This is a genomic window from Marivita sp. S2033 (assembly GCF_046592965.1).
Classification (GTDB): Bacteria; Pseudomonadota; Alphaproteobacteria; order Rhodobacterales; family Rhodobacteraceae; genus Marivita.
The window spans coordinates 168,338-223,019 of sequence record NZ_JBISBV010000004.1 but is presented as its reverse complement, the minus strand read 5'-3'; the positions used below and the strand labels follow the sequence as shown (position 1 = coordinate 223,019).

The following is a 54,682-nucleotide window of genomic DNA, read 5'->3' as shown; positions in this document are numbered from 1 at the left end:
TAGGCAATGCGGACCTGCGCCGTGACAATATGGCGAATCTTGTGAATGTCATCGCCTTGGGCAGTGGACATGCCACGCTTTACCGCGCGCCCAAGATGCCCGGTTTCTCACGCGATCTGGACGATGGGCAGATTGCTGAAATCGCCAACTACGCGCGGGTTGAATTTGGCGGTGTTGCGGAAAGCGACTTGAGCGCAAGCGACGTCAATGCGCTTCTCAATCCAGAGCCGGACCTGTCGTTTCTCATCAAATATGCCGGGGTTCTTGCCTGGCTCGGCATCTTGATCGCCCTTGTCCTCGTCGGCGCACTCATCTGGTGGATTGTCCGTCGTAACAGAAATTCGGTGGAGGGGAGCGCATGACCCAACTTATGCCAACACGGCGTCAATTGCTCGCGATGATCGGGAACACTGCAGGCGCGACCGCGATGTATCAGGCCATGACCTCGATGGGCTTCGCCGCGACGTCTGACTATAGCGGACCGATCGAACTCGCCGGAACCAGCAACGGCACCAAGGTCGTCGTTCTGGGTGCTGGGCTCGCCGGGCTCACGGCGGCGTATGAACTTCGCAAGGCGGGGTACGAGGTCAGGGTGCTGGAGTATCAGAACCGCGGCGGTGGCCGGAGTTGGACGATCAAGGGCGGCGACAGCTTTACCGAACTTGGTGGTGACAAGGTCGAATGCAGTTTCGAGAACGGTTATCTCAATCCCGGTCCGTGGCGGCTGCCGATCCATCACTATGCGGTGTTCGATTATTGCCGCAAATTCGGTGTGGCGATGCAGCCGTTCATCATGAAAAGCGATAAGGCGTATCTGCACAATTCGCAGGCTTATAACGGCAAACCGCAGCGCATCGGTGACGTCGAGACCGACATACGCGGATATACGTCCGAATTGCTGGCCAAATCGCTGCGGCAGGGGGCATTGGACGAATCCGTCGGCGTCGAGGATCAGGAAAAGCTGCTTGAAGGTCTCAAGGGCTGGGGCGTTCTCGACAAGGATTATCGTTATGTCACGTCAGATGCTGTCGGAGAGCACCGTGGTTGGGACGTGTTGCCCGGCGGCGGACTGATGCCGAAGGCCGAACCGTCCACGCCCTTGGAGTTCGGGCCGTTGCTCGACTCCGGGCTTTGGGAACAACTGTATACGTTCAATCACTACAACCACGCGCCTGCGATGTTCGAACCGGTTGGCGGGATGGGCAAGATCGGGGACGCCTTCACCGAACAGACCCGCGATCTGATCCGGTTCAATGCGCGTGTCTTCAAGATCGAACAGGGCGAAGATCAGGTGACCGTCCATTACGAGGATCGCGAAGGCGGTGGCGAGACCTACAGCGAAACCGCAGATTGGTGCATCTGCACCATTCCCCTGTCGATCCTGGCGCAACTGGATGTGGATGTCTCGGACGCCAAGAAAAAGGCCATCGCTGCGGTGCCCTATGCGTCGGCCTTCAAGGTCGCGCTGGAATTCAAGCGCCGGTTCTGGGAGCAGGACGAATGGATTGTTGGCGGGATCAGCTATACCGACCTGCCGATCGTTCAGATTGCCTATCCGTCATATGACCTGTTCGGCGATGGGCCGGGCGTCGTGCAGGCTGCGTATGACACCTATACTGCCGGCAAGAACTACACCTATTCCTTCAGCGCGCTAAGCCCGCAGGAGCGGATCACGGCAGCGCTGGAATTCGGTAGCCAAATTCATCCGCAATACCGTGAGGAATTTCTGAGCGGAACGTCCTGCTCATGGCATCGCGTTCCCTGGACGCTGGGCTGCTACGGGCAATGGACCGAGGAATTGCGCGAACAACATTACGAAACGCTGTGCGAAATCGACGGTCGGGTCATGCTGGCGGGCGAGCATTGCTCGCATATTCCCGCTTGGCAGGAAGGCGCGATCCTGTCGGGGCTCGATGCCATTCGCCGTCTGGACGCGAGGGTGAACGCATGAACGGCGTCGTCATAACGGCAGGGCTTGCAGCACTGATCGCCGCAGTCGGAGGGCAGGCCGCCATCGCGCAATCGCCTCAAACCGATGCGACGGCACCTGCCTACACAACCGACGAACCCAAGGAAGACGTGGAGACATCGGATGCCGGTCGTAACCAGGAAGGCACGGAGCGGGATGATGTACGCCGGGTGATTGATCGCTTCTCGAAGTCGCCGGATCACTTCACGCAGACCGACGGGCAGGCGCTTTATGAAACGAGCTGTCAGGCCTGCCATATGGAAGACGGCAAAGGGGCTGAAGGCGCGGGGCATTATCCTCCGCTGGCGGGCAATCCAAAGCTGGTGTCAAAATATTTCATCGTTACAGTGCTGCTGACTGGCTACCACGGGATGCCGCGTTTTGGCGATCAGATGGATGACGACCAGATCGCCGAGATCTCGAACTACGTGCGTGAGAACTTTGGCAATTCCTTTCCCGGCGAAATCACATCGGAGGATGTGCAGAATCTGCGCCACGAAAACACGGAATAAGCCGCAGGCGTCCCGCGAACGCACCAAGAGATTCAGGCGCTGACAAGAGGACTTGGAACGGGGCGAGTGCGCGCGCGTTGTGTAAAAAAACGTATCTCGGGACAGGGCAATGTTTGATTGGATCACCTCTTTCATCGACTCGGTAGGGCCTTTGGGCGTTGCAATCATGATGTTCGTGGAAAACGTCTTTCCACCCATTCCCTCCGAGGTGATCATGCCTCTGGCTGGCTATTCAGCCTCGCAAAAAGACGCATCCGTTCTGCTTCTTGTCGTCAACATCATTGCCGGGTCCATCGGATCATTGGCCGGTGCTATCCTGTGGTTCTGGATCGGAGCCAAGGTCGGGCTCAAGCGCATCAAGCGGTTCTCGCGCGATCACGGGCGCTGGCTGACCATGACGCCCTCCGACGTTGACAAGGCGGATGAGTGGTTCGATCGTTACGGCGCACGCTCGGTGTTCATCGGTCGCTTGATACCCACGGTGCGCACCTTTGTTTCCGTGCCCGCAGGCATGGCGGGCATGGGGTGGACGAAGTTCCTGATTTACACCAGTGCAGGCACAGTGTTGTGGACGACCGCGCTCACTCTCGCAGGGTGGTTTCTGGGAAGCCAATATGAACAGGTTTCAACGTGGTTGAGCCCTGTCTCGACAGCGGTCGTCGTTGGCTTGCTGGCGTGGTATCTCTACCGCGTTGCAACCTTTCGGAAGCGTGTCGACCGGAGCGACGAGGCAACAGCCGCCAAGGCCTCTGAATGAGAGCGAGACCGGCATCCACTGCGACGCGATCCGCCGTCGTTTCATTGCTGGCCCTTGCCGTTCTTGCGGGATGCGAAGAGCGTCAGTCGGTTCTGGCACCGGGCGGCGCCGACGCGCGCGTTCTGGGCGAGTTGTTCTGGGTCATGCTCGCCGGTGCTGTGGTCCTGTGGCTCGCGATCAACGGTCTGTTTTTCTATGTCATGAACATCAACCGCGCGGCGCTGTCCAAGCGGTTTGCCAACGGACTGATTGTCGGTGGCGGCATTGGCTTGCCGGTGGTGGTGCTGACGGCGCTTCTGGTCTACGGGCTGTCCATCATGCCGGACCAACGCGCACCCGGCGATGGCCTGACGTTGCGGGTCACTGGCGAACAATGGTGGTGGCGGGTCGAATACTGGCCCGACGGGGCAACGGCACCGATCATCGCAGCCAATGAAATCCGCCTTCCCGCAGGAAGCAGGAGCGAGATTGTCCTGAACGCAGCGCGGGTAATCCATTCCTTCTGGATACCGGCGCTGGGCGGCAAGATGGACATGTTTCCGGGTCGCGAGACACGAATGTCGCTTGAGCCTGAAGTTCCCGGTCAATATCGCGGGCAATGTGCGGAATTCTGCGGCGCAAGCCATGCCTTGATGGCGTTCGAAGTGGTCGTGATGGAGCCTGCCGCATTCGACGACTGGCTTGCCGCTCAGGCCGAACCGGCGGCGCCTCCCGACAGTGCGGCGGGCGAACGCGGTCAGGCTCTGTTCGCACGCGAAGGCTGTGGAGCCTGCCATACGGTGCGCGGCACAGACGCACGCGGCGCGGTCGGGCCGGACCTTACCCATGTGGGTGAGCGGCACAGCATCGGTGCCGGAACCCTTGGCACTACGCTGGAAGATTTCGCCGCTTGGGTCGCCCATGCCGGTGACATCAAACCCGAGGTCGAGATGCCTGCCTATAGCCATTTGAGCCGCGATGAGCAGACCGATCTGGCGCAGTATCTGAAAGGTCTGAAATGAGCCATCGCCGTGACATAGCCTATGAAGGGCCGTATCCGCCGACCGAGGAGATGCTGGCCGAACCGGTGCCCCAAGAGGTTCAGGAGCAGCAGGTCAAGGAACTGCGTGCAGCGTGGAAGGCTCCCTCGGGCTGGCGTTATCCCAGTGCGGTCAACAATTCAGAGGTCGGCTTGTGGTACGCGCTGACGGCCTTCGTGTTCATGCTGATCGCCGGGGTGCTGGCGCTGGTCATGCGGTTGCAACTGGCGGTGCCGGACAACGATCTGATTTCGGCAGATCGTTTCAACCAGTTCTTCACGATGCACGGCTCGGCGATGATGTTCCTCTTCGCAGTGCCGATGTTCGAAGCAATCTCGATCCTGATCCTGCCGGCCTTTCTTGGCGGGCGCGACATGCCGTTTCCACGGCTGTCTGCCTTTGGCTACTGGTGCTTCCTGATCGGCGGCATCTTCGTGCTCGGCTCGCTGTTGTTCAACGCCGCTCCGACGGCGGGCTGGTTCATGTATCCACCGCTGGCCACGCAGGACGAAGGGCCGGGCAGCGACATCTGGCTGCTGGGCCTGTCCTTCATCGAGATCGCGTCGATTGCGGCCGCTGTCGAGCTGATTGTCGGCGCGTTGAAATGCCGCCCGCCGGGGATGCGGGTGAACATCATGCCGCTTTATGCGTGGTATGTGCTGGTTGTGGGCGGCATGATCCTCTTCGCCTTTCCGCCGCTGATCGCCGGCGATTTCCTGTTCGAGCTTGAGCGCAGTTTCGACTGGCCGTTCTTTGATCCGACGCGCGGCGGCGATCCGATGCTCTGGCAGCACCTGTTCTGGATCTTCGGCCATCCGGAAGTCTACATCGTGTTCCTGCCCTCCATCGCCATTGCCGCAATGGTCGTGCCGACTGTCGCGCGACGCCCTATCGTCGGTTATTCGTGGATCGTCCTAAGCGCGGTCGGCACCGGATTCCTGTCCTTCGGCCTATGGGTGCACCACATGTTCACCACCGGTCTGCCGAACATATCGCTCGGCTTCTTCTCGGCGGCCTCCGAGGCGGTGGTGATCCCGACCGGCATCCAGATTTTTGCCTTTGCGGCCACCCTGATCGTCGGTCGGGTGAAGATGAGCCTGCCGATGCTGTGGATCGCGGGCGCGCTGGCGATCTTCACCGCAGGCGGGTTGACCGGAGTGATGCTGGCCATCGCGCCGTTCAATTGGCAGGTGCATGACACCTATTTCATCGTGGCGCACCTGCACTACACGCTGTTTGGCGGCATGGTCTTCCCGGTGATTGCGGGGGTGTATTATTTCTTCCCCTTCATCCGCAAAAAACTGCTCTCCGAGCGGCTCGGGCGCTGGGCGTTCTGGCTGGTCTTCACCGGATTTCACATCACCTTCCTGCCCATGCACCTCACCGGTCTTTTGGGGATGCCGCGACGTGTGTTCACCTATTCGGCGGACTCTGGCTGGGGCTGGCTTAACCTGATATCGACCTTGGGAGCCTTCGTGATCGCGGCAGGCTTTGCGGTATTCGTCTGGGATCTGATACGGCCCAAGGGGGATCAGCCACAGATTCCGCGCAACCCCTGGACCGCGGGGACTCTCGAATGGAGCCACGATGTGCCGGAAGAACTCTGGGGCGCGCGGTCGATCCCGCACATCACGTCGCGCTATCCCCTGTGGGACGATCCCAAGCTGGTCGAGAGGATGGACGCAGGCCGTTACTATCTACCCGACAGCCCGCATGGGCACCGCGAAACCCTTGTCACCAGCGTGATTGACGCCACTCCGGAACTGGCGCAGCGTGTCACCGGGCCTGCATGGATCACCCTTTGGGCCGCCGCCTTCACCGGTGGTGCGTTTATCTTTCCCACCTTCCACATCTATGAACCGGCGATCATTTGCGGTGCCTTTGCCGTTGTCTGCATCCTCTATTGGCTGTGGACAACCACCGCGCGCCCGCCAGAGGAAGACATGCGCGACGCTGGTCTTGGTCTGCGTGTGCCGACCTATGCCTCGGGGCCAGCCGCAGTCGGCTGGTGGGCGATGTGGATCACCATGTTGGGCGATGCCACCGCCTTTGCCAGCGTGGTGTTCGGGTTCTTCTTTTACTGGACCGCAAAGGCCGATTTCCCGCCAGAGGGCGCGCTGCACGCCGATGCCGGGCTGACCGCTCTGGCGGTCGTGGCGCTGGTCGCGTCATGGGCGCTGACCCTCACCGCACGGCGCACGAACGGCGCGGGTCAGGTAAAAATAGCGCGCACAGCCCTGATCGCCGCTCCGCTGTTGGCGGTAGCGGGGGCAGGGGCGCTGATCCTGTCGGTCTGGGATCTGGACCCGACGAGCCACGTCTATCCGGCCATCATTTGGGCGCTGGTGGTCTGGGTGGTGGCTCATACGTGCGTTGGAACGATCATGCAGCTTTATTGCCTTGCCGGCAGTTTTGCCGGAAAGCTGACGCCGCGCTATGACGCAGATTTGTGGAACATCACCCTGTTCTGGCATTTCCTGTGCCTCACCGTTCTGGTCGCCGGAGCGGTGATGGGTGCGGCCCCGAGGTTGTTGTGATGGAGAAGCAAAAGACACACCCCGATCCGGATGCCCGCGAGTTTTCCGAGGAACGAGAAAGTCTCTGGCGCATCACACTTGCGCCGACAACGTGGGCTTTGCATTTTGTCGCAAGCTACGGCGCGGCGGCGACCGTCTGCGCCAAGGCGCCCGATCTGATCGGCACGTTGCGCATCGGCGTCGCTGCGATGACGGTGATCGCGCTGGGTTTGATCCTGTGGTTCGGCTGGCGGTCATGGCGGCAATGGGATGTCCGCCAGACAGGTGATTACACGAACGCCCTTGGCGAGGCAGAGGACCGACATCAGTTCTTGGGCCATGCGGCGGTTCTGCTGTCGATCATCTCGGGCATCGGCGTGGTCTATACGTCGTTGCCGGCACTCATCCTCGGAACCTGCCAATGAACCGCGCCGCGTTGATATCCGGGGCCGCGCTTGCGGTCTTCATCTGGGCGGCACCCCTGACGCAGTGGTTGGGGGCTGCGTTCCCCGCGCACATGTTGCGTCATATGACGCTGGTTGCGGTGATCGCACCCTTGCTGGTGATCGGCGCACCAACGCTTGCCGATCGCGTCGCCCTACCGCCTCTGCTCGCCGCCGCAATTGAGTTTGTCGTGGTCTGGGCGTGGCATCTTCCGGCGGCCTATAGCGTTGCCTTTCTGGACGACGTTGGCTTTGTGGCGGAACAGGTCAGCTTTCTGGCCGCCGGTATCCTTGTCTGGGCCGGTTGCCTGCGCGCCGAACACTCTTTGATGGGAGCAGGCGGGTTGCTGTTGACGTCGATGCACATGACGCTGCTTGGAGCCTTGCTGGTGCTGGCCCCGCGCGATGTCTATGCCGAGATCTGCGGCACCGCGCCGGATCTTTTGGGGCAGCAATTCGGTGGTCTTCTCATGCTCGCCATCGGCACACCGATCTATCTGGTGGCCGGGTTGGTCCTGACCGGGCAGGCGTTGCAGGACAGGAGGGTGGAATTGTGAAAACCGTGGTGCGCACATTGGCGGCTTTGGCAGTTCTTGGCGCGTTGGGGGGCGCTGCTGTTGTCGGTATCGGGCTCTATAACGTCTCCGCGCAACCCGGGCATTTCCCCGGTGTGTCCTGGGTGTTGCACACGACCTACCGCAACTCGGTCCGCCTGCGCGCACCGGACGCCGGGGATGTGCCAGACCTCACGGATCCGGCCATGATCGAACTTGGAGCGCGGCATTACGATACCGCGTGCCGGACCTGCCATGCGGCCCCGGATCAGGCCCGCAGCGCGACGATGGTGGCGATGGTTCCTGCGCCGCCGCATATCTCGGATGCGGTAAAGGACTGGGAACCGCGCCACATGCACTGGATCGTGCACAACGGCATCAAGATGAGCGGGATGCCACATTGGCCGGCCGAACGGTCGGATGATGTCTGGCCGGTCGTGGCGTTCCTTTCCGCGGTGAAATCTGGAATGAGCGGCGTGGAATATGCCGAGTTGACCGCGATACCTCAACAGGACGGGTTGCGCGGGTATTGCGCCGGTTGCCACGACATCCGCCCATCCGATCATGTGCCCCGGCTCGACATCCAGAATGCCGCCTATCTCAAGATGTCCATGCTGGCGTATCGCGACGGCGCGCGCCAAAGCGGAATTATGGCGCAAGCGGTAAGCAAACTTCCCGAAAGCGCGTTGGACGAGATGGCAAACTGGTTTGCGTCCCAAACTCCGTCAGGAAGCGGAGCAGGGTCTCTCGACCCGGACCTGGTCATGCGCGGGCGCGATCTGGCCTACGCCGCGAGCGGCGATCCTGACGTCCCGGCGTGCCGTGCGTGCCACGGACCCGAAGCAAGTGAAGCCTCGCCCTTTTTCCCGTCTCTCTCTGGCCAGCCAGCGGCGTACCTGCGCACGCAACTCGATCTTTGGCGCCAAGGCACTCGCGGCGGCGGCGCTCGATCGAACCTCATGCAGCAAGCAGCCGATGGCCTGAGCGACGCCGATATCGCAGCCCTCGCGGCGTTTTTTGCCTCTTTGCCTCCATCCAAGCGCGACTGAACGGTTTTTGCGGACGACTGACGGCGCTGCCACGCGGTCGCGTTGGGTTGAGGTGACGCAGGTGCGACACGTCTCATGGTTGTGCGCGGGTTCGACGCCGGGCTGCGCGACGTGATGCAGAGCGGAATACTCTTTGACTTCGGCGGCAGACAGTGTTGATTTTACGCGTATAAACAAACGCCTGTTCGCCAGTGCAGTGGCCGACACGCGCAAGAACCTCAGGGAAGTTCGGCACGGCATAGCTGCAGCCGGCGTAAAATGGAGAAGACCACATGACCAAGAAACTCATTCTGTCGACCGTCGCCGCACTGGCGCTCACGACTGCGGCCCAAGCCGACACGCTGCGCCTTCTGACGTGGGGCGGTTACGCACCGGAAGATGTGATCGAGAAATTCGAGGCCGAAACCGGCCACACGGTCGAGGTCACAAAATCCAACAACGAAGAGATGATCGCCAAGCTGCGCGCAACCAATGGCGGCGGCTTCGACCTTGCCCAGCCCAGCCAGGACCGGATAGCCGGACCGCAGGCCGAATTCGGCATCTACAAGCCGCTGGACATGTCGCAGATCGACACCAGCCTGTTCATCCCCTCCATGCTTGAGGCGACAAAAGGCAACACAACCGTCGACGGCGAAGTCTATGCCGTGCCGCATATCTGGGGCACGTCCGGTCTGGTCGTGAACACCGCCGAAGCGGGTGACGTGAAGGATTACACTGACCTCTGCAACGATTCCGTTGCCGGCAAAGTGTCTTATCGACTCAAGCGCCCGACATTGATCGGCTTTGCCTATGCGATGGGCCTTGACCCGTTCGCGGCCTATAACGACGAGGCGGCCTACAAGGACATCATCGATCAGGTCGAGGCCAAGCTGGTCGAGTGCAAGCCCAACGTAAAGACCTATTGGGATGGTGGCGACGAGTTGAAGAACCTTCTGCGCTCGGGCGAAGTGGTCGCGTCGATGGCGTGGGATACCGGCGGTTGGCAATTGAACGACGACAATCCCGATATCACCTTCATCGCCCCTGAATCGGGCGCGCTTGGCTGGATCGACACATTCGCGTTGCCCGCGCGGGGCCGTGCGGACGAGGCTGCCTATGCGTGGATCAACTTTGTCATGCAGCCCGATATCGCGGCGATGATCACCGCATCTGCGGGCAACTTCACCGCGTCCAAGGGTGGAGATGCCAATGTCGATGACGCGCTGAAAGCCAAGTATCAGGCAAGCTTCCCGCAAGAGGCGATCGACAACATCAAGTGGTATCCGTCTGTCCCTGCCGGACTCGAGGCGATGGAAGGTGCCGCTCTCGACCGGATCAACGCCGCAAACTAAGACTGCGTCATCGCAAGTCGGGGAAGCGCGGTTTCCGCGCTTCCTGCTTTTTGGAAGGCCCGCAATATGCCCGAAACGCCCGACCTTGAGTGTCGTGAGATCTCGAAGAGCTTTGATGATTTCAAGGCGGTGAAAGATGTCAGCTTCAGCGTCCCGCAAGGCACGTTCTTTTCCATTCTGGGGCCATCGGGCTGCGGCAAGACCACGCTGTTGCGGATGATTGCGGGCTTTCAGAAACCTTCTGGCGGCGACCTTCTGATCAAGGGAAAATCGGTGCTCGATGTGCCACCGAACAAGCGTCAGGTGTCGATGGTGTTCCAGCACCTTGCGCTGTTCCCGATGATGAATATCGGTGCCAATGTCGGGTTCGGGCTGCGCCAGCGCGGGGTGAACAAGAGCGATATCAAGATGCAGGTCGAGCGGGTTCTGGACCGCGTCGGCCTTGGCGGCGTGGCAGATCGTCCGGTCAGTTCCTTGTCCGGCGGACAGAAACAGCGCGTCGCGATTGCGCGCTGCATGGTGCTTGAGCCCGATGTCCTGCTGCTTGACGAACCCTTGGGCGCGCTCGATCTCAAACTGCGCGAGCATATGAAGATCGAATTGAAACAGCTACAAGCCGAGTTCAACACCACCTTCGTCTACATCACCCACGACCAGTCTGAAGCACTGGTGATGAGCGACCAGATCGCGGTGATGAACCAAGGGGAATTCGAACAGGTCGGCACGGCCAAAGAACTGTACTACGAACCGCAAACCGCCTTCGTCGCCGGGTTTGTCGGAGAGGCGAACACGTTTGATGTCACGATCGAAACCGTCTCGGGAGACGTCGTTACGGCGCGCACGCCGGGTGGGCGGCCCTTGCAAGGCATTGCAGCAGCGCGAGGCTTGTCCACAGGCGACAGTGCCCGAATCTTCGTGCGCCCGGAGGCCGTGCGGCTGTCGCGCACCCCTGACCTGTCCAGCGGCAACGGGGGACAGGGCATCGTGCAGAGCGTGCTGTTCAACGGAGCAAATTCGCAAGTGATGCTGCTGGATCAGCAAACCGGAACCGAGATGAACGTGGCCCTGCCGCAGACCGGCGAGTTTCGCGATCTGGGCAAGGGCGATCCGGTTTATTTCTGGTGGGAACCGGACCAGACGCGGGTGTATCGCAATGGCCTCTGACCGCTCGAAGCTGACATTCTACCTGCTGATGGCGCCTTTGCTGCTCTGGCTGGTCACGCTGATCCTCTTGCCGCATGTTGGCATGTTCATCGTGTCGCTGCGCGAAAAGGTCGGCGTGCGCGAATACGAGACAAGTTTCGCCAATTACGCGGTGTTCTTCAACGAACCGCTTTATTGGAACACCTTTGCGCGCACCGCCTACATGTCGGTCGCGGCAACCATCCTGACCTTGCTCATCGGGTTTCCAATCGCCTATTACATCGCCAAGCTGACGCGCGGGCGCACGAAAACGACGCTGTTCCTGATGTGCCTCATCCCGTTCTGGGTCAGCGAACTGGTACGCACCTTCGGCTGGATGATTTTGCTGCGCGAAACCGGCATATTCTCGAATCTGCTACAGTTTGTCGGTCTTGCGGACGCGCCGGTCGAGATGCTTTACAACGATGCCGCGATCATGGTCGGCCTGGTCTATACCTCCATGCTGTTCATGGTGGTGCCGTTGGTCACGACGCTGGACAGCCTTGACGACAGCCTGATCGAGGCGGGCTATGACCTTGGCGCAAGCGGCGCGGCGATCCTGCGAGAGATCGTCATTCCCCACGCCATGCCGGGCATCGTGTCGGGCTGCATCGTCGTGTTCATGCTGAGCCTCGGCAACTACCTGACCCCGATCCTGCTGGGCGGCAAGGACAGCCTGTGGTTCACCGGCCTGATCTACAGCCAGTTCATCACGCGCTTCAATTGGGAATTGGGTTCGGCCTTTGGCTTCCTGCTTCTGGGGCTGTCGTCGCTGATTGTCTTTCTGGGCCTAAAACTGTCGCGCCAATCGTTGGGCAAGACGATGGGGCAGACATGATCACCGGCATCCCGCAAAGCGGCGTGTTCAGATGGACCTACCGCGCCTATGTCGCGCTGTTCTTCATCTTTCTGGCGCTGCCACTGGTCACTGTCTGCGTCTTTGCGTTCAACGACTCGGTGTTTCCGTCGCTGCCGTGGGAAGGGTTCACCTGGGCGTGGTTCTTTGGCGACACAGCCCCCTATATCGGTGTCTTTCACGAACGCCCGATCCTGCGCTCCATCGTGACCTCGGGGGTGGTGGCGTTCTGGGTGTCCGTCATGGCCGTTGGCGTTGGCACCTGCAACGCGTTCCTGTTCGTGCGCCACGAGTTTCGCGGCAAGGGTGTGCTCTACATCCTGATGCTGCTGCCGCTCATCATTCCGGGGATCATTCTGGGCATTTCGATCCTGGTGTTTTCCTCGACCGTCGCCAATACGTTGGAAGACGCCACCGGGCTTTGGTTCGACGGTCTGCGCCCCGGTCTGATCCTGGTCATTCTGGGTCAGTTTTCCTTCATCACCACCTTTGCCACGCTGGTCATCTCCGCCCGCCTGCAAAAGTTCGACCCGTCGCTGGAAGAAGCCGCGCTCAATCTTGGAGCAACCAGATGGGGCGCGGTGCGCGCCGTCACCCTGCCATTTCTGTTTCCGGCAATGGCCGCCGCAGGGGTCGTCTCGGTGCTGATGAGCTTTGAGAACTTCAATACGACACTGATGCTGGTCGGATCGGACGCGCCGCTGACGATCACCATGTTCGACCGCCTGAAACTAGGCTCAACCCCGGTACTGAACGCGGTGTCCTTGCTGCTGATTGTCGTCTCGGCGCTGCTCGGACTGGCGTCGCTGATGCTGCAAAAGCGTGACAGCTGACGATCAGCCTTCGGCCCTGAAGACCAAAAAACCCCGCCGAACGAACGGCGGGGCAAGTCGAGTGCCGCGCCTCCTGGGCGCTGGCACTGGCGGTATTCACCTTGTGTGGATCAGGTCATCTCCGACCGGATTTGCTGGCGCAAGACGTCAATGGGGACGGTCTTGCCGTCGCGGCGGAAGCACCAATAGGTCCAGCCGTTGCAACTTGGCGCGCCTTCGAGATGCGCGCCAACCTGGTGGATGGAGCCCTTGACGTCATTGCCGATCAGAGTGCCGTCGGCGCGAACCTTTGCCTTGTGGCGGCCGTTCATGCTGTGCAGTTCCTCACCGGGGCGCAACATGCCGCGTTCGACAAGCTGGCCGAAGGGCACGCGCGGCTCGGCGCGTTTGCTGGTGGAGACTTCGAGCGCGGATTTGTCGAGCCGGCGCACCGCGGCGATGCGTTTGGTGGCAACCTCGCGGTATTTCTCCTCGCGCTCGATCCCGATCCAGTCGCGGCCCAGCATCTTGGCGACCGCACCGGTCGTGCCGGTGCCGAAAAACGGATCAAGCACCACATCGCCCGGTTTGGTTGCGCCAACCAGAATTCGGTGCAGGAGCGCTTGGGGTTTCTGCGTCGGGTGTGCCTTGTCGCCGGCGGCGTCCTTGAGCCGCTCGCCACCATTGCAGATCGGCAGCACCCAGTCAGAGCGCATCTGGATGCCTTCGTTCAGCGCCTTCAAAGCCTCGTAATTGAACGTGTATTTCGCGCCTTCGGATTTCGACGCCCAGATCATCGTTTCATGCGCGTTGGTAAAACGTTTGCCGCGGAAATTGGGCATGGGATTGGATTTTCGCCAAACAACATCGTTCAGAATCCAGTACCCTTCGTCTTGAAGGGCGGACCCGACGCGGAAAATGTTGTGGTACGATCCGATCACCCAGATCGCGCCATCCGGCTTGAGCAAGCGGCGCGCGGCCTTGAGCCAGGCCTTGGTGAACGCATCATAGACCTTGAAGCTGGCGAATTGATCCCAGTCGTCGTCCACCGCATCGACCCGGGAATTGTCGGGCCGGTGCAGATCACCCTTGAGCTGAAGGTTGTAGGGCGGATCGGCGAAAATCAGATCGACCGAGGCGGCAGGAAGGGCATTCATCACGTCGATGCAATCGCCGTCCAAAATCGTGTTGATCGGCAGCGCCTCGGCGCTGGTGGGTTTGGTCATCTTTGTCATTCTCTGCCTATCGTCCCGGCGCGGTGGGTGCGCTCTGTGATTGGATTCAAAGATGAGTCAAAGGCGATTCGCGGTCAATTTCTTTTTTGAATCAAGTGGTTATGATTTTATCTTGTCACAACATATTGTGGACCGGTTTGAACGAACGTCTATGGTGAGGGGTCACACCGAGATTTCGCAACGCAGTTTTGTGACACATTGTCGGGTAGCCCTGATTGGTCTCCCACCCATAACCGGGATACTGTTGCGCCAAATCCCACATGATCGCGTCGCGCCTTGTTTTGGCCACAATTGACGCCGCAGCGATGCTCAATGACAGACCGTCTCCCTTGACGATCGGCGTCGCCGGAAGCGCGAGATCGCGCGGTATCATGTTGCCGTCGATAAGAACGTATCCGGGCCTTTCGGGCAGTGCGGCAATCGCCCGGCACATCGCCAGATGGCTGGCACGCAAAATGTTCAGACTGTCGATCTCTTCCACCGACGCTTCGCCGACCCCGATCCGGGCCTGCTGCGTCAGAAGCTCAAGCAACTGCCCCCGCCTGCGCGCCGTAAGTTTCTTGGAATCGCGGAGTCCGTCGGGAAACAAGGCCGGAGACAAAATGACCGCTGCCGCCACAACAGGCCCGGCAAGCGGCCCACGTCCTGCCTCATCCACACCCGCCACCAGCGAAACTTCGCGGTCCCAGTGATGTTGTTCGAACTGAAAGGTCGGAATCATGGAGGCAAAGTGGCCATCCTACAGGTTTTGGCAAGCCCGACGCCGCCATCCGCCAGGATTTTTGTTCGCGCTACACCGGCGACTCCTCATTTGTCGATTTTCCCGCGAAATGCCACTGGACACGCCGCAACCGGTCACCTAGAACGCGCCCACCCGAACGTCGAACGTTCACCCGTGCCCGGGTAGCTCAGGGGTAGAGCAGTGGATTGAAAATCCTCGTGTCGGTGGTTCGATTCCGCCCCCGGGCACCAAAACACCTCCTAGTGTGAATGATATCAATGGGTTGCGGGACAAAATCGTCCCACCGTTTTCGCGGTTGGGGAAAAGTGGGACTTTTTTGTTCGTGAGACGTTCGCGCTCCAGCGCGGGTTTTCGTGCCCTCGGCGGCGTCCGCGGGGTTTTGGTTTGCAGGGATTGAGGGCAGAGGAAGGCGGAGTTTCGCACCACACAGTTGAGTTCGAGCGCAGCCGCCGGGTTCTGATCGGTCGGGCTAGGCGCCGCATCGGCAAAAAGCTATCTTCCAGAGGAATGTATCATTGGAGAGCCAAGCGATGGCGATTGCTGCGCCGGAAAAGTCACCCAAGAGGGAACTTGCTCGAAAGATGTTCGACACATTGCTGGCCGGAGTACCTTTGGTCGGAGGTCCACTGGCGGCACTCTACAGTGTTACCCATCCAGCGAAGGGGGAGGTTGACCAAGAGAAATGGCAGAAAGAAGTCACCGATCTGCTGAATTCATTCGAAGAAGCAATCGGCTTTCTGACCGAGTCTATCTCTTTGTCCGAGGATGCTGCGATCATTGGGAAGTGGATGAGCGAACAGTCCAAAGACGGTTGGTCAGATCTTTTTGAGTACGACAAGATACTCAAGCAGTTTCCTGAGGCTTCGCAGATTGAAATCCTAGAAGCAGTCGGTGAACTTGAACTCGAAGGTATGATCACGGTTTCCAAAGTTCTTGGGAAACCATTCAGCCATGCGCGTGCAACTCACAAACTCTTTGAAGTCTTCGATCCCATCGTGTTCGATGATGCAAGCCCTCGGGCTGACGCGGCACAAATCGCAGATATGTTGCTGGCTTCCGATAAAGGTATTTCCGCCGCGCAGATCTCCGAGGAAACGAGTTGGAGTGTTCGACGGCTAAATCCGGCGCTTGCAATTGTTGGGGAATTCATCGCTCCGGGAAGAAAAAGTCAGCCTATGGGGCAGCCATTCATCATACGAAGCATGTTCGTGGACGGAGCTGAACGAGCGCGACTTCGTAGGTTTGTTAACGAGGTGAACGGGGAATAGCCTTCGCGATACTTGGTTCTGGCAATTGGGAACGATGCTCATCAAGAGGTGCGACTCCGAACTCGCTGCGGTTCCTCCATATCTCCAAGCCCCTCAAGCGCGACTGGCGCTGAACCGGGGAACTCAACCATCAGCTTGAGGTCCCCGCCCATCGCGCGAACGTAGCTCGTCAGCGTCGAAAGCAGGAGGTCACTTTGCCGTTCGTATTTCGCGACGGTGGCCTGCCGGACGCCAAGGCTTTCGGCCAGTTGCACCTGGGTCAGCTTCTTGGCCTTCCGCAATTCCTGCAGCGTCAGGTACTCGGCATGCAGCCGATCCGCCTCGGCCTCGACCGCCGCGCGGCGGGCAGGGTCGAGGGTCGCCAGCTTGTCCTTCAGGCTCCGGGCCATCGTCATCATCCTTTCCGTCTCTCCAGGTGGCGGTCGAAGCGGTCGTCCGCCCGGGCGATCAGCGACTTGTAGAACCGCTTTTCGCTGCCACCCGACTTGTCCCCGCCGACGAGCAGGATCGCCTGCCGGTCGGGGTCGAATGCGAAGGCGATGCGCCAGACGCCATCGGCGGCGGTGCAGCGCAGCTCCTTCATGTTGGCATGCTTCGACCCTGTAAGGGTGTCCGCGTGGGGTCGCCCGAGCATGGGGCCTTCCCGCTCGAGCAGCAACGCCCGGGCGAGGATCGCATCCTGCACCTCTTGTGGCAGGGCATCGAATTCCAGCTCGAATTCCTCGGCAAAGGATACGGTCCACGGCATCGGGCAAATACTACCTTGAAGCTATATAGCCTTGAAGAACTTATTTTGCAAGAACGGGCTGAAGTGCGGTGGCGTCGCGCCCATCGGTGTGAGAAGGCGGCGTCACGGGTCGCCACCCCGCAATTCCCCTCTTTCCGGCCCGTCTCCACCCCGGGACAACAGCTTCATGCCCGACGCCGCCAGCACCTTCTGGCGCGCGGCGCGGGTGTAGCGCGACGCTTCCTTCATGGTCGCCCAGCCGAAGATCGCCATCAACTGCCGCTCGGTCGCTCCGTTCTCGGCCGCCAGTGCCGCGCCGGCCTTGCGCAGCCCGTGCGCGGAGCAGTGCTTCAGCCCGGCTTCGTCGCATTGCTTGCGGAACCAGTTGCCGAAGCCGTTCGAGGTGAAGGGCTTGCCGAAGGCCGTGACGAGGAAGGCGAGGTTGCCGGTGGGCGTGGCGTCGAGCACCGCCCTTAACTCCGGCAGGACCGGGATGGAGAGGGTGACAGGCTTGCGATCGCGGTTCTTAGCCTGGGTCAAGGTGATCCAGCCGTCCTTGATGTGCTGCGGCCCGAGCCGGACAATGTCCGACCGCCGCTGTCCCGTGTAACCTACGCAGCGAATTACAAACAGGTCTGGCGCGCGCACGTGGCGCAGAGAGTTCCGGTCATGCAATTCTCTCCGTTGGTTTCGCTGTGAAACTCGACCTGCTCGCCCATTGTTTCGAGGGGGCTCGGAATAAGTCTTGGGTTCTTCAAGAGCGCCACGAAATACGGATCTTTCGTAACAACGTCGCCCACGGCGCACCGTTCCCGGATGTGATGCAACTGCCCGGGCAAGTTCGAAACCTGATCCGACTACGCACGCTCATTTCAGGTCGTATTGCTGAACTCAGAGGTCAGGATTCATGACCTAAACCCACACCACCGCAGACATTCAGCAAGAGAAGGTTTTCTGGGCGTATGCTGGCCGCTGCCTCAAGCTGCTTATTCCTTTCATTATCTGAAGAAGCAGGCCTCCGAGATCACATGCGCGGCGCCGTCGAACTCTTCGAAAAAGTGGGACACTTATCCAAAATAACCCAATATACATGGTGAAAGAAAAAAGTCCCACCGCCTCGCAACTTATTGCAATAAAAACAATAGTTTATACCGCCCCCGGGCACCATTTCTTCGGATAACTTATTGGTATCGCTCCAATATTTAACTTGAGCAAGGTGCCGTAGACCATTTCGCGGCCTTTCGTGAAAGACGGGATATTTTACTTTAGCCGGCGCATCCTGAAAGAGCCGAAGCACCACTATTCATCGCCCCGCATTGCCTATTCGCTTCGCACCAAATCACCAAAGGTCGCTGATGCGCAGCTTGCCGCTGACATGGTAGCCGCGCAGGTCCATGCCCAGCCCATCGGAGCGCAGAAAGTACGCCCGTCGACGGTCCGCCGCCGACGATCTCAACCAACTCCTCGTTCCCCGAGCATATCGCTATTCCGTCATGCCATCCGATCGCACTCCAAAATCAGCATAACCGTTAATAAAAAGGATGTGCTTGTCCATAATTTTTAGGATCAAAGCATAAGCAGAGCTTCTCCTAATCCTCGTAAGACCACTGCTTCAAAGCATGAAGTCCTGGCACCGCTTTACTGCTGGCTGCATCAATCTATTTCAAAGTACCAAGACGTCGCGTAGCGTAGCATTTGTTCTGTTCGATAGATCCCTTTTTGAAGCGCAGTGGCGCTGGAGAAACCAGATGTCTGAAAAATCACCGCAATCCCGCTTCTCCGTCAAGACGCAGAAGTCCAACGAAACGATGGAGCGCTCTAAAAAAACAGGGCAGGGCGGTGAAACGCACCAGCAGGCATCGGCTGACGCGCGCCTGACGACCGCACAGGGCGTTCCGGTTTCGGACAATCAGAACACTCTAAAGGCGGGACCGCGGGGACCGGCCTTGCTTGAGGACTTCCATTTCCGCGAGAAAATGTTCCATTTCGATCACGAGCGCATTCCCGAACGTGTTGTTCATGCCCGTGGCTATGGCGCGCGCGGTTATTTCGAAACCACGGATGCGATTCCGGACCTGACGTCGGCGCATCTGTTGCAGGAAAAAGGGCGCAGGGTGCCGGCCTTCGTCCGCTTTTCGACCGTGGCAGGCAACAAGGGATCGATGGACCTAGCCCGCGACGCTCGCGGGTTTGCCGTCAAGCTCTATACCCAAGAGGGCAATTGGGACATCGTCGGCAACAACATCCCCGTGTTCTTCATTCAGGACGCGATGAAGTTTCCCGATCTGGTTCATTCAGTCAAGGAGGCACCCGACCGCGCTTTTCCGCAGGCGCAGTCGGCACATGACAACTTCTGGGATTTCATCTCTCTGATGCCGGAAGCCATGCACATGGTCATGTGGACCATGTCGGACCGGGGCATCCCGCGGTCATTCCGGTTCATGGAAGGGTTTGGCATCCACACGTTTCGGTTCGTGAACGCGGAGGGCAAAAGCCACTTCGTGAAGTTCCACTGGAAGCCGAAGCAGGGGTTGCAGTCGGTCCTGTGGGACGAGGCAGTCAAGATCAACGGCGCCGACCCGGATTTTCACCGCCGTGACCTGTGGGGAGCCATTCAAGCAGGTGACTTCCCGGAATGGGAACTGGGCGTGCAAGTGTTCGACGACGCATTCGCCGACAAGTTCGATTTCGATGTGCTGGACGCGACCAAGCTGATCCCGGAAGAGGACGTGCCCGTGCGCATCATCGGACGGCTGGTGCTGGACAGCGTGGTCGACAACTTCTTTGCCGAGACCGAACAGGTCGCGTTCTGCACCCAGAACATTGTGCCGGGGATCGATTTCACAAACGACCCGTTGCTGCAGGGGCGCAACTTTTCCTATCTGGACACGCAGATCAAACGTCTGGGCGGCCCGAACTTCACCCACATTCCGGTAAACGCGCCGAAATGTCCCTTTGCGCATTTTCAGCAGGACGGACACATGGCGATGCACAACCCGGCAGGGCGCGCCAATTATGAGCCCAATAGCTGGAAGGATGGCGGCCCGCGGGCGGATGCGGAAGGCGGGTTCACCCCCTATCCCGAAGCTGTCGAAGGCAAGAAACGGAAGGTTCGTGCGGAGCTGTTCGCGGACCATTACAGTCAGGCGCGCCAGTTCTACGAAAGCCAGACAAAGGTGGAGCAGGACCACATCGCCGACGCGCTCATCTTCGAGCTCTCGAAATGCGAGGTGCTGGACATCCGCAAGCGTGTCGTGGCCCATTTGCCAAATATCGATGCTGATTTGGCTCAGGCCGTATCGGATGGGCTGGGTTTTGACGAAATGCCGGAACCGCATGCGCCGCGGCGCGATGTAGTGGATGGTCTCAAGCCATCTGATGCACTGTCGATTCTCAAGAACGGACCGGATAGCTTCAAGGGTCGGAAACTGGGCATCCTTGTAACCGACGGTATCGATGGTGATCTGCTCGCCTCATTGCAACGGGCCGTAAAAGACGTGGGCGGCATGGTGGAAATCGTCGCCCCCACGATCGGTGGCATCAAGACGTCTGACGGCAAAAGTGTGTCGGCGGATCAGAATATAGATGGCGGGCCATCCGTGCTTTACGATGCTGTCGCTGTTATGACATCCGCAGACGGGGTGAAAAAGCTGATATCCATGCATCCAGCCAAGGGGTTTGCTGCCGACGCGTTTGCGCATGCGAAGTTCATCGCACTCTCCGGCGAAGCCGAGAAGCTGTTTCATGCGGCAGGGGTTGGCGATTTCGATGACGGCGTATTCGTTCTTAAAGACAAGAACGACTGTTCGCATTTCATCGAGGTATGCGGGAAACTAAGGTTTTGGCAGCGCGGGTAATCCACTTCTATGAGTCTTGGATTAAATATGCCATTCACACCGCCCCCGCATCTAGTCGTGAGAGATTCGATGTGGCTCGGGATGAAGTGCTGCTGCCATCCGTCGCGATCAGAAAGTCCGACGTCAGCGAAATTATCCGGCGCTCTGTGCCATGAAATGATCCGTGGAAACCAGCAGGACAAGACCATGAGGCAACCGACAACCGCGAAGGTCAGGTTTTAAAGGCAGGATTTGAAGAAAGAGGCGTCTTTTATCAGGCATCAGCCACCCCCTTGAACAATGCCTCATCCACATGATCGCCGTGCATCACCGAGATGTTGCCGGTCGTCTCCAGCACCACGGCGCGCACCGACGCGAAATTCAGCGCGTTGGCTTCGCGCAGCTTAGCGATCAGATCTTCTTCGGCCACTCGCGTCGCGCGCAAGTTATCGCGCAGTATGACGCCGTTCTTCATCAGCAGGACCGGTGTGTTCTGAACCAGCGCGTCGAGCCGCGGCGACCAGCGCCGCAACCGTGAGACGCCATACTGGACGGCAAAGAGGCTGGCCATCGCTGTCGCTGTCTGCACGAACCCGGTCCATTCCTGCGACTGCGACGCCCCGGCCAGAAGCGAGCCCATGGCGACGGTCATCACGAAGTCGAAATTCGTCATGTTGGAGAACGACCGCAAGCCGACGATGCGCACCAACAAAATGATCCAGGCAATGCCGATTCCGCTCAGCAAAGCGCCCTTGGCAACGGCATCCATGAAGGCTTCTTCAAAGAACATTTAGACTTCTCCGGTTGCACAAGGTCGTTGCGTCGGGATCGTTCACGGCTGTCAAGGGGTTGTAGCCTTGCGGCCCATGGCGCGTTTCAATGCAGATTAAACCGAAATCATCCCGGTAACGCTAAAGAAACCGTTGCGGTTCAGAGAACTGCGAAAGGAGACTTGGTGCCAATGGTCGATTTCAGTGAATTCATCCTTCGTGTCCTGTTTTCAGGGGGCTGCGGGCTGGTCGTCGGGCTCGACCGCGAGATCAAGGGCAAGCCGCTGGGCGCCGGGGCCTATGTCCTCGTGGCCATCGGCTCGGCGGCGCTCATGGTGGTCACGCTGAACTTCGCGCTAAGCGGCGTGGCCGAGGACGAAGCCATGACCATCGATCCGACTCGCCTGATCCAGGGCATCGTCGGCGGCATCGGCTTCCTCGGGGCGGGGGCGATCATGTCGCCGCGCGACAACGGAAGGCTGAAAGGCGTGCGCAGCGGGGCGGCAATCTGGGCGGTGGGGTCGATAGGCATTGCTTGCGGGCTAGGATTCCTGAAAGAGGCGGCGTTCATCTCGGTGCTGATCTTTGTCGTCCTCAACATCTTTGACTGGCTTCACATCCGGGGAAACCGATAGGATGCCGTCATGACCATCAATTCCAGTTGTCTCGTCACCAAGCTGGCGCACTATGTTTACCTGTCCGACGCGGATCGGGACAGGTTGGCTACACTTGAAAAGGCAGAGCGCACGTTCGATGCCGGACATGAGGTGTATCAGGGCGGGGACGAGAACAAAGACCTCTATGTCGTGAAACACGGTTGGGCCTTCAGCTATACCGATCTGCCTGATGGTCGCCGCCAGATCGTCAAGATCCACCACCCGGGCGACATTATCGGGTTTCCGGATGTCGCCCTGAAACACGCGACGACCACGTTGCGCACCGTCGAGCATGTGTGCCTGTGCCCGTTCCCGAAATCGTCGCTGGACGAGATCCTGAGAGAGTCGCCCCGGCTGTCGGCGCTGCTGCTTTCCATCGCGCTGCGCGACCAGGTCGTGCTGATCGACGTGTTGCGGGCGATGGGCCGGATGAGCGCGCAGGAACGGGTCAGCTACATGCTGCTCGACCTTATATCGCGCCTGCGGATCACCAACCAAGACATGACCGACACGATCCGCCTGCCGATGACCCAGAGCCAAATCGCTGACTACCTCGGCCTTACCAATGTCTACATCAGCAAGACCTTCATCCGGATGGAAGAGGACGGCTACATTCACCGCGACCAGGATCGGCTCCGGATTCTTAAAGAAGATGCGATGATCGAACTCACGGACTACCATGATCGCTATGCCGACATGGATACGTCGTGGTTTCCGCAAGACTAGAGACGGAAAACCAGTTCAATCCAGTTGAAAGCCGGGGTCCGCGATCTGACGCATTGTTGGAGCGTCGGCGCAGCTCTCGAACGCTCATCGGCATGGGAACTGAATAGCGACGATAGCGGTTGTCCTCTCAGTAGCGTCCCGACCGGACAAGCTACAGATCGCAAAAAAAAATGTCTGCTAAATTAACGCTCGGGGGCGAATGTGAAGCTACGGCTTGTCACAATTTGTGCAATACTGGTTCTGTCCGCTGCCGTTCCGGCAGTCGGGCTGGTCATCTGCACGGTCATCATCGCGATCCAGATCGGCTTGATGGGTCTTCGCCCGCTTGTCGTTTGTCTTCGCGCGGGAGTGCCATCGGGTCGGCAGGAATTCGCCAGCCCGTGTTTCTCAGTCCACGTCGCGACCCATGCCGAACCGCCCCAGCTGGTCATCCAAACCCTGCGGGCGCTGCTGGATCAGGATTGGCGTTCAGATGGCTACGAGATCATCGTGATGGACAACAACACCGCCGACCCCGCCCTGTGGACGCCGGTCGCGACCTTCTGCGCGGCGCATCCGGGCCGCATCACCTTCCTGCACCGGATGGGCGTGCGTGGCGCCAAGGCCGGCGCGCTCAATATCGCGCTGGCGCATACGCGGGCGGATGCGACCCATGTGGTCACCGTCGATGCAGATTACGTGGTCAACCGCGATTTCCTGAGCCGCGCGGCGGAAGCGCTGCACCGGACGGGGGCAGATTACGTACAGTTCCCGCAGTCCTATGTCTCCACAGGCATCGCCGCACCGGGCGTGGATGCGGAGCTTGAAGAATATTTCCACACCAATGCCGCCGTCGCCGACGACGCCGAGGCGGTGCTGCTGACCGGCACGCTTTGCGTGATCTCCAAACCGGCGTTGGGTGCGGTCGGCGGGTGGTCTGGCGCCACCACGACCGAGGATGCAGACCTGGGGGTGCGGCTGTGCCACGCCGGTTTTAGCGGGCGATTCATCAACCGGGTCGTGGGCAAGGGCCTGCTGCCGCTGTCCCAGCGCGATCTTGAAAAGCAGCGCTATCGCTGGTGCAGCGGCAACGTCCAGACGCTGTTGAGGCATGGACGGATGATCCTCGCTCCTTCGGGCGATCTCAACCTGCACAAGCGGCTGGTGATCCTCACGCAACTGACCGCATGGTTCAGCCTCGCGCTGGTTCCTTGCGCGTTTCTGACGGTCTGGCTGCTGACCGGGCAGGGGCAAACGGCCGCCGCAACGTTGGCTGCGGGGGCTATCCTGCTCAGCCTGAGTGACATCGTGACACGCGTCGTCGCGCGCGGGGTGCGCGACGGGCACGCCCTTCCGGTCATCCTGCACGCGCTGGCCTGCCGCATCGCGCTGGCGCCGCAATCGGCCAAGGCGACCTTCGATGCGCTCACGGGCTGCCGCCTGAAATTCGTCGTCACCGACAAATCGGGCGGCAAGGGCGATAGCTCCTTGTCGGCCTGTCACCTCATGATTTTCCTCACCGCCGTCCTGCTGCTGCTCGGCGTGCAAACCACCGAGCCGCTGATCCGCGCCGCGCTGCTGGTGCTCTTGCTGCCACTGCCCGCCGCGCTGCTGACCGACAGAAGCCTGCGCGCCTATCGCGCCGCGATTGCCCCACCCCTGACAGAGGTTTCCGCATGACATCCGATCCGCTGGCCCCACTGGTCGATATTGTCATCCCGACCTACAACCGCGCGCATCTGATCGCAGGTGCCATCCGCGCCGCATTGGATCAAAGCTGGTGGAACATCCGCGTGACGGTGATCGACGACGCCAGCAGCGATGCCACTGAACGCGCGGTCGAACCGTTTCTCTCTGATGCGCGTTTCAACTACATCCGGTTGTCGCAGAACCTTGGCACGGCGAGTGCCAAGAACGCAGGGCTGTTGCTGACAGGGGGCGATGCCGTCACCTTTCACGATTCCGATGACATCCCGCATCGCGACAAGGTGCTGCATCAGGTCCGCGTGTTGACCGCGCCGGATATCGGTGCGGATGGCTGCCTGAACTGGCGGCTGGCGGGCAAGGAGGCGGGGCAGAGGCTCGCTGTCAGCGCCGCGCTTACCCATCACGAGTTGATCCTGCCGGACGGGCGCCGCGTTGAAATCCGGCGCGACATTTCCCTGCTGGATGACGTTTTTCCAAACCTCCAGATGGGCAGTCAAGTGCCTGGAGAATGGACCCATATCAACTCCGGCCTGTTCCGAGCGGATGTGTTCCGCCGTCTTGGCGGGTTCGAGAATTGCATCGAAGAAGACCGCGAATTTCGCAACCGGCTGATCCTGAACGGCGAGATCATCTGGATCGTGCCGGAACTGCTGCTGACCAAGATCGAGACGCCGGACAGCCTGACGCAATCGGCGGTGTCCGATTACGACAGCACACGGCGCAAGGGGGACCGGCAGCTGGTCTGGGCCAAGGTCGAGGAGTGGCGGCAGAACGGCAGGGTCGCCGCCGTGCCGGTGGATATTCCGACCCTTGGCGCCAGCCATGTCAGCCGCCCCGAGCTTCTGGCGCGGCGCGACATGCCGGTCACGCCTACCACATCGGCCCGGATCGCGCAGATCCGCGCCGCCGCACCAGCACCAGCGATGGCGGCGCAATGAAGGCGTTTCGTCAAGAGACGGGGCGCGTGCCCGTGGCGATCGTCGATCCGTGCTGCACTGCGGGCTACGACCTGCCCGAACTAGAGGCCGGCGGGCTTGGCGGCACCGAAGCGACGGTGCTGCGGGTCGCGACTGCGCTCGCGCCCCGATACGACATCACGCACTATCAATCCGGCCGCAGCCATCGGCAACGGTCCGAGGCGGGGCAGTTGCGGCCCCTGCAAAACCTTGACGAGGCAAGGCGTCCCGCCGCCCTGATCGTCATCAACCGCTGGAAGGTGGCGATCAAGCTGCGCAAGCAACACCCTGACATGCCGATCTTCCTCTGGCTGCATGTCTATCCCGGTCGCCATAACCGCAAGATGGGCGCAGCGCTAAAGGCGGCTGACATCACCGTCATCTGCGTATCGAACATGCATGCACGCAAACTGGCGGAATTTCTGGGGACGGAGGATTTGCCGTCCATCCGCGTGATCTACAATCCGCTCGACGATGATCTGCACCCTGACGCCACGACCCGCGTTCCCGACCGGCTGCTCTTCGCCAGCTCGCCGCACAAGGGGTTGGCCGAGGTGTTCCGCCAATTCGCCACCCTGCGCCGTGACATTCCGAACCTGACACTTGCTGTCGCTGATCCCGGCTATCTGCGCTGGGACACCGGGCCCGTGCCCGAGGGGGTGGTTTTTCTGGGCTCGCTGTCTCATCCGGCACTCATCCGGCAGATGCGGCGTGCGCTGTGCCTGTTCTATCCCCAGACGACCTTTGCCGAAACGTTCGGTCTGGTCCTGGCCGAGGCCAATGCAGTCGGCACACTTGTGCTGGTGCATGATGGCCTGGGCGCCAATGCTGAAATCGTGACGGATGCGGATCAGCGGGTGGACGGGCATGACCCGGCGCAGATCCTCAGCCGCATTCAGGCCTGGCGCCGCGCCGCGCCGCCGGTCATGGCCAATCCCGCCTTCCGGCTGAGTCGGGTCGCCGAGGACTGGGAGCAGCTGCTGGAATGTGCCCGCGCGCTGCGCCCGCAATTGAGCGTGGTAGAGAGCGTATGACATCCCTTGCTGCGTTGCCATCATCGAACACCGCCGGGGCGTTGCCGTCCGATGTATCGGAGGCTTTACGGGCAGCCGCGCCGCAGGAGGAGCGCGGCGAGCGCCCGATCAGCCGCTCCATCGATCTATTGCGGCATGCAGGCTTTCTGACGGATGATGGCGGGACCGATCCTGCCCGTACAGCCCGCAGGCTGATGCAGGTCGGCGCGGCAAATCTCGGCGTCGGGCGGCTGTTCGAAGGGCATGTCAACGCGCTGCAACTGGTCCGCCTTCATGGCACTGAGGTGCAAAAGGCGCGGGTCGACCGCCGGATCGCCGGGGGCGCCCTGCTGGGCGTCTGGGGCGCGGACGGCAAGATGCCGGTCACGCTGGACGACATGGGTAAGCATTTGCAGGGCAGCAAGTGCTTTGCCTCGGGTCTGGGCACCGTGACTCATGCGCTGGTCACTATGGATTCCGGTCCCAAGGTGCGACTGGCGCTGGTCGACGTGACGGATCCCGGCCGGTCGGACCCGTCGACATGGGAAATGCAGGGGATGCGGGCCACCGCCTCGGGAACCTATGATTTCACCGGCCGGCCTGCGGAACAACTCGAATGGATCGGCGACCCCGGCGATTACCTGAAGGAGCCGCATTTCGTCGGCGGTGTCTGGCGGATCGCGGCCTTGCAGGCCGGTGCTACCGCTGGTTTGCTGGACCACGCGGCAACAGAGCTTCGCAGCGCGGGCCGCATGGGTGCAGAGGCTCAGAAGAGCCGGTTGATGGATGTGCTGATGCGAGCCTGGGCCGGCATGGCCCTGACCGAGCGCGCCGCCGAAGCGACGGCCGATCGCCACATCGCGCCGGACAACATCGTTGCCACCTCCATCGCGGCCCGGCTCTTCACTGAAGAGGTCGGGCTCGACGCCATCCGCGCCGTTGAGCAGAGCATCGGCCTGCGCCATTTCGAGGTCGGGTCCGAGACCGGACGTATGGCGCGTGATCTGGCGGTCTATCTGCGGCAGGCCGCGCAGGATGCGTTCCTGCAACGCGCGGCGCAGACGGCGCTTGGGGAAGATGGGCGCATCTGGGGAGTGTTCGGATGAATGTCGCGCAGAACCCCTTGTTGCCGGGTGTGTTTCAGGGCCGGGAAAAACTCGTGGTGCTGGCTCCGCATCCTGACGATGAATCCCTTGGCTGCGGGGCGCTGCTGGCCAGGAGTTTCGCGGGGGCGGGTGCGCATGTGATCTGCCTGACGGATGGCAGTGCGAGCCACACCGGATCGCGGCAATGGACACCGGAGCGACTGGCCCGCCAGCGACAGGCGGAGATGGTAGCGGCCATCGAATGTCTCGGCGGTTCCGCGCGCGATCTGACCTGGCTGGGCATGACCGATAGCCGTCTTTTTCAGGCCGATGCGACAGAGGTTGCCGTTAGGCTGGAACAGATCATCGACGGTCATGGCGCGCGCCATGTCTTCGTGCCCGCTGCCGAGGATCACCACGAAGACCATCAGGCGACGGCCGGGTTCGCCGACGCGTTGCGCAACCGCCGCCCGGAGTGGTCATTCTACAGCTATCCCGTCTGGTGCCGCTGGGACGATCCCGATTTTCGCCAGACCGCAGCCCGTTACGCCCCGGTGTCCGTGCCCCAGGGGGGCCTGCGCGACAGGAAACGCGCGGCAATCCATGCCCATCGAAGCCAACTGGGCAGGGTCGTCACCGACGATCCATCGGGCTTCACCCTGCCGTCGGGGTTCATCGAGAAATTCGTGACCGAAGACGAGATCTTCTGGAGGATGCCGTGATGGGCGTGGGCCGCGATCATCTGCACGCTCTTTATGCCGACACCACGGACCCTTGGGATTTCGAGCACAGCGGTTATGAACATGCAAAGTTCGCCGCAACCCGGGCGGCGCTGTCGCGGCCCCGCTACGCCTCGGCCTTCGAACTGGGCTGCGGCAACGGGCAACTCGCGCGGCATCTGGTGGATATCTGCGACCGCTATACCGGCATGGATGCGGTGGGCATCGCGATCGAGGCCGCGCGCCGTGCGGTGCCGGATGCGACCTTTATCCACGACTTTTACCCCTGTCCGCTGCCAAGGGGCGATTTCGACCTGCTGATCCTGTCCGAGATCCTCTATTTCCTGGATCTCGGTAGCTTGCGCCGACTGGCCTCGGATATCGCCACCGCTTGGCGGAAGGCGGAGGTGCTCTGTGTGAGTTGGCTTGGGAATACCGATCATGATTTGCAGGGGGAGGAGGCGTTGGCGATCTTCACGGCGGCGCTCAACACCCATGAGTTCGATTGCGTGGCGCAGACCGACGGGTATCGCATCGACCGTGGACTGCCGAGGGGCACGGCATGACCCGCCTCATCGCGAAAGACACCGCCATCGTCATCCCCGCCCGCAACGAGGAGGCCCGGATCGGTGCATGTCTCACCGCCCTGGCCGAACAAGGCAACGCGATGGTGATCCTGGTGGTCAACAACACCACCGATCGCACCGGCATCGTGGCCCGCGACACCGCCGCCCGGTTCGGCCTCGACCTGACGGTGCTTGAGCGTCGCCTGGCGCCGCACGAAGGTGTGGGAACCGCGCGCCTGATCGGATGCGATCATGCCCTACAAACCATGCCCGCGCTTCGCTACCTTTTGACGACGGACGCGGATTGCATCGTCGCCCCGGACTGGATCGCGCGAAACCTTGCTCATCTGGGTGCGGTGGACGCTGTCTGCGGCAAGGTCGATCTGATCCCGGCGGAGGCAGAGATCCTCGAAGGCATGGACCCCCACCTGGCCACACTGGAGGGCACCTACAGGGCTTTGGTGCAGGACGTCTACGCGCGCCACGCGCCGGGGTGTGCGGATATCGCCGACACCCATGGCGAAGCGGCGGGGGCCAGCCTCGCGTTCACTCGCGCGGCCTATCTGGCAGTACGAGGCTTCGCGCCGATCAGATGCGGCGAGGACCGCCGGATCGTCCGCGCGCTTCGCGCAGCAGGTCGGCGGGTCCGCCACGCCGACGATGTGACGGTGCAGGCCTCGTGCCGCCTGACCGGCCGTGCGGCAGGGGGCATGTCCGACGCGTTGAAGGCGCGGATCGGCGGCATGGATTACCTGATCGACGACTGCCTGCCACCCGCAGACTGGCTGGTCAGGAAAATCAGCGGCAAAACGCTTGGTCCATGGCCGCCGCAGGTGCCTGCGCAGTCCCGCCTCAACGTGCGGGACTTGCCGCGACACATTGAACTTTTAGACAGCTTCGTGAACTCGGGGCGGTCGACACTCGCTCCGTTATCCCGGGGTGAAGCCTTGCCATCATACCCTCTCGACATGCCTGCACCCTTCCAATCAAACGCATCGGAACGGTCGATTGCAGAAGGAGCGTGAGGAGAAGCCGTTGAAACCTCTGTCGGTAAGAGAGACCGCGCGATGCTTGCGCGCGAACAGAGGCACCCACTCTCACGTAGCCCTCACAAAACCAAGATGCCGAGCGGCGGCTTCAAATCTTCGCTTCGAGTTGAGCGATGGGAGACGTTTCGACATTTGACACAAGAATAAGTTGTCCAAGGATGAATGCAATCTCGTTTGCCTGATCTCGGGGGATCTTGGACTGTTGCTGCATCCACAAAGTGAATGTCGCTCTGAGCCCGAAGCGCATCCATGCGCGGCGGGCTATTACTGTGCCATTCACGCCTAGGATCACCCCGCTCTTGCCGACGGCGCGGTGGAAATCGCACGGGGCTACGATGCCATCGCACCGGAAGTGCCCCATGCGCTGCACATGCCGTCGCATATCTTCACCCGTCTCGGTCTTTGGGAGGAATCTGCTACCTGGAACGCGCGCAGTGCCGCTGCCGTCTTGGCCCAGGCGAAGGAAGGCGACGTGATTGCGGATCATTACCCGCATGCCATCGACTACGCGGTCTATGCTCATCTTCAGGCGGACGACACGACAGCCGCCGAAGCGCTTGTCACTGAAGTGAAAGCGCAATTCGATCAAGGTGACAAGTCGTCATTCTTCTCCAGTCTCGTCAGCCTGTTCAGGTTCTCGCGCAGGGCATCGACATCGCCGCTCAGCCCGCGCTCGATTCTTTCGTGGGTCTCGATCCAGATCGGGATGGCCTGTTCCAGCAACGCCAGCCCGTCTTCGGTCAGCGACAGCCGACGGGCGCGGCGATCCTGGTCATCCGGTCTCACGGTCAGAAGCCCGCGCCGCTCCAGCGGTTTGAGGTTGGCTGTCAACGTCGTGCGGTCCATCGCGAGCAGATCCGCCACTGATCCGACCGTCGGCGGTTCGGGCCGGTTCAGCGATATCAGGATCGAGAATTGCCCGCTTCGCAGCCCGACGGGGCGCAGCGCCTCATCGAAGCGGCGCGCGACGGCACGGGCCGCGCGCTGTGTGTGCAGGCACAGGCAACTGTCACGGACGCGCAAGGTCATGCCAAAGGTGGCGTGTTTGGAAACTTTATTTGACACAGCCTTATTTAAGTTGATATCAACTTACTAGTCAATCGAATCGTGGAAAGGTGATGGCACCGTTCCGATCCCTGCGACGGGTTCGGCTGCGAACATGAGAACACCTTACTGCTCGACACCAACCCGAAATGCACGGAACGCATCGGTCTCCACAGGCCCGGCGCCAGACGCTCCATGCCCACGGAGAAAAAGGACGCGCCCATGACCCAAATGATCTTCATCAACCTTCCGGTTGCGGATGTTGACGCCTCCGCGCGTTTTTACGAAGCGGTGGGCGCAACTCGGAACGATACCTTCTCGGACGAGACCTGCGCGAGCATGGTGATCAGCGACACCATCACCGCCATGCTCCTGTCCCATGCCCGCTGGCGCGACTTCACGTCAAAGCAGATACCGGATGCCAAGTCATCGGCACAGGTGTTGCTCTGTCTCTCCATGGACAGCCGTGAGGCTTGCGATGCGGCGGTGGAAGCGGCGGTCAAGGCCGGTGGCGTTGCCGATCCCATCCCGAAACAGGATCACGGCTTCATGTATGGTCGCTCCTACGAGGATCCGGACGGGCATATCTGGGAAGCCATGTGGATGGACGAGGAAGAGATGAAAAGGTCGATGGCCGCAAAAGACTGAGCGAACATTTTCGCAATGGACACTGCCATGCACATCAAATTCGCCAAACTTCCCGTAGCCGACCAGGACCGTGCGGTCGATTTCTACACCAAAAACCTGCCGTGTCGTGTTGCGACCGACTCCCTCTATGGGGACGACGGCTGGCGATGGATCGAGTTGACGTTCGCAAGCGCTGAAACCACCCTTATGTTCCACAAGCGCGGCGAGCATGAGGGCGACGGCGAAAAACCCGTTCTTGTTCTGGTCGATGCCGATCTCGATACAACCGTTGCAACCCTGAAGGAAAACGGAGTCGAGATCATTACGGAGCCGGGAGAGGCGCCGTGGAATCCGGATGCACGTTTCGCTGCATTCAGGGACAGCGAAGGAAATCGGCTGGTTCTTACCACAAGTTAGTCAAGACCGAACGCACCGGTGCAAAACGAAGTCGACATGAAGATGGACTGGAACGGACAACAGGAGGAACGACGATGACCAATCGCGACGGAACCCCGATCTGGTATGAGTTGATGACTGACGCGCCTGATGTGGCGCAGGACTTCTATGGCAAGGTCATGGGCTGGCACTTTCAGGCACCTGCCGGCGGGCTGGAGCGGGAGTACCGCACCTTCGCCACGGATAAGGGCGAAGGCGTGGGCGGCATGATGCGCACGCCGGATCATGCGACCGGACGTCCTGCCACCTGGGACGTTTATTTCGGCGTCGCTGACGTGGATGCCGCGGCCGCGAAGGTCAAGGAACTGGGCGGGAGCATCCAGATGGAACCGCAGGATATTCCCGGCGTCGGCCGCTTTGCCTTCGTTTCCGATCCGCAGGGTGCCGTGTTCTACCTGATGCGCGGGAACAGCGACGACCAGAGCACTGCTTTTGCGCCAATGAAGGTCGGGCATTGCAGCTGGAACGAATTGGTCACGTCCGACCAGACGGCGGCGCTGGAATTCTACGGCAAGCTGTTCGGTTGGAAAAAGACCGGCGCGATGCCGATGGGGCCGAACGGGGATTACACCTTTGTCGGACAAACCGATACCGACATGATCGGCGCGATGATGGACGCCCAGAAGGAGGGCGAAGCGCCGTTCTGGAACTTTGCCTTTACGGTGCTCGATGTCGACGTCGCGAAAGCCGAGGTCGAGAGGAACGGTGGCACCGTCACCACCGGGCCGATCGAGTTGCCGGGCGATGAGGGCGACTGGATGATCCAGGCGAACGATCCGCAGGGGGCCAAGGCGATGTTCGTCGGCAAGCGCAAGCAAGGTGCGGCATGATGGACAAGATCAGCACCTTCCTGTGGTTCGACGGGCAGGCGGAGGCGGCGGCGGAATTCTATACCGGCCTCTTCCCCGACAGCAGCATTGATCAGACGACGAGCGCCCCGATGGATTATCCCGGGGGCAAGCAGGACGATGTCATCACCGTCGGCTTCACCCTCTCGGGCCGCAGTTTCATCGCCATGAACGGCGGGCCGGATCACCCGTTTACCGATGCGATATCGCTTTCCATCGACTGCGCCGACCAAGCCGAGGTCGACCACTACTGGGACGCGCTTGCCGAGGGCGGTGAGCCGGTGATGTGCGGCTGGATCAGGGATCGCTTCGGACTCTCCTGGCAGGTGACGCCCCGCATCCTGCCGCAACTTCTTGCCGATCCGGACCGGGCAAAGGCAAAGCGGGTGATGGAGGCGATGGGGCAGATGGTCAAGATCGACGTGGCCGCCATCGAGGCCGCGGCGAATGGGTGAAGCAGGTCTGCCCCGGCACGGTCGGGGCGGACGGTCATTCTCAGGAGGAAATCAGCCGTGACGGATCACATCCCCCATCAGCGCATCGTGTCCCGAAAGGACTGGAGCGCGGCGCGCGAGGCGCTGCTGGCTCGGGAAAAGGAACTGACCCGCGCCCAAGACCAGCTTGCGGCCGAACGACGTCGCCAGCCTTGGGAGAAGGTCACGAAAGACTACGTTTTCGTCACGCCGTCCGGCAAGGCCGGGCTGGCCGACCTCTTCGACGGGCGCCGCCAGCTTATCGTCTATCATCACATGCTGAAGCCCGCCGATCCTGACCCCTGTGCCGGCTGCGGCATGGTGGGCGACCAGATCCCGCATCTGGCGCATCTCCATGCGCGCGACACCTCGCTGGTCTTCGTCTCGCGTGCGCCGCTGACCGAGATCAAGGCGTTCCGCGCCCGGATGGGTTGGCAGATGCCATGGGTCGAGAGCAGGGACAATTTCGGCGTCGATTTCGACGTGCCGAAATACTTCGGGCTCAACGTCTTCATCCGCGATGGCGGCGACATCTTCCGAACCTATTTCACCAAGGGGCGCGGGGTCGAGACGCTGGGAACCGTCTGGACACTGCTCGACATCACGCCTCTCGGCCGACAGGAAACCTGGGAAGACGCGCCGGAGGGCACGCCGCAAGACGCCGCGCATCAATGGCTACGGCTGCATGACGAATACGGGACCGGCGACACACCGGCCTGAAACACGCCGTCGAACCGGAACTGCACATCACGACGAAACGAGGATCACATGGCCGACTACACCTTTTTCTTCAACCCGATGAGCCGGGCGCAGATCGCCCGCTGGGCTCTGCACGAAGCACGCGCGGATTACGACTCCGTCATGGTGCCATGGGAGGACAAGCCCGACGCGCTGATCAAGGCAAACCCGATGGCCAAGGTGCCGACGATCATCCACCACCATACGGATGGCGACAGGGTCGTCAGCGAGGCGGCGGCCATCTGTCACTATCTGGCCGAGGCCGAGGCGCCGGACCTCTTGCCGCAAGACGCTGAAAAGGCGGATTATTTCCGCTGGATGTTCTTCGCCGCAGGCCCGCTTGAGCAGGCCATCACAGCAAAGGCGCTTGGCTGGACGGTCAGCGACAAGGAACAGGTCATGGCCGGGTTCGGCAGCTACGAGCGGACGGTCGATGCGCTGGAAGGCTGGCTTTCGGCACATGATTACGTCAGCGGCGCGCGCTTTACGATGGCGGATGTCTATGTCGGCAGCGCGGTGGATTGGGGGCTTCAGTTCAAATCCCTGCCGGAACGCGCGGCCTTTTCCGCCTATCAGGCGCGCATTGTTAATCGCCCCGCCTACAACGCGGCCAAGGCGATCGACTACAAGCTGATCGAAGAGATGCAGCCGTGAAGATCAACCATGTGTTCGTCAGCATCAACGCGGCGGATTTTGCCGCCCAATCCGGTTGGTGGACAAGCCTGATCGGCCGCCGCTGGGACCGCGAGCCGATGCCGTCCTGCCATGAATGGGAGCTGACGGAGCGTGTGTTGTTCCAGGTGCTCGACAGTGCAGAAGGACATGGGCGCGCGACCTTAACGATGCATGTCTCCGATCTTGATACCGAGATCGCGCGACTTGCGAAGGTCGGGATCGCCGTGCCGGAACCGGTGAAGATCGAGGGTTTCGAGACCCTGCGCTATGCCGAGTTTGCGGACCCCGAAGGCAACACGGTCGGCCTGCTTGACGGTGCCTGAAAGGGGTGGACGGAAAATCGGTGGACCAACCGCGCGTTGCGGTTTGTCTTGATGTCGACGGCAGATCAGTCCAATCCACCTCTTTCCCTTCCACACAATCCAAACTACCACTCGCCCATCACCAATGCCGGAGGCGTCCCTTGGATATTCGCGCAATTCTGATGGGCCTCGCGTTCGCGGTTATGTGGTCGTCGGCTTTTACCTCGGCACGGATCATCGTGGCGGATGCGCCGCCGTTGATGGCCTTGGCGCTGCGGTTCAGCCTGTCGGGGGCGCTGGCGGTACTGATCGCCTTCGGGATGGGCCAGACATGGCGGCTGACACGCGGTCAATGGCGGGCGACGATCATTTTCGGTATTTGTCAGAACGCCTTGTATCTCGGCCTCAATTTCATCGCCATGCAGCGGATCGAGGCGTCCCTGGCGGCAATCATCGCCTCGACCATGCCGCTTCTTGTCGGAGTGGCGGGCTGGCTTTTCGCCGGTCAGCGGATGTCGCCGCTTGGTGTCGCGGGGCTTGTTGCCGGGTTCATCGGAGTGGTCATCATCATGGGCGCCCGGATGAACAGCGGCGCCGACCTTTACGGCATCGGCCTGTGTGTGATCGGTGTGATCTCTCTGACCATTGCAACTCTCGCGCTGCGCAATGCAAGTTCTGGGGGCAATTTCGTCATGGTCGTCGGATTGCAGATGCTTATCGGCAGCGCCGTGCTTTGGCCCGTCGGCCTGCTTCTTGAAACGCCAGAGGTGACGCTATCGCTCAAGCTCGCGCTGGCCTTTGCCTATACCACGCTGATCCCCGGCCTTGCGGCGACTTTGGTGTGGTTCTGGCTCGTCAACCGGATCGGCGCAGTCAAGGCAGCAACCTTCCACTTCCTCAACCCGTTTCTCGGCGTCGCCATTGCCGCAGTAATCCTGTCCGAAAGCCTTGGAGTGTATGACCTGTTGGGCGTGATGATTATCACCGGCGGCATTCTTGCGGTGCAGATCTCGCGCCAAGTGGTTCGGCCCGGTTAACTGCACGCCTGTCCCGCCTGTCAGCCAATCGTACCCCTGTTCTGGCCGATTTGGCCGCGATGCAGAAGCAGATGGTCCAGTATCACGCAGGCCATCATCGCTTCGCCCACCGGGACGGCACGGATGCCGACGCACGGGTCATGCCGGCCTTTGGTGATGATTTCGGTCTCCTCGCCGGACTTTGTGATCGTTCGGCGGGTGCTCAGGATGGACGATGTCGGTTTGACCGCGAAACGGACCACGAGGTCCTGTCCGGTCGAGATGCCGCCAAGCACGCCGCCGGCATGGTTCGAGCTATAGACCGGACCGTTGGGCCCCATGAAGATCTCATCCGCGTTTGTCGTCCCGGTCAGCGTTGCCGAGGCCATTCCTTCGCCGATTTCGACGCCTTTGACCGCGTTGATGCTCATCATGGCCGCAGCAAGGTCGGTGTCGATCTTGCCATAGATCGGCGCGCCCAGCCCTGCGGGAACCCCCTGGGCCACTAGCTCGACAATCGCGCCGACGCTCTCGCCCGATTTGCGCAACCCGTCGAGGTAATCGGCCCAATCCGCCGCAGCTTGGGCGTCAGGCACCCAGAACGGATTGTTCTCGATCTCGTCCAGATCAAGCCGCGACCGGTCGATTGCATGGGGGCCCATCTGGACCATGTATCCGGTGATCCGCAGGTCGGGCACAAGCGCCTTGATCGCCTCGCGCGCCAGCCCGCCCGCGGCGACCCGAGCGGCGGTTTCGCGCGCCGAGGACCGCCCGCCACCGCGATAGTCGCGGATGCCGTATTTCTGCCAATAGGTGATATCCGCGTGGCCGGGGCGGAATTTCTCCATGATGTCGGAATAGTCTTTCGACCGCTGGTCGGTGTTTTCGATCATCAACTGCACCGGGGTTCCGGTGGTCTGACCTTCGAAGACACCCGACAGGATTTTCACCTCGTCGGCCTCGCGCCGCTGGGTGGTGTATTTGTTCTGCCCCGGTTTGCGACGGTCGAGCCAGTACTGGATCATCGCCGCATTGATCGGCACACCCGGCGGGCAGCCATCGACAGTGGCGCCCAAGGCGGGACCGTGGCTTTCGCCCCATGTGGTGACGCGGAAAAGATGTCCGAAACTGTTGAGGCTCATGCGGCGTCTCCTTGCTTGGACCGTGTCCTAGGCCAGCAACCCGTGTCGCTCAAGCAGTTTCCGATTGGCGCTGCCGATCCGACAGGAGCGAGGGGCCAGCCCCTCGCGCTCCCCGAGGTATTTCCGGCCCAAAGAAGCCTGATCCGGTTTGTGCTTGAAGCTCCGCGGCTTGAACGCTACCTCTTGTCGTACCTCGGGGTGCCAGTGTGCTGGCTGAGATGCGAACGCGAACCCGTTGAACCTGAACCGGTTAACACCGGCGGAGGGAAGGTCCGGATCTGATCCTGTCTTGCCCTCGCGTCGCAAAACAGGAGGATGCCATGAAAACGGCCCCTTTATTTGCCACGGGACTTCTTGCAACGGCCACGCTGGTCGCGGCGCAAGAAACACCCGTTCTGACAGTCTATGCAGGCGATTACGTCGTTTCCGAGTGGGGTCCGGGCCCGCGGATCGAAGAGATGTTCGAGGCGCAATGCGCGTGCGATCTACAATTCAAACCCGGCGACCTGCTGCCGCGTATTCTGCTGGAAGGAAAACGCACGGACGCCGATATCGTGTTCGGTCTCAACACCGACGTTACAAAAAAGGCGCGCGCAAGCGGGCTGTTTGCGCCGCACGGGCAAGACACGTCGTCGCTGACCTTGCCGGTCACTTGGACGGATGAGGTTTTTCTTCCGTATAATTACGGCCACACCGCATTTGTCTATGATGAAAAGCGGATCACCGATGTGCCGGAGAGTTTCGACGCGTTGCTTGATGCTCCTGACGATTTCAAGATCGTGATTCAGGATCCGCGCACGTCGATTTCCGGGTTGGCCCTGGTGCTGTGGGTCAAGGCGATTTACGGGGACCGAGCCGAGGAGGTTTGGGAAAAGCTCGCGCCGAAGATCCTGACCGTCACCAAGGGCTGGTCCGAAAGCTACGGACTGTTCACCGATGGTGAGGCCGATATGGTGCTCAGCTATACAACGTCACCCGCCTATCACATCATCGCCGAAGACGATCGCAGCAAGAAAGCGGCGATCTTTCCCGAAGGTCATTATTTCATGGTGGAACTGTCGGCCAAGGTTGCCGGCACCGATGTGCCGGAACTGGCCGATCAATTTCTTGAATTCCAGCTGTCGCCGGAATTTCAAAGCATGATCGCAACAGGCAACTGGTCGTTCCCGGCCAAACTCGACCACAGCGATTGGCCAGACGGGTTCAAGGAATTGGCCTTGCCCGAGACAGTGTTGTTTTACAACGAGGACGAGGCCGCGGCGTTGCGGGATGAAACGGTTGAGGAATGGCGGCGCGCGCTCTCTCGCTGATCGCCGGCCTCAGCGTGGCCGGGCTTGTCATTGGTCCGGTCATGGCTGTGCTATGGCGCGCCGAGACGTTTTCGGGGTTCGGCCCTGCCGATTGGCAAGCACTGCGCTTCACCCTGATGCAAGCGCTGGTGTCGGCGGCGTTGAGCGTTTTGGTCGCCGTCCCGGTGGCGCGGGCACTGGCGCGGCGGCGGTTTCGGGGGCGGGGGGTATTGGTGGCCCTGATGGGCGCACCCTTCATTTTGCCGGTGATTGTGGCCGTTCTCGGGTTGCTGGCTGTGTTCGGTCAGTCTGGGCTTTTGAACCGTACGCTTGGCCCGTTGGGTGTGCCGCGCATGGACATTTACGGCCTGCATGGGGTTGTGTTGGCGCATGTCTTTTTCAACCTGCCGCTGGCCACGCGTCTGATCCTGCAAGCCTGGCTCGCCGTACCAAACGAGCATTTTCGCCTGGCCGCGATGCTCGGCCTTGGCCGCTGGGCGATGTGGCGGGCGATCGAGTGGCCACTTCTGCGACGGATCGTGCCGGGGGCCTTTGCGGTGATCTTCGTCATCTGCCTGTCGTCCTTTGCAGTTGCGTTGACGCTGGGTGGCGGACCGCGTGCCACCACTCTGGAACTGGCGATCTATCAGTCGGTGCGGTTCGACTTCGACCTTGCGCGGGCGGCGGCGTTGGGCCTGTTGCAACTGGTGATTGCCCTCGCCGCAGGACTGGTCGCGCTGCGCGTGGCAGCGGTTCCGGTGGCGGCGCGCGGTCTGGATCGCGCCGTGCCGCGCTGGGACGGTCAAGCCATCGGCGCGCGGATCGCGGACATGGTGTGGATCGCGCTGGCATCGCTGTTCCTGCTCACGCCTCTGGCAATGGTGGCTCTGAACGGCGTTGCTGGCATCACGACGCTCAGCGCCTCGGTCTGGCAATCGGCGGGCCATTCGGTGCTGGTGGCGCTGGGATCGACCGCGCTGTGCCTGCTTTGGGCGCTTCCCTTGTCGACCCGTTGGGGCGAATGGCTTGGCCTGTCGGGTATCGCGTTGTCGCCACTTGTCCTCGGCATCGGCCTGTTCCTGATCGTGCGGCCCTTCATCAATCCGTTTGAGGTTGCGCTCTACGTCACCGCAACGGTGAACGCGTTTGTCAGCCTGCCATTCGTGTTGCGCATCCTGCGACCCGAGGCCGAGATCATCCGGATCGACTATGCGCGCTTGAGAGGCGCTTTGGGATTGTCAGGCTGGGCATGGCTGCGGTGGGTCCTGCTACCGCGACTCAAGCGCCCCTTGGGCTTTGCCGCCGGGTTGACCGCTGCACTGTCGATGGGGGATCTGGGCGTGATTGCACTTTTCGCCGATCCCGATCGTGCGACCCTGCCGCTCAAGGTGTATCAGTTGATGGGGTCGTACCGTATGGACCAAGCTGCCGGGGCGGCGCTGCTGCTGCTGCTGTTGAGCCTTGGCTTGTTCTGGTTGTTCGACCGGGGAGGGCGCGTTGGGTCTGCATCTTGAAACCGTAACGGCGCAGGCCGGATCTTTCACGCTGACTGCGGACCTGCACATAGCAGCGGGCGCGCGCGTGGCCGTCATCGGACCTTCGGGATCGGGCAAATCGACCTTGCTCGATGTCATCGCCGGATTTCGGGGCGTGCAATCGGGCAGGGTGCTTTGGCAAGGTGTGCCGATCACCGGGCTGACCCCAGCCGCGCGCCCGGTCAGCGTGTTGTTTCAGGACAGCAATCTGTTTCCGCATCTGACCATTGAACGGAACATGGCTCTTGCCCTCAATCCGCGCACCGGGACGCTGAGGCCCGTTGATGCAAAGCGGATCGAGGCAGTGCTGGAGCGCGTCGGTCTTGCGGGCTTTGCGCCGCGCCGGCTGTCCGAGATGTCGGGCGGACAGCAGAGCCGCGCGGCGCTGGCGCGGGTGCTGGTGCAGGGCCGGCCGGTCTTGTTGCTGGACGAACCGTTTGCCGCTCTTGGCCCGGCGCTGAAGGTGGAAATGCTGGATCTGGTGAAAGAGGTGGCGCAGGCCGAGGCGCTGACCGTTCTGCTGGTAACCCATGACCCTGATGACGCGCGCCGTTTTTCCGAGTTGACGATCGTTGTCGAAGACGGGTCTGTCGCTGCGCCGCAACCGACGCAAGCCCTGCTGGACAACCCGCCGGACGGATTGCGCGCCTACCTGGGGCAGCAACACCGATAGCACGCCTGCAACAAAAAAGCCCCGCGTGGTGCGCGGGGCTTTTCCAATTTCAGAACATCAAGGCTTAGTCCTTCGCGCGGGCCTTGATCGGAGCCCAGATGCGCTTGTTGGTGAGATACAGCAGCACCGACAGGATCGTGAGGAAGATCACCCCGACAAACCCGGCCTGCTTGCGCGCCATCATCTTTGGCTCTGCCGCCCACATCAGGAACGCGGCCACGTCTTGGGCCTCCTGCTCGATGGTGGCTTCTGTTCCGTCGGAATATTCCACATCATCGCCGTAAAGCGGCGGAGCCATGGAAATCCAGCCGCCGGGGAAGGCAGTGTTCTCGTAGAGGAATGCGCCGGCCTCTTCCTTTTCCTCGCCGGTATAACCCGCGAGCAGGGAGGCCAGATATTCCGCCCCGCCCATACCTTTGAAGAACTGGTTGATGCCCAGACCGTACGGTCCGTGGAAACCGGCACGTCCCTTGGCAATCACGCTCAGGTCGGGTGCCCCAGCGCCGGTATTGGCCGGGAAGTGATCGACCGGTTTTGCCGGACGATAATCATCAAGCTCCGCATCGAACACTTCGTAGTTCTGTTCGGCATAGGCCCGAACCTGATCTTCGCTGAACCCGACACCGCCGTCGTCGTGCAAGGTGCGCAACGGAACGTATTGCAGGCCGTGGCACGATTTGCAGACCTGCGTATAGACCTGCAACCCGCGTTGCAGCTGCGCCTGATCGTAGGTTCCGAACGGGCCTTCGAACGAGAAGTCATAGTTCACGACATGACCTTCATCTCCGGCGGCATACGCGCCGGAAACAGAGGTCAGAGCCAGTGTGGCCGCAAGGGCAAGTTTCTTAAACATTGGTCGCATGTCCTTTCTTACTCGGCCGGGGTCGCTGCAGGAGCGCCCTCTTTGGTCGAGGACTTGCCATAGTGCGCTTTGAAATCCTCTTCGATGGTATCCGGCTGCGGCTGCGGCTTTTCGAGCACGCCGAGCAGCGGCAGGATCACGAGGAAATAGGCGAACCAGTAGGTCGCACCGAGCAGGGCGATGTAGGGATAGATGCCTTCGGCTGGCATTGCGCCGACCCAGGTCAGAACGACGAAGTTGACGACAAAGACCCAGAACCACCACTTGAACATCGGGCGATACCGCCCCGAGCGGACCGACGACGTGTCGAGCCACGGCACCAGCGCCATGACGATGATCGCGCCGAACATCGCCAGCACGCCAAAGAACTTGGCGTCGATGATGCCCCCGGTGATCCAGCTTGCCGCGATCACGACCCAGACTTCGGAGTCAAACGCACGCAGGATGGCGTAGAAGGGCAGGAAGTACCATTCCGGCACGATATGCGCAGGTGTCACCAGCGGGTTCGCTTCGACGTAGTTGTCAGGGTGGCCAAGGAAGTTCGGCATGAAGCCGACAACCGCGAAGAACACCGCAAGGATCACCGCCAGGGCGAACAAGTCCTTGATCACGAAATAGGGCCAGAACGGCAACGTGTCCTTCTCGGCATCTGCCTTCGAGGTCCGGCGCACTTCAACGCCCGTCGGGTTGTTGTTGCCGGTGCTGTGGAAGGCCCAGATGTGGACGATTACCAAAGCGGCAATGACAAAAGGCAGCAGGTAGTGCAGTGAGAAGAAGCGGTTCAGCGTGGCGTTGTCCACAGCCGGTCCGCCCAGAAGCCAGGTCTGGATCGACTCGCCGACAAGCGGGATGGCTCCGAACAGGCCGGTGATCACGGTTGCACCCCAGAACGACATCTGCCCCCAGGGCAGAACATAGCCCATGAACGCGGTCGCCATCATGGCAAGATAGATCAGCATGCCGATGATCCAGGTGATTTCCCGCGGCGCCTTGTAGGAGCCGTAATACAGACCACGCAGGATGTGCGCGTAGACGGCAAAGAAGAACAGGGACGCACCGTTCATGTGCAGGTAGCGCAGCATCGCGCCGCCGTTCACGTTGCGCATGATATGCTCGACGCTGGCAAAGGCCATATCGACATGCGGTGTATAATGCATCGCCAGCACGATGCCGGTTGCGATTTGCAGAACCAGGCAGAAGGCCAGGACGATGCCCCAGATCCACATCCAGTTCAGGTTCTTTGGAGTCGGGATCATCAGGGTGTCATACAGCAGGCCGACAACCGGCAACCGCGTGTGCACCCATTTTTCAATGCCCGTTTTCGGTTCATAATGATCGTGGGGAATTCCAGACATGCGCGCGTCTCCTTATCCCAGCAGGATTGTTGTATCGTCGACCCATTCGGCCGGCGGAATGTGGAGGTTCTCCGGCGCCGGACCTTTTCGGATACGGCCTGCGGTGTCGTAATGCGAACCGTGGCACGGGCAGAACCAGCCGCCGATGCCGCCCTCGACAGAGTAGTCGCCTGCCCCGACGATAGGAACACAGCCCAGATGCGTGCACACGCCGATCTGGACGATCCATTCACCACTTTCGTCAAACGCGCGGTTGGCGTCGGTCGCTGCTGCGGCGCCATCAAGATTGGCGTTCCGCGCGATCTTGTCTGGCAGGTCCGCTACATCGACATCGCGTGCAGTCTCGATCTCGATTTCGGTGCGACGGCGGATGAACACCGGCTTGCCAAGCCATTTTACGGTAAGTTGAGTGCCTTCGGACACACCCGACACGTCCACGCGAATCGAGGACAGAGCGAGAACGTCGGCTGAAGGGTTCATCTGATTGACCAAAGGCCAGACGGCGGCACCGGTCGCAACAGCGCCGGCTCCGGCGGTTGCATAATACAGGAAGTCCCTCCGGGTGCCTTCGTGATGTTCTGCGTTGGACACGAGGTTTTCTCCATTCATCGCCAAATAGGCGGCCACAATACGGTTCAGGCCTCAAATCACGAGGCTCTCCGAGGCGCTATTTAGCGGTCTCCCCCCTAGCCGTCCACCTTATGACGAACTAGGTAGGAGATAAGCGCCGATGTGTCGCGGCAAAAACACCGGGCACGCCGGTCCGAAGCCGGATATGATGGCTACCAACACGAAATTGGACGACCGCGGATGAAAAAAACGATTCTCTCAGGTATTCTGGCTCTTGGCGGTCTTGCAACACCCGCTCTGGCAGAGATGGAACTGTCGATCTATTCGGGTTGGCAAACCGCACCGCACAGCCGGGTCAAGGGTGACTATCCGGGCACCGGCGCGGAGTTCGACAAGCTCATCGGCTGGGAAGGGCGTTCATTCGAGATGCCCCCCTATTACGGCGTGCGCGGCACCTGGTGGAAAAATGAACGGTTGGGGTTCGGTCTCGAATTCACCCACACCAAGGTCTATGCGCCCGACGATGAAAAAGCCGATATCGGCTTTTCCGATCTGGAGTTCACCGACGGGCTGAACATCGTGACGGTCAACGCCTATCAACGCTGGCCAGGCCTTTGGGCCGAGGGCAAGATCACACCCTATGTCGGTGGGGGTGTCGGCGTAGCGGTACCGCATGTGGATATCGACACGACAACCGGCCTTGATACCTATGAATTCCAGCTCACCGGCCCCGCGGCGCGGGTGACGGCTGGCGTCAGCTACGATCTGAACGACCGGTTCGCGGTGTTTGGCGAATACCAGTTCACCTATTCCAGCAACGACGTCGATCTGCCGGAGGGCGGTTCGCTGGGGACCGATATCAAGACCAATGCGCTCAACGTCGGTTTGACGCTGAAGTTCTGATATCAGCCATCGGCGGGCGGTTTTCTGTCCTTGGCCATTGCCCGGCGTGAACCGGGCAACATCCACACCACCGCCGCGATGTAGATGACGCTCAGGATCGCCAGTGCGACCCATGTGTAAATGGCAATCGCCGCACCGATGGCGGCAAAGCCGACGAGGAACATCTTGACCCGCCGCTGGCTGATCTGCGTCGTCTTGAACGACCAGACCGGAAAGCGCCCGATCATCAAAAGCCCGATCCCGGCGATATAGATCGACAAAAGCGCATCCGGCAGGATGGGCTCGCGATCCATCGCGAAGGACACATACATCGGCAGCATCACCAATATCGCGCCTGCGGGCGATGGAATCCCCATGAAATACGCGTTCTCCGCCGACTCGCCATCGGTTTTGCGCGCCACGTTGAAGCGCGCCAGCCGGGTGACGGCGCACACCGCATAGACCAGCACGGCAAGCCAGCCGAGCGAGCGCGTGTCGTCAAGCGCCCAGACATACAGCAACATGCCGGGCGCAACGCCGAAATTCAGGAAATCGGCAAGCGAATCCAGCTCCGCACCCATCTTGCTGTCGCTGCCCAAAGCACGGGCAAGCCGCCCGTCCAGCCCGTCGAGAATGGCCGCCAGCAGGATCAATTGCACCGCAAGTTCGTAATTGCCCTGAAGTCCGAAGCGGATCGCCGTCAAACCGGCACAAATCGCCGTCACCGTCAGCATGTTCGGCAACAACTGGATCAGCGAGAGCTTGGCGACATCGCGATTGGAACTCATGATGAAAGATCCGCAATGACCGTTTCACCGGCGACCATCGTCTGACCGATCTTGACCGAGGGTTCCACCCCCTCGGGTAGGTAAATATCCAGCCGCGAGCCGAAACGGATCAGTCCGAACCGCTCGCCGCGATCCAGAACCGCGCCTTCTTGGGTGAAGCTGAGGATGCGGCGTGCCACCAATCCGGCGATCTGCACAACTGTCAGATCGCGCCCATCGTCCATGCGAATGATCATCGAATTGCGCTCGTTATCCTCGCTCGCCTTGTCGAGCGAGGCGTTGAAGAACTTGCCGGGGCGATAGGCGATTTTCTCAACACGGCCCGCCACCGGCGCGCGGTTCACATGGCAGTTGAACACCGACATGAACACGCTCACCCGCGTCAAAGGCACATCCGGCAAGCCCAGCTCGCGCGGCGGCGTGGCCGGTTCGATCAGCGACACGATCCCGTCCGCCGGGCTGATGACAAGGCCGGGGGCGTCGGGCACCACCCGCTCGGGATCGCGGAAGAAGTAATAGCACCAGATCGTCAGTCCAACGCCGATCCAGCCCAGAAAATCCTCCACCAGAAAGAGCGCCAGCGTGATCGCGGCAAAGATTGCCACGAACTTGCGCCCCTCGGGGTGCATCGGCTTGATGAATGTGTCCGTCATCCGCATTGCGGCAGTGTCCTCTCAAAAGGTTAGGCGTCGGTAAACCGCGACGCCGGGACAGGCAAGGCTTGGCTCAGGGCGCCGTCGCCACCATGCTGTCACGCTTGGAAAACGCCTCGAACCAGGACGCCAGCGCATCGCGCCCCGTTCGCCACGACCGCGCGTCGTGCCTGAAATCCAGATAGGCAAGGGCGCAACCGATTGCGATATGTCCCATGTCGACGCGTCCGTTCAGATGGCTCATCCAGCGGGTATTCAACGCATCGAGCGCGCGCGACACCTTGGACCACTGCCCCTCGATCCAGGGCGCGAACACCATGTCCTCGGGGCGAAAGCGCATCTCGTACACCATCAGCACCGCCGCATCCATGATGCCGTCCGCCGTCGCTTCGAGTGTCAGGGTATCCCACAGCCGCCGGTCCGGATAAAGCCCACCCTCGGCGCGGGCGTCCAGGTAGCGGCAGATCACCCGGCTGTCATAGATCGCAGGCCCGTCAGGCCGGATCAGTGCCGGGATTTTGCCCACGGGATTGGCCGCAACCAACCGCGAATCCGGCTCCAGCGGCGATGCGGCGACATCGACCTGCTCGACATCGTCGAACTGTCCGGTCTCGTGCAGGGTGACGAGCACCTTGCGGACAAACGGTGAGGGTCCGGCGCGAAGTAATTGCATGGTGTGGGCTCCCTGTTGGCGTGAGCGACAGGCTACGCTGTCGATGCGCGAATGCAAAGCGACGAGTGAAAGGGCCAAGCCGCTCTCCGGGTCCGACAGGCTGGGGGTTCCACCCCCAGACCCCCGAGGTATTTCAGGCCCAAAGAAGCCGGTCCGATGGCTGCGCGATTCCGGTGGTGTCTCAGCCGGCCTTAGGGTGGGAGGCCTCGTAGACCTTCATCAGGTGCACGGTGTCGACCGAGGTGTAGGCCTGCGTCGTGGACAGCGATGAATGGCCGAGCAATTCCTGGATCGCGCGAAGATCGCCGCCCGCGGACAACAGATGTGTCGCGAAACTGTGCCGCATCGCGTGTGGCGTGGCGGTGGCCGGCAGGCCGAGTTGAAGTCGCGCCTGTTCGGTCACCTTCTGCACCAGCCGCGCATTGAGCGCGCCGCCCCGCACGCCGCGAAACACCGGGGCGTCAGGCATCATGTCGAACGGGCACAGCGAAACATAGGTTTGGACGGCCGTGCGCGCGATCGGCAGCACCGGCACGACACGTTCCTTGCCGCCCTTGCCAACGATTCGCATCGCCTCGCCCAATGGCAGATCGCGCCCTGTCAGCCCTAGAGCTTCGGAGATGCGCAGACCGCAGCCATAAAGGAGGGTGATGACGGCCATGTCACGCGCCCCGACCCAGCCTTTCAGGGATTGTTGCCCCACCGTGTCGATCATCGCGCGCGCGGCGTCCTCGTTCAGCGGGCGCGGCAGCTTTTTCTCGAATTTCGGGGCGCGGGTGGACAAGACCGCCGTCGGCTCGAAGCCCTCGCGCTCAGCGAGCCAGCGATAGAAGGATTTGACCGCCGACAGCTTGCGCGCCAGCGACCGCGCTCCCGACCCGTTCTTGCGCGTTTGCGCCATCCAGGCCCGCATGTCGGGGACGGTGATCTGCGACAGCGGTGTCAAACCCTGCGCCGCACCTTTGTAGCCGGTCATGAAGGCCACGAAATCCACCACATCGGCGCGATAGGCCGTCAGGGTGTTCTCTGCCGTACCCTTCAGCGCACGGCTCGATGCCAGCCACCCCTCCAGCGCGTCACGCGCGGCCGGAGAGATCACAAGTGTCACGACAACCAGCGCCGCATCTGACGCTCGAACACCCCGGTGAGGAAGGTCAGCAGATCGGTGCCTTGCTGGGGCGTGAACTGGTGCGGGTCTTCAGCCCCCAGTACCAGCAGACCGGGCAGGCGCCCGGTTCCGAAATCGAGTTTCAGGCACGCCTCCGAGCGGATCCAGTCGGCCTTGTCGCCATATATCTCGCGCGTGCCGGTTTCGATCTGGCGCAGCGTCACCTGACGCACCGGCGCGTTGCGCCCGCCGTTCAGATAGATGTCGATGAATCCCGGTGCGGCGACCGACAGGACCGCGCCGAGACGCTTGATGGCGGGATCATCATCGTTCTGCACCGACTCGAGCACCAGCTTGACCACGTCAACGCGCAGGATTTCGGCAACGTCGCCGCCCAGTTCCCGCAGGAAGGATTCAAACTCGACCGGATCGAGCATTCGCAGAATGGCGCGGTGCACCTGGTTGGTGCCGGCAAGGTTCTCATAGGCGGCGGCAATCACCGAGCGGTGCGTGTCCTCCAGCCGGTCGAGCCGCGCCTCGAGACGGTCCATCGCGATACCGCGCAGATCCACGATGTTTCCCCCCATCGCCCGCTCGTTGGCGGCGATCAGGGCGCGCATCAGGTCGGGATCCTCGAGAATCACATCGGGGCGCGTCATGATCGTTTCGCGCAAATCATCGTCGATACGGGGGCTGCTCATGCCATCCTCGTTATTATATTTTGCAAGACCGTAGCAGGGTGAACCAAAAGATGCGCCCCTTTTTTTGAGGGCGCATCCCGGGCAACCTGGATTTGTGGCAGATCAGACGATCTTGATCTTGGCGTCCGCCGCATCCTTGACGAATTGATCAAGGCCCTTGTCGGTGAGGATATGGTTTGCCATCGCCTTGATCACCGCAGGCGGCGCGGTTGCCACATCGGCGCCGATCTTGGCGCAATCGCTCATGTGGTTTGCGGTGCGGATCGAGGCGGCAAGCACCTGCGTTTCATAGCCGTAATTGTCGTAAATCTCGCGGATATCGGCAATCAGATCGAGCCCGTCGAGGTTGAGATCATCCAGTCGCCCGATGAACGGAGAGATGAATGTCGCGCCCGCTTTGGCGGCGAGCAGCGCCTGATTGGCCGAAAAGCACAGCGTGACGTTGACCATCTTGCCCTCGTCCGTCAGCACCTTGCACGCCTTCAGCCCGTCCCATGTAAGCGGCACCTTGACGGCGATATTGTCGGCAATCTTGGCCAGCTTGCGGCCCTCGGCGATCATGTCGTCCGAGGTCAGCGCGATCACCTCGGCAGAGACCGGACCGTCGACCAGATCGCAAATCTCCTTGGTGATCTCCAGAATGTCGCGGCCCGATTTCTTGATCAGCGACGGGTTGGTGGTCACACCATCCACCATGCCCAGATCGTTGAGTTCGGCAATAGCTTCGATTTCAGCGGTATCGACAAAGAATTTCATGTGCGGTCCGTCCTTTGATGGGTTGGCCTTTTCTGTCACGGGCTTTACCCCAAGACGAGCACCACTGGAACCCCGAACTCATGGCCCCGACACAAGGATATTTCGATCACGGCGCGCTGATCGGCGTGTTGACCACCCAGCCACTGGACCGGGTGCTGGATTACCGCGCGCCCGAAGGCGGCTGCCATCTGGGTGCCTTTGTCGAAGTGCCGCTTGGCCCACGCAAGGTGCTTGGCGTGGTCTGGGGGCCGGGGCGCGGTGATTGGGATCTTGCCAAGGTCCGTTCGGTCATCCGGGTGCTCGATGCGCCGCCGATGCGCGATGAGCTGATGCGCTTTCTCGAAAAAGCCGGTGCCTACACGCTGACCCCGATGACTGCCATGCTGCGCCTTGCCACCCGCGCGCCGGGGCTTGGCGATCCGCCCTCGATGCGCAAGGTCTACCGTCTGGACGATACCACACCCGAGCGCATGACCGACGCCCGCAAGAAGGTGCTCCACGTGCTGCGCGATATGGGTGGGTTGTCTCTGACGCTCAAGGAACTGGCCGAAGCGGCGGGGGTGACCAGCTCTGTCGTCAAAGGCCTCGTCAAGCTGGGCGCGGTGCGCGAGGAAGACAGCCCGCGCGACACGGCCTTTCCAAGCCTCGATCCCGGCTATGGCGGCAAGGCACTGACCGACGACCAGACCGCGGCCGCCGATATCCTGCGCGAAACGGTGGCCGCAAAGCGCTACGCGACAACGCTGCTCAAGGGGGTGACAGGTTCGGGCAAGACCGAAGTCTATCTCGAAGCGGTCGCGGAATGCCTCAAGCAGGGCAGACAGGCGCTGGTCCTGTTGCCGGAGATTGCCCTGACAGCGGAATTCATCACCCGTGTCGAGGCGCGCTTTGGCGCGCTGCCTGCGGAATGGCACTCCGGCGTCACGGTGACAGAACGGCGCCGCGTCTGGAAAATGGCGGCGCTGGGACGTGCGCAACTGGTCGTCGGGGCGCGTTCCGCGCTGTTCCTGCCGTTCCGCGATCTGGGATTGATCGTGGTCGATGAAGAACACGACACATCCTACAAGCAGGAAGACGGCGTGCTCTACAACGCCCGCGACATGGCGGTGCTGCGCGCGTCGATCTGCGACGCGCAAGTGATCCTTGCCTCGGCGACGCCCAGCTTGGAATCATGGGCCAATGCCGACGCGGGCAAATATCGCAAACTCGAACTCACATCGCGCTTTGGCGAAGCGATCATGCCAGAGATGCGCGCCATCGACATGCGTGCCGAGGATCTGCCGGGATCAAGCTGGATTTCCCCCACACTGCAACGCGCCGTGCAAAAACGGATGGAGGCGGGCGAACAGGCGCTTCTCTTCATCAACCGCCGTGGCTATGCCCCTGTCACGATCTGTCGCGCCTGCGGCCACCAGATCGGCTGTGACCATTGCGACGCGCGTATGGTTGAACACCGCTTCCAGAAGCGCCTCATCTGCCACCAGTGTGGCGAGTCCGTCCCGTTGCCCTCTGCCTGTCCGTCATGCGCCGCCGAGGACAAGCTCGCCGCCGTTGGCCCCGGGGTCGAACGCTTGGCAGAAGAGGCGCAGGCCTTGTTCCCCGATGCCCGATTGGCGGTATTGTCGTCCGATATGTTCGGCTCCGCCCGCGCGCTCAAGGCCGAGATCGAGACCATTGCCAGCGGCGGTGCCGACCTCATCATCGGCACGCAGCTTGTCGCCAAGGGCCACAATTTCCCATTGCTCACGCTTGTCGGCGTGATCGACGCCGATCTGGGCCTGCAAGGGTCGGACCTGCGGGCCGCCGAACGCACGTTTCAGCTGATGCGGCAGGTGGCAGGCCGGGCCGGGCGGGCCGACAAACCGGGGCAGGCGTTGATGCAGACCTACCAGCCCGAACACCCGGTGATCCGGGCAATCCTGTCAGGCGATGAACAGGATTTCTGGACCGCGGAAGCCGGCGAACGTCGCGCCGCCGGTGTGCCGCCCTACGGGCGCCTGGCCGGGATCATCCTGTCCTCTACCGACGCGCAGGACGTGTTCGACCTCGGCAATGCGCTGGCGCGTCAGGATGCACCCCTGCGCCGCGTCGGTGCTCAGGTTTTCGGCCCCGCGCCCGCGCCCATCGCACGCGTCCGGGGCCGCCACCGGGTCAGGCTGTTGGTCAAGGCACCGAAAGGCACCGCCTTGCAACCGGCGCTGGCCGAATGGGTTGCGCCGTTCAAGCTCAAGGGCGATCTGCGCATGGCGATAGATATCGACCCGCAGAGTTTCTACTGACGCCTCGGCTTCTGGATCGACATCCGTCAATCTGGCAACCAGCCTTGTGGCAGGGTGCAACCAGTCCGACCTCCGGCAGCCTCGTGGCGTCGGTACGATGGCGATCCTGGCAAAAGACATCCCTTTCCGGTTTACCGGATGTCTTGCCTATTTCGGCATCATGAAGAATTCTTCGCGAACAATGCTGCCTTCTTCGACCGTATAGACCGCGATCTCGCGCATGGTCATTCGGCGACCGGTTTCTTTCTGCGTCACCTCGACCTCGAACCGCACGGCGAACAGGTTTGGCGGATGGACGTAGGGTCCGTCCGCTTCGAGCCTGTGGATCTCGTGTGCAGCCGCCCAATCTTCGCGTTTGGCTTCAATTGCACCCCGGCCCTTGGCGATCCGCACATCGCGGCCGGGCGGGATGACCGCCTCAACCGATTCCGCGTTCTCGGCATAGAGTTCCGCAACATGCGCGATGCCTCTGCGCTCCCGCATCGCCTCGACGAAGTTTCTCCCGAGTTTGACCAGTTCTTCCATTGGAGTTCTCCTCTCTGCCACCCAAGCATAGCACACCCGCTTGGCGCAGACCTTGACGAGGATCACAAGCTCCGATCCGGGCGTTTTCGGACACGCTGTCTGGCCGCGCTGGGTCAAACCGGAATGCGAAGGCCAAACCCTAACAAAACCTTAATAGGTCCGCTTCGGCCCCAATGTTTCGCGCGCGAAACAATAGGTCAGCCTGCGCGCCCTATCTCTGGTGGGCCATATTTCCCCCTACGCCTTGTATGCTCCGCGCCCGCATTCTAGATGACCCTGCATGAAGCGTTTCATCCCTTTCGTCAAATCCGGTCCCGTGGTCTCCGTCGTGCGGATGCAGGGCACCATCGCGGCGACCACCCGTGGCACGCTCAGCGATGCCAGCCTGCGCGGCCTGCTCGAGAAGGCGTTTCGCAAGGGCAAGCCCGCTGCCGTCGCGCTCGAGATCAACTCGCCCGGTGGGTCGCCTGTTCAAAGTTCGCTCATCGGCGCGCGCATCCGGCGGCTGGCGCAGGAGACCGACGTGCCGGTCTATGCCTTCGTCGAAGACGTCGCCGCCTCGGGCGGCTACTGGATCGCCAGCGCGGCGGATGAAATCTATACAGATGCCTGTTCGATCCTCGGTTCCATCGGTGTGGTCTCGGCAGGCTTCGGCGCGCATGTGTTCCTGCAACGTCAGGGGATCGAACGGCGCGTCTATACGGCGGGCAAGTCGAAATCCATGCTCGACCCGTTCCGCCCCGAAAGCGAAGAGGATGTCGCGCGGCTGAACCGGTTGCTGGGTCAGTTGCATGAAACGTTCATCCAGCAGGTGAAAACCAGCCGCGGCGCCAAGCTCGGGGAAAACCCCGACCTTTACACAGGCGAAATCTGGGTCGGCCAGAACGCGGTCGATGTCGGGTTGGCCGATGACGTGGGCCATCTCGTTCCGATGATGAAAGACCGCTTTGGCGACAAGGTTCGGTTCCGGCGCTACGAGCAGCGCCGTCCGTTCCTGAGCCGTTTCGGTGCGAAACTCACATCCGATGCACTTTCTGCCATCGAAGAGCGCGCCGAGTTCGCGCGGTTCGGGCTGTAACGTGATTCTGAAAATCGTTCTCCTTTTCCTCGTCTTCATGGGTGCCCTCGCCATGTTCGGCAAATTGCGAATTCCCGGCGCAAAGCGCCTTGCCAGCGCCAAATGCCGCAAATGCGGCCGCTACCGGATCGGCAAGGGCCCGTGTCCCTGCTCGGGAAAGGGGCGCTGATATGGTGATGGTTTGGGGCGGCGTGGTTGTCGGTCTGGTGATCCTGCTGCTGGCGGGCGACGCGCTTGTGCGCGGCGCGGTCAACCTGGCCCTGCGCATGGGTATCCCGGCTTTGATCGTCAGCCTGACGGTCGTGGCCTTCGGCACCTCTGCGCCCGAGTTGCTGATTTCGATCAAGGCGGCGATGAACGATGTGCCGGGCATCGCGCTGGGCAACGTTGTGGGATCGAACACCGCCAATGTCCTTCTGGTCTTGGGCATTCCAGCACTGTTGGCGGTGATGCACACCAGCCAGTGCGATACCCGCAAGAGCTATGTCATCATGCTGGTTTCATCGGTGCTGTTCATCGCGCTGGCGTTTCGCGGTGTGTTCGATCCGCTTGCCGGCATTGTCCTGCTGGTCGCGCTTGCGATCATTCTGGGCGATTCCATCCGCGATGCGCTGTCCCATCGCCGCAACGGCAAGGCGCAGGCGGAGACGGAAGAACCCGAAGGCGCGGACCCCAACATGCCGTGGTGGAAGATCCTCGTTTTCCTGGCACTTGGTTTGGTCGGATTGCCGCTTGGGGCCGACTTACTGGTGGACAGCTCGGTCGAGATCGCGACGATTTTCGGTGTCTCGGACACCGTGATCGGCCTGACCCTCGTGGCGCTGGGCACCTCCCTGCCGGAACTTGCAACCACCGTCATGGCGGCCCTGCGGCGTCAGGCGGATGTGGCGCTGGGCAACGTCATCGGCTCGAACATGTTCAATCTGCTGGCCATCATCGGGGTCGCATCCCTGATCGCGCCAATTCCGGTTGCACCGCAGTTCCTCGAATTCGACCTCTGGGTCATGTTGGGTGCATCGCTCGTGATCATTCCGCTGGTCTTTCTCGGGCGCGATCTGACGCGGGTGTGGGGCATTGCCTTGTCTGCGCTCTATCTGGGCTACATTGCCATTGTCATCAGCTAGGGGCAGGGCAATCTTATGAGCAAAGCGTTGGTCACAGGTGCAGGCAAGCGGCTTGGCCGCGCCATGGCGCTTTATCTGGGCGAACGTGGATATGACGTGGCGGTGCATTACGCGTCCTCGGATGAGGGCGCGGCGGAGGTGGCGGACCTGATCCGCGCCAAGGGCCAAAAAGCCTGTACGCTTCAGGCCGATCTTCTGGATGAAGACGAAACACAAGGTGTGATTGCAGGTGCTGTCGACGGGTTGGGTGGGCCGCTGACGGTGCTGGTGAACAACGCTTCGATCTTTGAGTATGACAATCTTCAATCCGCCAGTCGCCAAAGCTGGGACCGGCATTTCGACAGCAACCTGCGCGCGCCGTTTGTCCTTACGCAACGTTTCGCTGCGCAACTGCCAGAGCCGGAGCGCGACGCGGGCGACGAACCCGAGGCACCAGGTCTCATCGTCAACATGATCGACCAGCGGGTGCGCAAGCT

The 54,682-nt window shown here is 61.2% G+C and carries 60 protein-coding genes, 1 tRNA gene and 1 riboswitch (2 of these 62 cut by a window edge); of the genes, 42 read left to right on the top strand and 19 right to left on the bottom strand.

Features of this window, described 5'->3' with window-relative positions; translation table 11 throughout:
- From ACGKZZ_RS09855 to ACGKZZ_RS09795, 13 genes are all read left to right on the top strand, one after another.
- Positions 1-362: the 3' end of a c-type cytochrome gene (locus tag ACGKZZ_RS09855; protein WP_411223377.1), read on the top strand. It extends 1,063 nt beyond the left edge of the window; only the last 362 of its 1,425 coding nucleotides appear in the window; its start codon lies beyond the left edge, outside the window; the stop codon is at positions 360-362.
- Entirely contained in the window at positions 359-1,951 is a 1,593-nt protein-coding gene (locus tag ACGKZZ_RS09850; protein WP_411223376.1) for a flavin monoamine oxidase family protein, read from the top strand. Before ACGKZZ_RS09855 ends, ACGKZZ_RS09850 begins: the two co-directional genes overlap by 4 nt.
- Positions 1,948-2,481 carry a c-type cytochrome gene (locus ACGKZZ_RS09845; protein ID WP_411223375.1) on the top strand — a complete coding sequence of 178 codons (534 nt, stop codon included), beginning with the start codon at positions 1,948-1,950 and terminating at the stop codon, positions 2,479-2,481. Before ACGKZZ_RS09850 ends, ACGKZZ_RS09845 begins: the two co-directional genes overlap by 4 nt.
- 109 nt (positions 2,482-2,590) lie before the next feature.
- Complete coding sequence (locus ACGKZZ_RS09840) at positions 2,591-3,238, top strand: DedA family protein (protein ID WP_411223374.1); 648 nt, start codon at positions 2,591-2,593, stop codon at positions 3,236-3,238.
- Entirely contained in the window at positions 3,235-4,239 is a 1,005-nt protein-coding gene (locus ACGKZZ_RS09835; protein ID WP_411223373.1) for a c-type cytochrome, read from the top strand. The genes ACGKZZ_RS09840 and ACGKZZ_RS09835 overlap by 4 nt, the downstream gene beginning before the upstream one ends.
- A complete protein-coding gene (gene ctaD / locus ACGKZZ_RS09830; RefSeq protein WP_411223372.1) occupies positions 4,236-6,794 on the top strand; it encodes a cytochrome c oxidase subunit I in 2,559 nt (852 codons plus the stop codon). Before ACGKZZ_RS09835 ends, ctaD begins: the two co-directional genes overlap by 4 nt.
- Complete coding sequence (locus ACGKZZ_RS09825) at positions 6,794-7,198, top strand: hypothetical protein (RefSeq protein ID WP_411223371.1); 405 nt, start codon at positions 6,794-6,796, stop codon at positions 7,196-7,198. Before ctaD ends, ACGKZZ_RS09825 begins: the two co-directional genes overlap by 1 nt.
- Positions 7,195-7,773, top strand: a complete 579-nt coding sequence (locus ACGKZZ_RS09820) for a cytochrome c oxidase assembly protein (protein WP_411223370.1) — start codon at positions 7,195-7,197, stop codon at positions 7,771-7,773. Before ACGKZZ_RS09825 ends, ACGKZZ_RS09820 begins: the two co-directional genes overlap by 4 nt.
- On the top strand, positions 7,770-8,819 hold the full coding sequence (locus ACGKZZ_RS09815) for a c-type cytochrome (protein ID WP_411223369.1): 1,050 nt from the start codon (positions 7,770-7,772) through the stop codon (positions 8,817-8,819). The genes ACGKZZ_RS09820 and ACGKZZ_RS09815 overlap by 4 nt, the downstream gene beginning before the upstream one ends.
- A 272-nt stretch (positions 8,820-9,091) precedes the next feature.
- Positions 9,092-10,150, top strand: coding sequence for an extracellular solute-binding protein (locus ACGKZZ_RS09810; protein ID WP_411223368.1), 1,059 nt, complete (start codon positions 9,092-9,094; stop codon positions 10,148-10,150).
- Positions 10,151-10,216: 66 nt separating this feature from the next.
- On the top strand, positions 10,217-11,314 hold the full coding sequence (locus ACGKZZ_RS09805; protein WP_411223367.1) for an ABC transporter ATP-binding protein: 1,098 nt from the start codon (positions 10,217-10,219) through the stop codon (positions 11,312-11,314).
- A complete protein-coding gene (locus ACGKZZ_RS09800) occupies positions 11,304-12,170 on the top strand; it encodes an ABC transporter permease (RefSeq protein ID WP_411223366.1) in 867 nt (288 codons plus the stop codon). The genes ACGKZZ_RS09805 and ACGKZZ_RS09800 overlap by 11 nt, the downstream gene beginning before the upstream one ends.
- On the top strand, positions 12,167-13,021 hold the full coding sequence (locus ACGKZZ_RS09795; protein ID WP_411223365.1) for an ABC transporter permease: 855 nt from the start codon (positions 12,167-12,169) through the stop codon (positions 13,019-13,021). The genes ACGKZZ_RS09800 and ACGKZZ_RS09795 overlap by 4 nt, the downstream gene beginning before the upstream one ends.
- Before the next feature lie 110 nt (positions 13,022-13,131).
- On the opposite strand, the gene ACGKZZ_RS09790 is transcribed toward ACGKZZ_RS09795, so the two are convergent.
- Complete coding sequence (locus ACGKZZ_RS09790; protein ID WP_411223364.1) at positions 13,132-14,226, bottom strand: site-specific DNA-methyltransferase; 1,095 nt, start codon at positions 14,224-14,226, stop codon at positions 13,132-13,134.
- A gap of 124 nt (positions 14,227-14,350) precedes the next feature.
- Positions 14,351-14,956, bottom strand: a complete 606-nt coding sequence (locus ACGKZZ_RS09785; RefSeq protein WP_411223363.1) for a ribonuclease HII — start codon at positions 14,954-14,956, stop codon at positions 14,351-14,353.
- Positions 14,957-15,132: 176 nt separating this feature from the next.
- On the opposite strand from ACGKZZ_RS09785, the gene ACGKZZ_RS09780 reads away from it, so the two are divergent.
- Positions 15,133-15,207: transfer RNA gene (locus tag ACGKZZ_RS09780), tRNA-Phe, on the top strand.
- Between the two features lie 300 nt (positions 15,208-15,507).
- Entirely contained in the window at positions 15,508-16,245 is a 738-nt protein-coding gene (locus ACGKZZ_RS09775; protein ID WP_411223362.1) for a hypothetical protein, read from the top strand.
- A gap of 41 nt (positions 16,246-16,286) precedes the next feature.
- Here the strand turns inward: ACGKZZ_RS09775 and ACGKZZ_RS09770 are convergent, their stop codons facing one another.
- The 3 genes from ACGKZZ_RS09770 to ACGKZZ_RS09760 all read right to left on the bottom strand — a co-directional run bounded on the left by ACGKZZ_RS09770 (position 16,287) and on the right by ACGKZZ_RS09760 (position 17,620).
- Positions 16,287-16,634, bottom strand: coding sequence for a helix-turn-helix domain-containing protein (locus ACGKZZ_RS09770; RefSeq protein ID WP_411223361.1), 348 nt, complete (start codon positions 16,632-16,634; stop codon positions 16,287-16,289).
- 5 nt (positions 16,635-16,639) lie between these two features.
- Positions 16,640-16,993, bottom strand: a complete 354-nt coding sequence (locus ACGKZZ_RS09765; RefSeq protein ID WP_411223359.1) for a type II toxin-antitoxin system RelE/ParE family toxin — start codon at positions 16,991-16,993, stop codon at positions 16,640-16,642.
- Positions 16,994-17,095: 102 nt separating this feature from the next.
- On the bottom strand, positions 17,096-17,620 hold the full coding sequence (locus ACGKZZ_RS09760; RefSeq protein ID WP_411223358.1) for a tyrosine-type recombinase/integrase: 525 nt from the start codon (positions 17,618-17,620) through the stop codon (positions 17,096-17,098).
- A 595-nt stretch (positions 17,621-18,215) separates the two neighbouring features.
- Here ACGKZZ_RS09760 and ACGKZZ_RS09755 point away from each other — a divergent pair.
- Both ACGKZZ_RS09755 and ACGKZZ_RS09750 read left to right on the top strand, forming a co-directional pair.
- Positions 18,216-18,536 carry a DUF6538 domain-containing protein gene (locus ACGKZZ_RS09755; RefSeq protein ID WP_411223357.1) on the top strand — a complete coding sequence of 107 codons (321 nt, stop codon included), beginning with the start codon at positions 18,216-18,218 and terminating at the stop codon, positions 18,534-18,536.
- A gap of 244 nt (positions 18,537-18,780) precedes the next feature.
- On the top strand, positions 18,781-20,829 hold the full coding sequence (locus tag ACGKZZ_RS09750) for a catalase (protein WP_411223430.1): 2,049 nt from the start codon (positions 18,781-18,783) through the stop codon (positions 20,827-20,829).
- A 253-nt stretch (positions 20,830-21,082) separates the two neighbouring features.
- Here ACGKZZ_RS09750 and ACGKZZ_RS09745 read toward each other — a convergent pair whose 3' ends face one another.
- Complete coding sequence (locus ACGKZZ_RS09745; protein WP_411223356.1) at positions 21,083-21,598, bottom strand: DUF421 domain-containing protein; 516 nt, start codon at positions 21,596-21,598, stop codon at positions 21,083-21,085.
- Between the two features lie 171 nt (positions 21,599-21,769).
- Here ACGKZZ_RS09745 and ACGKZZ_RS09740 point away from each other — a divergent pair, with 171 nt between their 5' ends.
- The 9 genes from ACGKZZ_RS09740 (at position 21,770) to ACGKZZ_RS09700 (ending at position 30,010) form a co-directional block, all read left to right on the top strand.
- Positions 21,770-22,213, top strand: a complete 444-nt coding sequence (locus ACGKZZ_RS09740) for an MgtC/SapB family protein (RefSeq protein ID WP_411223355.1) — start codon at positions 21,770-21,772, stop codon at positions 22,211-22,213.
- Positions 22,214-22,222: 9 nt separating this feature from the next.
- On the top strand, positions 22,223-22,960 hold the full coding sequence (locus ACGKZZ_RS09735) for a Crp/Fnr family transcriptional regulator (protein WP_411223354.1): 738 nt from the start codon (positions 22,223-22,225) through the stop codon (positions 22,958-22,960).
- Positions 22,961-23,161: 201 nt separating this feature from the next.
- On the top strand, positions 23,162-24,619 hold the full coding sequence (locus ACGKZZ_RS09730; protein WP_411223353.1) for a glycosyltransferase family 2 protein: 1,458 nt from the start codon (positions 23,162-23,164) through the stop codon (positions 24,617-24,619).
- Positions 24,616-25,584: a glycosyltransferase family 2 protein gene (locus ACGKZZ_RS09725; protein ID WP_411223352.1), complete on the top strand. Its 969-nt coding sequence runs from the start codon at positions 24,616-24,618 to the stop codon at positions 25,582-25,584. Before ACGKZZ_RS09730 ends, ACGKZZ_RS09725 begins: the two co-directional genes overlap by 4 nt.
- Positions 25,581-26,636 carry a glycosyltransferase gene (locus ACGKZZ_RS09720; protein WP_411223351.1) on the top strand — a complete coding sequence of 352 codons (1,056 nt, stop codon included), beginning with the start codon at positions 25,581-25,583 and terminating at the stop codon, positions 26,634-26,636. The genes ACGKZZ_RS09725 and ACGKZZ_RS09720 overlap by 4 nt, the downstream gene beginning before the upstream one ends.
- Positions 26,633-27,721, top strand: coding sequence for an acyl-CoA dehydrogenase (locus tag ACGKZZ_RS09715; RefSeq protein WP_411223350.1), 1,089 nt, complete (start codon positions 26,633-26,635; stop codon positions 27,719-27,721). The genes ACGKZZ_RS09720 and ACGKZZ_RS09715 overlap by 4 nt, the downstream gene beginning before the upstream one ends.
- A complete protein-coding gene (locus ACGKZZ_RS09710; protein WP_411223349.1) occupies positions 27,718-28,422 on the top strand; it encodes a PIG-L deacetylase family protein in 705 nt (234 codons plus the stop codon). Before ACGKZZ_RS09715 ends, ACGKZZ_RS09710 begins: the two co-directional genes overlap by 4 nt.
- A complete protein-coding gene (locus ACGKZZ_RS09705; protein ID WP_411223429.1) occupies positions 28,422-28,985 on the top strand; it encodes an SAM-dependent methyltransferase in 564 nt (187 codons plus the stop codon). Before ACGKZZ_RS09710 ends, ACGKZZ_RS09705 begins: the two co-directional genes overlap by 1 nt.
- Positions 28,982-30,010, top strand: a complete 1,029-nt coding sequence (locus ACGKZZ_RS09700) for a glycosyltransferase (RefSeq protein WP_411223348.1) — start codon at positions 28,982-28,984, stop codon at positions 30,008-30,010. Before ACGKZZ_RS09705 ends, ACGKZZ_RS09700 begins: the two co-directional genes overlap by 4 nt.
- A gap of 112 nt (positions 30,011-30,122) precedes the next feature.
- Here ACGKZZ_RS09700 and ACGKZZ_RS09695 read toward each other — a convergent pair whose 3' ends face one another.
- Together ACGKZZ_RS09695 and ACGKZZ_RS09690 are read right to left on the bottom strand one after the other, a co-directional pair.
- Positions 30,123-30,623 (bottom strand): hypothetical protein, encoded by a 501-nt coding sequence (locus ACGKZZ_RS09695; RefSeq protein WP_411223347.1) that lies wholly within the window; start codon positions 30,621-30,623, stop codon positions 30,123-30,125.
- Positions 30,620-31,063, bottom strand: coding sequence for a MarR family winged helix-turn-helix transcriptional regulator (locus ACGKZZ_RS09690; RefSeq protein WP_411223346.1), 444 nt, complete (start codon positions 31,061-31,063; stop codon positions 30,620-30,622). The genes ACGKZZ_RS09695 and ACGKZZ_RS09690 overlap by 4 nt, the downstream gene beginning before the upstream one ends.
- 237 nt (positions 31,064-31,300) lie before the next feature.
- Between ACGKZZ_RS09690 and ACGKZZ_RS09685 the strand changes: the two genes are divergently transcribed.
- From ACGKZZ_RS09685 to ACGKZZ_RS09650, 8 genes are all read left to right on the top strand, one after another.
- Positions 31,301-31,726 (top strand): VOC family protein, encoded by a 426-nt coding sequence (locus ACGKZZ_RS09685; RefSeq protein WP_411223344.1) that lies wholly within the window; start codon positions 31,301-31,303, stop codon positions 31,724-31,726.
- Between the two features lie 15 nt (positions 31,727-31,741).
- Positions 31,742-32,122, top strand: coding sequence for a VOC family protein (locus ACGKZZ_RS09680; protein WP_411223342.1), 381 nt, complete (start codon positions 31,742-31,744; stop codon positions 32,120-32,122).
- A 74-nt stretch (positions 32,123-32,196) separates the two neighbouring features.
- Positions 32,197-32,991 carry a VOC family protein gene (locus tag ACGKZZ_RS09675; RefSeq protein ID WP_411223341.1) on the top strand — a complete coding sequence of 265 codons (795 nt, stop codon included), beginning with the start codon at positions 32,197-32,199 and terminating at the stop codon, positions 32,989-32,991.
- Positions 32,988-33,464: a VOC family protein gene (locus ACGKZZ_RS09670; RefSeq protein WP_411223340.1), complete on the top strand. Its 477-nt coding sequence runs from the start codon at positions 32,988-32,990 to the stop codon at positions 33,462-33,464. The genes ACGKZZ_RS09675 and ACGKZZ_RS09670 overlap by 4 nt, the downstream gene beginning before the upstream one ends.
- 57 nt (positions 33,465-33,521) lie before the next feature.
- Positions 33,522-34,202, top strand: coding sequence for a DUF899 domain-containing protein (locus tag ACGKZZ_RS09665; protein WP_411223339.1), 681 nt, complete (start codon positions 33,522-33,524; stop codon positions 34,200-34,202).
- A 48-nt stretch (positions 34,203-34,250) separates the two neighbouring features.
- Positions 34,251-34,874, top strand: a complete 624-nt coding sequence (locus tag ACGKZZ_RS09660) for a glutathione S-transferase family protein (RefSeq protein WP_411223338.1) — start codon at positions 34,251-34,253, stop codon at positions 34,872-34,874.
- Complete coding sequence (locus ACGKZZ_RS09655; RefSeq protein ID WP_411223337.1) at positions 34,871-35,218, top strand: VOC family protein; 348 nt, start codon at positions 34,871-34,873, stop codon at positions 35,216-35,218. The genes ACGKZZ_RS09660 and ACGKZZ_RS09655 overlap by 4 nt, the downstream gene beginning before the upstream one ends.
- 140 nt (positions 35,219-35,358) lie before the next feature.
- The gene (locus ACGKZZ_RS09650; RefSeq protein WP_411223336.1) at positions 35,359-36,234 is read left to right on the top strand and encodes a DMT family transporter; all 876 of its coding nucleotides are present in this window, start codon (positions 35,359-35,361) and stop codon (positions 36,232-36,234) included.
- 20 nt (positions 36,235-36,254) lie between these two features.
- On the opposite strand, the gene aroC is transcribed toward ACGKZZ_RS09650, so the two are convergent.
- A complete protein-coding gene (aroC, locus tag ACGKZZ_RS09645; RefSeq protein WP_411223335.1) occupies positions 36,255-37,355 on the bottom strand; it encodes a chorismate synthase in 1,101 nt (366 codons plus the stop codon).
- A gap of 184 nt (positions 37,356-37,539) precedes the next feature.
- Positions 37,540-37,640, top strand: a riboswitch (TPP riboswitch).
- Positions 37,641-37,675: 35 nt separating this feature from the next.
- Between aroC and ACGKZZ_RS09640 the strand changes: the two genes are divergently transcribed.
- Genes ACGKZZ_RS09640 through ACGKZZ_RS09630 form a run of 3 tightly spaced genes read left to right on the top strand, consistent with a single transcriptional unit; the run spans position 37,676 to position 40,852 of the window.
- Positions 37,676-38,665 carry a thiamine ABC transporter substrate binding subunit gene (locus ACGKZZ_RS09640; protein ID WP_411223334.1) on the top strand — a complete coding sequence of 330 codons (990 nt, stop codon included), beginning with the start codon at positions 37,676-37,678 and terminating at the stop codon, positions 38,663-38,665.
- Positions 38,641-40,158, top strand: coding sequence for a thiamine/thiamine pyrophosphate ABC transporter permease ThiP (locus ACGKZZ_RS09635; protein WP_411223333.1), 1,518 nt, complete (start codon positions 38,641-38,643; stop codon positions 40,156-40,158). The genes ACGKZZ_RS09640 and ACGKZZ_RS09635 overlap by 25 nt, the downstream gene beginning before the upstream one ends.
- A complete protein-coding gene (locus tag ACGKZZ_RS09630) occupies positions 40,142-40,852 on the top strand; it encodes an ATP-binding cassette domain-containing protein (RefSeq protein ID WP_411223332.1) in 711 nt (236 codons plus the stop codon). The genes ACGKZZ_RS09635 and ACGKZZ_RS09630 overlap by 17 nt, the downstream gene beginning before the upstream one ends.
- 64 nt (positions 40,853-40,916) lie before the next feature.
- On the opposite strand, the gene ACGKZZ_RS09625 is transcribed toward ACGKZZ_RS09630, so the two are convergent.
- The 3 genes from ACGKZZ_RS09625 to petA are packed head-to-tail and all read right to left on the bottom strand — an operon-like array spanning position 40,917 to position 43,660.
- Positions 40,917-41,705: a cytochrome c1 gene (locus ACGKZZ_RS09625; protein WP_411223331.1), complete on the bottom strand. Its 789-nt coding sequence runs from the start codon at positions 41,703-41,705 to the stop codon at positions 40,917-40,919.
- 17 nt (positions 41,706-41,722) lie between these two features.
- Entirely contained in the window at positions 41,723-43,069 is a 1,347-nt protein-coding gene (gene petB / locus ACGKZZ_RS09620) for a cytochrome b (RefSeq protein ID WP_411223330.1), read from the bottom strand.
- A 12-nt stretch (positions 43,070-43,081) separates the two neighbouring features.
- A complete protein-coding gene (gene petA, locus ACGKZZ_RS09615) occupies positions 43,082-43,660 on the bottom strand; it encodes a ubiquinol-cytochrome c reductase iron-sulfur subunit (RefSeq protein ID WP_411223329.1) in 579 nt (192 codons plus the stop codon).
- A 219-nt stretch (positions 43,661-43,879) separates the two neighbouring features.
- On the opposite strand from petA, the gene ACGKZZ_RS09610 reads away from it, so the two are divergent.
- Positions 43,880-44,542, top strand: coding sequence for an outer membrane protein (locus ACGKZZ_RS09610; RefSeq protein ID WP_411223328.1), 663 nt, complete (start codon positions 43,880-43,882; stop codon positions 44,540-44,542).
- 2 nt (positions 44,543-44,544) lie between these two features.
- On the opposite strand, the gene pssA is transcribed toward ACGKZZ_RS09610, so the two are convergent.
- From pssA to fsa, 6 genes are all read right to left on the bottom strand, one after another.
- Positions 44,545-45,309, bottom strand: a complete 765-nt coding sequence (gene pssA, locus ACGKZZ_RS09605; protein ID WP_411223327.1) for a CDP-diacylglycerol--serine O-phosphatidyltransferase — start codon at positions 45,307-45,309, stop codon at positions 44,545-44,547.
- A complete protein-coding gene (locus tag ACGKZZ_RS09600) occupies positions 45,306-45,968 on the bottom strand; it encodes a phosphatidylserine decarboxylase (protein ID WP_411223326.1) in 663 nt (220 codons plus the stop codon). The genes pssA and ACGKZZ_RS09600 overlap by 4 nt, the downstream gene beginning before the upstream one ends.
- A gap of 67 nt (positions 45,969-46,035) precedes the next feature.
- A complete protein-coding gene (locus ACGKZZ_RS09595) occupies positions 46,036-46,635 on the bottom strand; it encodes a glutathione S-transferase (RefSeq protein ID WP_411223325.1) in 600 nt (199 codons plus the stop codon).
- Between the two features lie 181 nt (positions 46,636-46,816).
- Positions 46,817-47,743, bottom strand: coding sequence for a tyrosine recombinase XerC (locus tag ACGKZZ_RS09590; RefSeq protein ID WP_411223324.1), 927 nt, complete (start codon positions 47,741-47,743; stop codon positions 46,817-46,819).
- On the bottom strand, positions 47,740-48,444 hold the full coding sequence (locus tag ACGKZZ_RS09585) for a DUF484 family protein (RefSeq protein ID WP_411223323.1): 705 nt from the start codon (positions 48,442-48,444) through the stop codon (positions 47,740-47,742). The genes ACGKZZ_RS09590 and ACGKZZ_RS09585 overlap by 4 nt, the downstream gene beginning before the upstream one ends.
- Positions 48,445-48,546: 102 nt before the next feature.
- Positions 48,547-49,200: a fructose-6-phosphate aldolase gene (gene fsa / locus ACGKZZ_RS09580; protein WP_411223322.1), complete on the bottom strand. Its 654-nt coding sequence runs from the start codon at positions 49,198-49,200 to the stop codon at positions 48,547-48,549.
- A gap of 80 nt (positions 49,201-49,280) precedes the next feature.
- Here fsa and ACGKZZ_RS09575 point away from each other — a divergent pair, with 80 nt between their 5' ends.
- Positions 49,281-51,479 (top strand): primosomal protein N', encoded by a 2,199-nt coding sequence (locus tag ACGKZZ_RS09575; RefSeq protein ID WP_411223321.1) that lies wholly within the window; start codon positions 49,281-49,283, stop codon positions 51,477-51,479.
- 147 nt (positions 51,480-51,626) lie between these two features.
- On the opposite strand, the gene ACGKZZ_RS09570 is transcribed toward ACGKZZ_RS09575, so the two are convergent.
- Positions 51,627-52,004: a SnoaL-like domain-containing protein gene (locus ACGKZZ_RS09570; RefSeq protein WP_411223320.1), complete on the bottom strand. Its 378-nt coding sequence runs from the start codon at positions 52,002-52,004 to the stop codon at positions 51,627-51,629.
- A 280-nt stretch (positions 52,005-52,284) separates the two neighbouring features.
- Between ACGKZZ_RS09570 and ACGKZZ_RS09565 the strand changes: the two genes are divergently transcribed.
- The 3 genes from ACGKZZ_RS09565 to ACGKZZ_RS09555 all read left to right on the top strand — a co-directional run.
- Positions 52,285-53,082, top strand: coding sequence for a S49 family peptidase (locus ACGKZZ_RS09565; RefSeq protein WP_411223319.1), 798 nt, complete (start codon positions 52,285-52,287; stop codon positions 53,080-53,082).
- Positions 53,083-53,258: 176 nt separating this feature from the next.
- Positions 53,259-54,206 (top strand): calcium/sodium antiporter, encoded by a 948-nt coding sequence (locus ACGKZZ_RS09560; RefSeq protein ID WP_411223428.1) that lies wholly within the window; start codon positions 53,259-53,261, stop codon positions 54,204-54,206.
- Between the two features lie 15 nt (positions 54,207-54,221).
- Positions 54,222-54,682 carry the 5' portion of an SDR family oxidoreductase gene (locus tag ACGKZZ_RS09555; protein WP_411223318.1) on the top strand. 319 nt of this gene lie beyond the right edge of the window, so the window shows 461 of its 780 coding nt (coding positions 1-461); its start codon is at positions 54,222-54,224; its stop codon lies beyond the right edge, outside the window.

Bases quoted from the DNA above. Each gene is read 5' to 3' on its own strand.
- ACGKZZ_RS09810 (WP_411223368.1), top strand. From the start codon at position 9,092: ATGACCAAGAAACTCATTCTGTCGACCGTCGCCGCACTGGCGCTCACG.
- ACGKZZ_RS09775 (WP_411223362.1), top strand. From the start codon at position 15,508: ATGGCGATTGCTGCGCCGGAAAAGTCACCCAAGAGGGAACTTGCTCGA.
- ACGKZZ_RS09700 (WP_411223348.1), top strand. From the start codon at position 28,982: ATGACCCGCCTCATCGCGAAAGACACCGCCATCGTCATCCCCGCCCGC.
- ACGKZZ_RS09570 (WP_411223320.1), bottom strand. From the start codon at position 52,004: ATGGAAGAACTGGTCAAACTCGGGAGAAACTTCGTCGAGGCGATGCGG.
- ACGKZZ_RS09740 (WP_411223355.1), top strand. From the start codon at position 21,770: ATGGTCGATTTCAGTGAATTCATCCTTCGTGTCCTGTTTTCAGGGGGC.
- petB (WP_411223330.1), bottom strand. From the start codon at position 43,069: ATGTCTGGAATTCCCCACGATCATTATGAACCGAAAACGGGCATTGAA.
- ACGKZZ_RS09795 (WP_411223365.1), top strand. From the start codon at position 12,167: ATGATCACCGGCATCCCGCAAAGCGGCGTGTTCAGATGGACCTACCGC.
- ctaD (WP_411223372.1), top strand. From the start codon at position 4,236: ATGAGCCATCGCCGTGACATAGCCTATGAAGGGCCGTATCCGCCGACC.
- ACGKZZ_RS09690 (WP_411223346.1), bottom strand. From the start codon at position 31,063: ATGACCTTGCGCGTCCGTGACAGTTGCCTGTGCCTGCACACACAGCGC.
- aroC (WP_411223335.1), bottom strand. From the start codon at position 37,355: ATGAGCCTCAACAGTTTCGGACATCTTTTCCGCGTCACCACATGGGGC.
- ACGKZZ_RS09850 (WP_411223376.1), top strand. From the start codon at position 359: ATGACCCAACTTATGCCAACACGGCGTCAATTGCTCGCGATGATCGGG.
- ACGKZZ_RS09710 (WP_411223349.1), top strand. From the start codon at position 27,718: ATGAATGTCGCGCAGAACCCCTTGTTGCCGGGTGTGTTTCAGGGCCGG.
- ACGKZZ_RS09675 (WP_411223341.1), top strand. From the start codon at position 32,197: ATGACCAATCGCGACGGAACCCCGATCTGGTATGAGTTGATGACTGAC.
- ACGKZZ_RS09680 (WP_411223342.1), top strand. From the start codon at position 31,742: ATGGACACTGCCATGCACATCAAATTCGCCAAACTTCCCGTAGCCGAC.
- ACGKZZ_RS09785 (WP_411223363.1), bottom strand. From the start codon at position 14,956: ATGATTCCGACCTTTCAGTTCGAACAACATCACTGGGACCGCGAAGTT.
- ACGKZZ_RS09640 (WP_411223334.1), top strand. From the start codon at position 37,676: ATGAAAACGGCCCCTTTATTTGCCACGGGACTTCTTGCAACGGCCACG.
- ACGKZZ_RS09800 (WP_411223366.1), top strand. From the start codon at position 11,304: ATGGCCTCTGACCGCTCGAAGCTGACATTCTACCTGCTGATGGCGCCT.
- pssA (WP_411223327.1), bottom strand. From the start codon at position 45,309: ATGAGTTCCAATCGCGATGTCGCCAAGCTCTCGCTGATCCAGTTGTTG.
- ACGKZZ_RS09635 (WP_411223333.1), top strand. From the start codon at position 38,641: ATGGCGGCGCGCGCTCTCTCGCTGATCGCCGGCCTCAGCGTGGCCGGG.
- ACGKZZ_RS09745 (WP_411223356.1), bottom strand. From the start codon at position 21,598: ATGTTCTTTGAAGAAGCCTTCATGGATGCCGTTGCCAAGGGCGCTTTG.
- ACGKZZ_RS09670 (WP_411223340.1), top strand. From the start codon at position 32,988: ATGATGGACAAGATCAGCACCTTCCTGTGGTTCGACGGGCAGGCGGAG.
- ACGKZZ_RS09560 (WP_411223428.1), top strand. From the start codon at position 53,259: ATGGTTTGGGGCGGCGTGGTTGTCGGTCTGGTGATCCTGCTGCTGGCG.
- ACGKZZ_RS09840 (WP_411223374.1), top strand. From the start codon at position 2,591: ATGTTTGATTGGATCACCTCTTTCATCGACTCGGTAGGGCCTTTGGGC.
- ACGKZZ_RS09805 (WP_411223367.1), top strand. From the start codon at position 10,217: ATGCCCGAAACGCCCGACCTTGAGTGTCGTGAGATCTCGAAGAGCTTT.
- ACGKZZ_RS09735 (WP_411223354.1), top strand. From the start codon at position 22,223: ATGACCATCAATTCCAGTTGTCTCGTCACCAAGCTGGCGCACTATGTT.
- ACGKZZ_RS09750 (WP_411223430.1), top strand. From the start codon at position 18,781: ATGGAGCGCTCTAAAAAAACAGGGCAGGGCGGTGAAACGCACCAGCAG.
- ACGKZZ_RS09610 (WP_411223328.1), top strand. From the start codon at position 43,880: ATGAAAAAAACGATTCTCTCAGGTATTCTGGCTCTTGGCGGTCTTGCA.
- ACGKZZ_RS09660 (WP_411223338.1), top strand. From the start codon at position 34,251: ATGGCCGACTACACCTTTTTCTTCAACCCGATGAGCCGGGCGCAGATC.
- ACGKZZ_RS09565 (WP_411223319.1), top strand. From the start codon at position 52,285: ATGAAGCGTTTCATCCCTTTCGTCAAATCCGGTCCCGTGGTCTCCGTC.
- ACGKZZ_RS09715 (WP_411223350.1), top strand. From the start codon at position 26,633: ATGACATCCCTTGCTGCGTTGCCATCATCGAACACCGCCGGGGCGTTG.
- ACGKZZ_RS09585 (WP_411223323.1), bottom strand. From the start codon at position 48,444: ATGAGCAGCCCCCGTATCGACGATGATTTGCGCGAAACGATCATGACG.
- ACGKZZ_RS09770 (WP_411223361.1), bottom strand. From the start codon at position 16,634: ATGGCCCGGAGCCTGAAGGACAAGCTGGCGACCCTCGACCCTGCCCGC.
- ACGKZZ_RS09600 (WP_411223326.1), bottom strand. From the start codon at position 45,968: ATGCGGATGACGGACACATTCATCAAGCCGATGCACCCCGAGGGGCGC.
- ACGKZZ_RS09835 (WP_411223373.1), top strand. From the start codon at position 3,235: ATGAGAGCGAGACCGGCATCCACTGCGACGCGATCCGCCGTCGTTTCA.
- ACGKZZ_RS09820 (WP_411223370.1), top strand. From the start codon at position 7,195: ATGAACCGCGCCGCGTTGATATCCGGGGCCGCGCTTGCGGTCTTCATC.
- ACGKZZ_RS09825 (WP_411223371.1), top strand. From the start codon at position 6,794: ATGGAGAAGCAAAAGACACACCCCGATCCGGATGCCCGCGAGTTTTCC.
- ACGKZZ_RS09765 (WP_411223359.1), bottom strand. From the start codon at position 16,993: ATGCCGTGGACCGTATCCTTTGCCGAGGAATTCGAGCTGGAATTCGAT.
- fsa (WP_411223322.1), bottom strand. From the start codon at position 49,200: ATGAAATTCTTTGTCGATACCGCTGAAATCGAAGCTATTGCCGAACTC.
- ACGKZZ_RS09685 (WP_411223344.1), top strand. From the start codon at position 31,301: ATGACCCAAATGATCTTCATCAACCTTCCGGTTGCGGATGTTGACGCC.
- ACGKZZ_RS09625 (WP_411223331.1), bottom strand. From the start codon at position 41,705: ATGTTTAAGAAACTTGCCCTTGCGGCCACACTGGCTCTGACCTCTGTT.
- ACGKZZ_RS09845 (WP_411223375.1), top strand. From the start codon at position 1,948: ATGAACGGCGTCGTCATAACGGCAGGGCTTGCAGCACTGATCGCCGCA.
- ACGKZZ_RS09705 (WP_411223429.1), top strand. From the start codon at position 28,422: ATGGGCGTGGGCCGCGATCATCTGCACGCTCTTTATGCCGACACCACG.
- ACGKZZ_RS09595 (WP_411223325.1), bottom strand. From the start codon at position 46,635: ATGCAATTACTTCGCGCCGGACCCTCACCGTTTGTCCGCAAGGTGCTC.
- ACGKZZ_RS09790 (WP_411223364.1), bottom strand. From the start codon at position 14,226: ATGACCAAACCCACCAGCGCCGAGGCGCTGCCGATCAACACGATTTTG.
- ACGKZZ_RS09720 (WP_411223351.1), top strand. From the start codon at position 25,581: ATGAAGGCGTTTCGTCAAGAGACGGGGCGCGTGCCCGTGGCGATCGTC.
- ACGKZZ_RS09575 (WP_411223321.1), top strand. From the start codon at position 49,281: ATGGCCCCGACACAAGGATATTTCGATCACGGCGCGCTGATCGGCGTG.
- ACGKZZ_RS09725 (WP_411223352.1), top strand. From the start codon at position 24,616: ATGACATCCGATCCGCTGGCCCCACTGGTCGATATTGTCATCCCGACC.